Source organism: Streptomyces sp. NBRC 110028 (assembly GCF_001417735.1).
Classification (GTDB): Bacteria; Actinomycetota; Actinomycetes; order Streptomycetales; family Streptomycetaceae; genus Streptomyces.
Window position 1 is genome coordinate 108,536 of the sequence record NZ_BBUZ01000034.1, and the last position, 57,671, is coordinate 166,206.

The following is a 57,671-nucleotide window of genomic DNA, read 5'->3' on the forward strand; positions in this document are numbered from 1 at the left end:
GGTGGCGCGAAGCCGCAGACCGCGCCCCGCGGGTTGATCACGTCCTCCACGGCGACCAGCCGGGAGGCCGCGCCGTCCGGGACGAGGCGGTAGCGCCGCTCGTGCTCCTCGCCCTCGTGGACGCCGGTGACGCACCAGGACACATGGTCGTGGACGGCGGTGCGCTGGCCGGGCAGCCACACCAGGGCGACGACGGAGAAGCTGCCGTCGGGCTCGGCGTGCAGGACGTGCTGGCGGTAGCCGTCCGGGTCGCCCTCGCGCTGGGCGGGGGTGAGCAGATCGGGCGCGCCGAGGAAGGGGGCGAGGCGTTCACCCACCAGGTAGGCGGTCACATCGGGCGGCAGGCCGCGTCCGACGGCCTCGCGGACGCCGTCGACGAAGGCGCCGAGGGGGGCCGTGACACGAGAGGACGGATACGCGGTGGTCATATCGGCAGGGTGCGGACGGACCGTCGACCACGTCCAACGACAGATTGTTGACCGGGGGCCAACCTCCGCTTATATCTGGGCGCTTGGGCGCGGCCCCCGGCGGGCCGTCAGCAGCCGACCCGGTTCGCGGCCACGGTCTGCAGCTCCTCCAGCACCCGCGCCGTCGCCGGGATCTCCAGGTGCTCCCGCAGGACGTACGCGGAGACCCGGCGCCGCGACGCCGGATCGAGGGCGCGCCCGGTGACCCGCTGGTGGCACAGGAACGACAGCACCAGGCCCGGCATCATCGCGACGCCGAGCCCGGACGCGACCATGCTCTGCACCACCAGGTTGTCGTCGGTGGTGAAGGCGATGTCGGGCGCGAACCCCTGCTCGGCGCATTCGTGCAGGAAGTTGGCGCGGCAGCGCAGGCATCCGGCGATCCACCGCTCCCCGCTCAGCTCGCCGAGCTTGACCGCGCGCCGCCGGGCCAGCGGATGCCCGGTCGGCAGCAGGACCGTCATCTGGTCCTCCATCAGCGGGATCTCGACGAGTTCGGGCGGCGTCTCCTCGCGCAGCCCGGGATAGGTGAAGGCCAGGGTGATGTCGCACGCGCCGCGTACGACGCGGTCGAGGGAGTCCGGCGGCTCGCCCTCCAGCAGGTCGACCCGCACCCCGGGGTGGGCGGCGGCGAGGCGGGCCATGGCCTCGGGGATGAGGGTGGCGTTGGCGCTGGGGAAGGCGCACACCCGCACCCGTCCGGCGCGCAGCCGGGTGATGGCGTTCATCTGCGCCTGGGCGGCGGAGATGGAGGAGAGGATGGTGTCGGCGTGCCGGGCGAGCGTCTCGCCCGCCTCGGTGAGCCGCATGCCGCGGCCGACGCGGATGAACAGCGGGCTGCCGACGGTGCGTTCGAGGGCCTTCATCTGCTGGGTGATGGCCGGCTGGGTATAGCCCAGCTCGCGGGCGGCGGCCGAGTAGGAACCGGCGCGGACCACCTCGTGGAACGTCCTGATGTGCCGGGAATCGAACACACGGACATCATAGAGGGTATCCATAAGCGCGTTTTGGGGGAACGGAACATCCCCCCTCCCGGCGCTTTTGAGTCACCGTGCCCCTCCCCTCCCTCTCCCGTTGCCTCCGATCTCCGCGGTCACATCGCCGACGCCCCTGTGATCAGGCAGGCTGGCCCTATGCCGCACTACACGTCGTACGACCAAACGGAGCTGGCCTACCGCGTCCTGGAGGCCCGCGACGGGTCCGCGCGGCCCCCGCTGATCTGTCTCGCGGGCGGGCCGGGGCGGAACGCCGCGTACCTGGGTGACCTCGGCGGCCTCGACGCGCACCGCACCCTGGTCATCCCCGACAGCCGCGGCACCGGGGACTCGCCGCCCGCCGCCGATCCCAGCGGCTACGCGTTCCCGAGTCTCGCCGAGGACCTGGAGGCGCTGCGCCGCCACCTCGGGCTCACCCGCTTCGCGCTGCTGGCCCACGACGCGGCGGCGGCCACGGCGCAGGCGTACGCGGCGGCCCACCCGGAGCGCCTGACCCATCTGGTCCTGGTCTGCCCGGGCGCCCGGATGCAGGGCGAACTGCCCGAGGACGCCCGGGAGATCTTCGAGTCGCGTGCCGACGAGCCGTGGTGGCAGGAGGCGTACGTGGCGATCCAGATGCTGCCGGACACCACCGACCTCGCCGAGGTGCGGGAGCTGCTGCTGCGGGCCGCGCCGATGGCCTACGGCCGCTGGGACGAGCCGCAGCGGGCGCACGCGGCGAGCGAGGGCGAGCAGCTGGGCCCGGTGCCGCGGGCGGGCTTCTGGCAGGGCGTGGACGAGGCGGGCCGCCGCGCGGTGCTGGCGCGGCTGCGCGAGGTGCCGTGCCCGGTGCTGGTGATCACCGGGGACCGGGACGCGGTGACCGGGGTGCGGGCCGGGGAGCTGGTCGCGGAGTCGTTCCCGGCCGGGCGCGCCCGGCCGCTGCACGGCGTGGGGCACTACCCCTGGGTGGACGAACCGGAGCTGTTCCGCCCGGTGGTGGAGGACTTCCTGGAGCACCCGCACGGCCCCGGCCGCCCGTAACGGCCCCCTCGGCCGGTGGTTGTGAACGGCGCATGTCAGTCATATGGCAGCGGCGGCCGAACCGTTGATCCCCCCTGAACCGCTCCCTATGGTCATAGCCACGAGCACGACATTGGCCGTGTGCCCGAGTGGTTCAGGGGCTCGCCTGCAAAGCGAGTTACGTGGGTTCGAATCCCGCCACGGCCTCCACCGCGCCCCCGCGCTTCCGCCCTCTCCCGGGCCGCGTCATCCGCCGCGCCGGATCTCCGACCTGGTCAACTACCGGAAACCCTCTGGACACAGAGGCCTTACGAAGCGCATGCTCAGATTCGCGAACGGCGTTCACACAACTGGTCGCCTGACCTTTTTCACATTCTCCCCACTGAATGGTCTCCGATTCCCCCCGGTGAGCGCGTTTTCGGCGCATAGGGTCACGGTGGTGCCTGCAGTCCCGCGACGGAGAACCCGCCGCGACTGAACAGGCACCCTTTGTTTCGACCTGCGATCCTGCGTTCCGTCTGGGGGAAATGTGCAGCCCGCCGTACCGGCCGCCCGTCTGCCGCTGTCGACCGGCCAGAGCGAGATCTGGTTCATTCAGCAGCTGGAGCCGCCGGAGAGCACGACGTTCAAGGTCGGCGAATACCTTGAGATCCAAGGGCCGATAGACACGGCGATATTCGAGCGGGCACTGCGTCAGGCGGTCCTGGAAGCCGAGCCGTACAACGTCCGCGTCGGCGAGGACGACGGAGTGCCCTGGCAGGTCCTCGACCCGGTGACGGACTGGGACTTCCCCGTCCTCGACCTCGGCGGCGAGCCCGACCCGCATGCCGCCGCCGTCCGCTGGATGAAGCACGACCTGGCCACCAAGCTGGAGCTGGACGACCACCCGCTCTTCTCGTTCGCCCTGCTCAAGCTGAACGACGACTGCTTCCTGTGGTACCAGGGCAGCCACCACATCGTGTCCGACGCGGGCAGCGCCGCCCTGCTGGGCCGGCGCACCGCCGAGATCTACACCGCGCTCGCCGAAGGCACCGACCCGGCCGCGGGAGAAACCGTCTTCGGCTCCCTGCGGACCCTGCTCGACCGGGACGAGGAATACCGGTCGTCGGATGATTTCGCCAAGGACCGCGCGTACTGGACGGAACACTTCGCGGATTCCCCGGAACCCGCCCGGCTTTCCGGCCGCCCCGGCGACGACCTCTCCAGCGTGCTGCGCGAGACCGCGTACCTGACCGAGGCGGAAGCGGTCGAGCTGCGCGCCGCCGCGCGGAAATACGCGACCCACTGGTCGGCGATGATTATCGCGGCGACCGCCACCTATCTGCATCGATTGACCGGTAAATCCGACATCATTCTGACGCTGCCGGTCACCGCCCGGACCGATGCCACCCTGCGCGGCATTCCCGGGATGTTCGCCAATGTGGTGCCGCTGCGCATCCAGGTGCGCTCGGATATGCGGATACGGGATCTGGTGCGGAAGGTCTCCCGGGAAGTCCGGCAGGCACTGCGCCATCAGCGCTACCGCCATATCGACCTGGCCCGGGATCTCCACCTCCCGGACGGCGGAAACGGCTTCCTCGGCCCGCACGTCAATATCATGACGTACGACTACGATTTCGACTTCGCGGGACATCGCGTCGTCGGGCACAATCTGTCCAACGGAACCGTCGAAGACCTTTCGATCATGGGATACGACCGCTCCGACGGCACCGGTATCCGCATCGACCTCAACGCGAACTCCAACCTCTACACCGCCGACGGGCTCATCGCCCACCGCGAGCGGTATCTGCGACTCCTGCGCATCCTCGCCGACACCTCCGACAAGGAGCGCACCGTCGGCGGCATCGAGCTGCTGTCCGCCGAGGAGCGGCGGCGAGCGGCCGAGGAGTGGAACGACACCGCGCACGCCACCTCGGGCAGCACCCTGCCCGCGCTGTTCGCGTCCCAGGCCGCCCGCACCCCGGACGCCGAGGCCGTCGTCCTCGGCGACACCCGGCTGAGCTACGCCGAGCTGGACCGCGCCGCCGACCGGCTGGCCCACCGCCTGATCGAGCGCGGCGCGGGGCCCGAGCGCACCGTCGCCGTCGCGCTGCCCCGCTCCCCCGAGCTGGTCATCGCCCTGCTGGCGGTCCTCAAGTCCGGCGCCGCGTATCTGCCGCTGGAGCTGGACTACCCGGCCGACCGGCTGGCGTTCATGCTCGACGACGCCGCGCCCGCGCTCCTCGTCACCCGGACCGAGCACGCCGACGAGCTGCCCGCGGCGGACGGCGTCGAGCGGCTGCTGCTGGACTCCTCGCCGGTCTCCCCGTACGACACCGCCGCGTACGACACCGCCGCGTACGACGCCGACCCGTACGCGGAGACCGGCGCGCCGCGGATCGCGCTCGACCCCGAGCACCCCGCGTACGTCATCTACACCTCGGGCTCCACCGGCCGCCCCAAGGGCGTGCTGGTCCCCCACCGCGCCATCGTCAACTGCCTGGAGTGGATGCGGGGCAGCCACCCCCTCACCCCCGAGGACCGGCTGCTGCAGAAGACCCCGGCCGGATTCGACGCCTCGGTCGCGGAGTTCTTCTGGCCGCTGGTCAGCGGCGCCACCCTGGTGCTCGCCCAGCCCGGCGGCCACAAGGACCCCGCGTACCTCGTGCGCACCGTCCGCGAAGAGCGCATCACCACGCTCCAGTTCGTGCCCTCCATGCTCCGCGCGTTCCTCGCCGAACCGGATGTCGCCGCCCAGTGCGCCGGCAGCCTCCGCCAGGTGTTCTGCGGCGGCGAGGCGCTGCCGCGCGAGACGGCCGACCGCCTCCACGGCCTGCTGCCCGGCGTGCCCCTGCACAACGTGTACGGGCCCACCGAGGCCACCGTCGACATCAGCGCCCACACCTGCGAGCCCGGCGCGACCGGCCCGGTCCCGATCGGCGCCCCGGTGTGGAACAGCCGGCTGTACGTCCTGGACTCCGCCCTGCGGCACGTCCCAGCCGGGGCCGTCGGCGAGATCTACCTCGCCGGTCCGCAGCTCGCCCGCGGCTACCACGACCGGCCGTCGCTGACCGCGGAGCGCTTCGTCCCCGACCCGTACGGCCACCTCTTCGGCGCGCCCGGGGCCCGCATGTACCGCACCGGCGACCTGGCCCGACGGCTGCCGGACGGCGACGTCGCCTACCTGGGCCGCTCCGACGACCAGGTCAAGCTGCGCGGCTTCCGCATCGAGACCGGCGAGGTCGAGGCCGCGCTGCGCACCCTGCCGGACGTCGCCGAGGCCGTGGCCGTCGTCCGCGAGGACCAGCCCGGCGACCAGCGGCTGGTGGCCTATCTGACGGCCGAGGGCGAGGCCCCGCCGTGCGTCGCCACCGCCCGCGAGATGCTGCACCGCGATCTGCCCGAGCACATGGTGCCCACCGCGTTCATGGTGCTCGACACGCTGCCGCTCAGCCCCAACGGCAAGCTGGACCGGGCCGCGCTGCCCGTGCCGTCCCACGAGGCCGCCCGCGGCGGCCGCGCGCCCCGCACCCCCCGCGAGGAGACGCTGTGCGCGCTGTTCGGCGAGGTGCTGGGCGTCCCCGACGTCACCATCGACGACGACTTCTTCCTGCTCGGCGGCCACTCCCTGCTCGCCTCCAAGCTGGCCAGCCAGGCCCGTACCGCCCTGGACACCGAGCTGTCGATGCGTGACCTCTTCGAGGCCCCCACCGTCGCCCGCCTGGTGGCCCGCCTCGACGCCGCCACCCCCGCCGACGCGCCCCAGTCGCAGCCGCTCGACATCCTGCTGCCGCTGCGCGGCGAGGGCGGGCGCCCGCCGCTGTTCTGCGTCCACCCCGGCGGCGGCCTCGGCTGGTCCTACACCGGCCTGATGCGCCACCTCGCCCCCGACCAGCCCGTCTACGCCCTCCAGGCGCGCGGCCTGACCGAGCCCGACGTGCTGCCCGCCAGCATCCCCGAGATGGCCGCCGACTACCTGGACCAGATCCGCACCGTCCAGCCCACCGGCCCGTACCACCTGCTCGGCTGGTCCTTCGGCGGGCTCATCGCGCACGCCATGGCCACCCGGCTGCAGAGCGAGGGCGAGGAGGTCGCCACCCTCACCGTCATCGACGCCTACCCCGACAACGACCTGGCCCTGCCGGACCTCCCCGAGCTGAGCAAGCGCCAGTGGCTCGGCGTCCTCCTCGACGACATCGGCGGCGGCGACATCTTCGCCCCCGGCTGGCTCGCCGCCCACCCCGACGGCGTCGACGACGGCGACCGGCTGGCCGCCGACCTCAGCCGCGAAACCGGCCTGCCGGAACGGCTCCTGGAGGGCGAGCACAGCTTCCCGCTGCTCGACATCTTCCTCAACGACCAGGAGCTGATGCGCAAATTCGCCCCCGACCGCTTCGAGGGCGACATGCTCCTCTTCACCGCCGACGAGGAGATACCCGGCTACCAGCGCGACGCCTCCCACGTCCCGCAGGCCTGGCAGCCCTACGTCTCCGGCGCCCTCAAGATCCACGGCATCCCGACCCACCACTACCACCTGCTGCGCGAGGAAGCCCTGACCCTGATAGGCCCGGCGGTCGCCCAGGCCCTGGACACCCGCTGACCCGGCGGCGGGACGCCGCCGGCCGGCGCCCCGCCGCAGGCCCGCCACAGGCCCGCCGCCCGGTGTTCGGCGGACACCGAACCGGTCACCGTCTAGCGTCGGGCCCATGAATCTTCCCTCAGCCGGAGAACGAGGAGTGACCGCGTGACGCCGTGGGAGATGGTGGCCGTCTTCGCGGCGGGTGTGGGCGCGGGCGGAATCAACTCCGTCGTCGGGTCCGGGACGCTGATCACGTTCCCCGTGCTCCTCGCCACCGGTCTGCCGCCCGTCACCGCCACGGTGTCCAACGCGCTCGGCCTCATCCCCGGCTCCATCAGCGGCGCCGTCGGCTACCGCAAGGAGCTGCGGGGGCAGGGCAAGCGGGTGCTGAAGCTGAGCGCCGGGGCCCTGGTCGGGGGGCTCGGGGGCGCCACACTGCTGCTGACGCTGCCCAGCACGGCGTTCGAGCGGATCGTGCCGACGCTGGTCGGCCTGGCGCTCGTCCTGGTCGTGCTCCAGCCGCTGATCTCCAAGAAGACGCGCGCCCGCCGCGAGGCGAGGGCTGAGGGCTCCGCCCGGCGGGACGTCGGTCCGCTGCTGCTGCTCGGGCTGACGCTCGCCAGCGTCTACGGCGGCTACTTCGCCGCCGCGCAAGGCATCCTCTACATGTCCCTGATGGGCATGCTCCTCGACGAGCCGATGCAGCGCCTCAACGGCATCAAGAACGTCCTCGCCGCCGTCGTGAACTCCGTCGCCGCGCTGTTCTTCCTCTTCGCCGCCCACTTCGACTGGACCGCCGTCGTCCTCATCGCGGCCGGCTCCGCCCTCGGCGGCATGACGGGGGCCGCGGTGGGCCGCCGCTTCAGCCCGACCGCGCTGCGGGCCCTGATCGTGACGGTGGGGACGGCGGCGATCGTGCAGCTGATGCTGCGGTGACTCACCGCGGGGTGATGGTGTCGCCCGTGACGAGCGCGGCCGCGTCGGAGACCTCCCGGGGAAGCCGAGGTCCCCGCCCGACGTCAGCCCACCGCACGCGGCCCGGCGAAACCGTTTGTTCCAGCACGCCAGCGGCGTGTTAGTGATGGGTTAGCCGATCAACAGCAGTGACGGACACAGTTGTTCCGGACGCGGAACGCACCACCGAGCGCGCACCGCGTCCGCCGACGCACCTCGACCATCCCTGGGGATTCCATGCCGCGCACGACCGCTCCTCGCCACACCCGCACCGTCGCCGTCGCCTCGCTGGTCGCCGCCGCCGCGCTCTCGCTCACCGCCTGCCAGGGCGACGGGACCGGCGCCAGGGCAAGCTCACCGTCGGCCACCGCGAACGGCACGGGCGGCTCCGGTGGGGACATCGGCGGCAAGGCGAGCGGCTCCGGCGGTTCCACGGCGGTGAGGGCCTGCGCCGGCGACCGGTTGAAGGCCGCCTGGTCGAACTTCGAGGGCGGCCCGGACATGGAGTACGACGAGCAGCAAACCGCCCGCGTGGTGCTGCGGAACACCGGCCCGGCCGACTGCGTCATGGCCGGTTTCCCCGGCGTCCAGCTCCGGGCCGCCACCGGCGAGACATGGGACCTGCGGCGCACCGACGACAAGCCGCGGACCGTCCGGCTCGACGCCGGCGGCCGGGCCACCTTCGACATCACGTTCCTGGCGTCGACCCGCGACGACGACAGGAAGTTCAAGCCGGCCCAGGTGCTCGTCACCCCGCCGAACGAGCGGCGGAGCATCCCGCTGGACTGGCCGTACGGCGGCGAGCTGCTGGACCAGGCGGCCGCCACCCACCCGGGGACCTTCGTCGGCCCGGTCAACCCGCCGGAGTAGGCCCGTCCCGGGGCCCCTACGTCCGGTTGACCACCGCCGCCTGGGGGCGGATCGGGAGGCGGTTGACCGGGCGGCCGGTGGCGGCGCGGACGGCCGCCGCGACCGCCGCCGGGGAGGTCACGACCGGGACCGCGCTGGCCGGCTTCGCGCCGAAGGGGGCCACCACGTCACGCTCCTCGACCAGTTTGACGATGTGGATGTCGGGGACGTCCACGGCGGTCGGCAGCGCGTAGCCGGTGAGGTCGGGGTGGCGGATGACGCCGCGCGAGGTGCGCAGGTTCTCGGTGAGGGCGGCGCCGATGCCCTGGGCGATGCCGGACTCGATACGGGTCTTGAGCTGGCGCGGGTTGAGCACCCGGCCCACGTCCTGGGCGACGGTCATCTCCACGACCCGGACCGCGCCGATCTCGATGTCGACGTCCACCACGGCCCGCACCGCGCAGAAGGCGAGGCCGACGAAGGCGTCGCCCTGGCCGGTCTCGTCGAGCGGTTCGGTGGGGTGGGGGCGGCACTGGGCGGTGGCCCACAGCTCCTTGCCCTCAAGGGCTTCCTCGACGGTGGTGCTGAGGACGCCGTCGTACGAGGTGATCTTGCCGTCGGCGATGGTCAGCAGCTCGGTGGACATGCCGAACTTGTGCGCCAGCGGCTGGAGCAGCTGGGTGCGGACCATCTTGGCGGCGCGCTCGACCGCACCGCCCGAGACCCAGGTGTGGCGGCCGCGCGAGGCGGGACCGGCCGGGGGCTGGTCGGTGTCGACGGGGGCGACATGGACCTCCTCGATGCCGAGGACGTCCTGCACGATCTGGCGGGCCAGGGTGGCGAAGCCCTGACCGGTCTCGACGGCCGCGCAGATGACGGTGGCGACCGGGCCGGTGACCTTGACGGTGGCGGTGGACACCTCGTCGGCGCCCTCCGCGCCCAGCATGTGCACCATGCCCAGCGCGTAGCCGACGCCGCGCCGCACGGCGGCCGGGTCGCCGGCGCCCTCAAGGCCGCCGGGCAGCAGCCAGTCCTCCTCGGGGTCGTCGGCCGGGAGGGCGGGCAGCGGCGCGTCGTTGACGGCCTGCAGCAGCTCGGCGACCGGCGCCGGGCAGGTGACGGTCTGTCCGGTGGGCAGCAGATCGCCGGTGGCCATGGCGTTGCGCATCCGGATCTCGACCGGGTCGAGGCCGAGCTTGGCCGCGAGCTTGTCCATCTGGCCCTCGTACGCCGCGCACACCTGCATCGCGCCCTCGCCGCGGACATGGCCCGACGGCGGGTTGTTGGTGCGGACCGCCCAGCCCTCGATGAAGGCGTGCGGTACGACGTACGGGCCGCAGGCGAACGACACGGCGGCGGCCAGGGTGTCGGCCGAGGAGTCCGCGTAGGCGCCGGCGTCCAGCAGGATCTGCGCCTCGATCTTCACCAGCTTGCCCTGCGCGTCCGCGTGGTGGCGGTAGCGCAGCAGGGTGGGGTGGCGGTGGGCGTGGCCGAGGAAGGACTCCTCGCGGGTGGCGGCGAGCTTGACCGGGTGGCCGGTGCGCAGCGCGAGCAGCCCGAGCGGCAGCTGCATCCCGGGGTCCTCGCGCTCGCCCATGGCGCCGGGGACGCCGGTGACGACGACCTTGACGCGCTCCGGCTCCAGACCGAAGCAGGCGGCGGCCAGGTCGCGGTCGGCGTGCGGGTCGGTGGAGGCCGTGTAGATCTCCACGCCGCCGTCCGGACGCGGTACGGCGAGGCCCGCCTCGGCGCCGATGGGCGCCGGGTCCTGGCGGCCGATCCGGTACAGGCCCTCGACGATGACCTCTCCGATGACCTCCGGGTCGCCGAAGGACAGCGGGATGTGGCGGACCAGGTTGCCGTCGGGGTGCAGCGGTTCCGCGGCGAACGCCTGCTCGGGGTCGGTGACCGGCTCCAGCACCTCGTACTCGACGGCGATGGCGGCCGCGGCCAGCCGGGCGGTGTCGGGGTGGTCGGCGGCGACCGCGGCGATGGGCTCGCCGTGGTGGCGCACCAGGTCCTTGGCGAACACCGGCCGGTCGGCGACCCGGCGGCCGTGCGAGGCGTCACCGGGCACGTCGGCGTGGGTCACCACGGCGTGCACCCCGGGCATCCCGGCGGCCGGGGAGGTGTCGATGGAGACGATGCGGGCGTGCGGGTGCGGTGAGCGCAGCACGGCGGCCCACAGCAGGCCCTCGGCCCACAGGTCGGCGGCGTACGGGAAGGTGCCGGACGCCTTGGCCGTCACGTCGGCGGGCTGGAGCGACACACCGAGCCCCATGTGGGGCGGTGGCGGGACGGGCGTTCCGGCGGAGGGGGTTGCGGTGACGGCTCCCGCGCCGTCCGCGATTCCGGTCATGCCGATGCCCTTCCCATACCGCTGCCGTTGCCGCCGTCGCCCCGGTTCCCGGTGCCGGGCGGGCCCGCCTGGCGCGGGATGCGGGCCGGGTCGTGTGCCGCCGCCTCGTCCTGCGCGGCCTCCGCGGCCCGCGCCGCCTCCTCGGCCGCCTCACGGGACGCCACGACCTCGCGCACGGCGTCGACCACCCCGCGGTAGCCGGAGCAGCGGCACAGGTTGCCGCAGAGCGCCTGGCGGGTCTCCTGGTCGGTGGGGGCGTGGTTGCCCTCCAGGAGGTCGTGCACGGTCATGGCGAGTCCTGGCACGCAGAAGCCGCACTGGACGGCGCCGCACTCGGCCAGCGCGCGCTGGACGTCGGAGGGCTGGCCGTCCTGGCCCAGGCCCTCGACCGTACGGACCTCCGAGCCCGCGGCGGTCGCGGCGGGCACCAGGCAGGAGGCGACGAGCCGCCCGTCGACCTGGACCGAGCAGGCACCGCACTCGCCCTGCGAGCAGCCGTCCTTGGCGCCCGCGAGGCCGAGCCGCTCGCGCAGCACGTACAGCAGTGACTCGCCGATCCAGGAGTCGGTGACGGGCCGGTCGGCGCCGTTGACGTGCAGCACGTACGACGCCTGGGGGTGCTCGCTGTGGGCCGGGTCCAGCGGGTCCGGGGCGGCTGCCTGGTCCGCGTCCTCGGTGGGGGCGTCCACGGCCTCGGGGGCGTCCGCCGGAGCCTCGGCCGGGGCGGACCGCTCCGCGGCGTCCGTGAACGCCTCCTCGGCCGTGGCCGGTTCGGCCTCTGCCATGGCCTCTGCCATGGGCTCTGGCATGGGCTCTGGCATGGGCTCGGTCATGGGCTCTGCCATGGGACCAGCCGGAGCCTCGGCCATGGACCCGGCCTCGGGCCCGTCGGCGGCCGGGCTGCCGTGCGGCGGGGTGTGCGCGCCGGTGACGTCGGTGAACTCGCCGTGCCAGGCGGCCTCTTCGGGCAGGACGCCGTTCGCCGCGGGGCCCGCGTGCCGGTCGTCGTCCCGCTCCGGCACCCGTTCCCGTACGAACGCGGCGGAGTCCCCGGCCGCCGCACCGTGCCAGCCGTGGCCGTCCGTGCCGTGCGGCGGAGTGCCGTGGGCCGGGATGCCGTGCGCCGGGATGCCGTGCGCCGGGGTGCCGTGCGCCGGGGTGCCGTGCGCCGGGGTGCCGTGCGCGGGCGTGCCCTGGGGCGGGGTCCCGTGCGGCGGGGTCGCCGGGCCGGAGTGCTCGCGCGCCGTGTCGTCGTCGGGCATGCGCAGCGGGCGGCGCGCCGGAGCGCCCTGCCGGGCGGCCGGGCCGGGGCGGCCCTCGACCGCGTACTGCCCGGATTCCTCCACGCCCTCGTCGGCCGCCGGGACCGACCACTGGCCGCTGTGTCCCGTCTGGCCGGTATGCCCCTGGTCGACGTGCGGCTGCTGGTACGGGGCGGCCTGCTGCTGCGGCGCGTTACGGCCGAACGGCAGCCGCAGCTGGGCGGTCTCCCGCGGATCGCCGAGGTCACCGGGATCGCCGGGGAGGACCGGACCGGCCGGACCGCCGTGACCCGCCGGACCGCCGTACGGCGGGGCCGCCGGGCCGGGGTGGTCGTCGACCCGGTACTCGCCGGTCTCGTCCACGCCCTCGTCGCCCGCGACCGGGATCGTCCACTGGCCGGCCTGCACCGGGGTGCCCTCGCCGTGGGACGCGCCCTCGGGCAGCGGCCAGTCGTCGACCGGCTCCTCGGTGCGCAACGGCCAATGACCGGTGTGCGGCACGTGTTCGCCTTGATTCGAGGGGTCCTCGGCGGGCGCCGGCCACTGGGGGGTGCCGTGCGGGTCCTGGTGGCCGCCGTACCCGTAGCCGCCGGAACCGCCGGTGTCCGTGTGCGGCACGGTCCAGTGCCCGGTCCCGGAGTGACCGGAGTGGTCGTGCCCGGGCGCGTCGTACGGGCCGCCGTGCCCCGCGGGCTGCCACTGGCCGCCCTGTGACGGCGTGCCGCCCTGCGAGGGCACGCCGGGCACCGGCGGCGGGGTGTAGCCGGTGCCGGGTGCGGCGAGCGGGTCCCAGCCGGAGTCCGGGTCGCCCGGCTCCGGGAACTGGAAGTCGGGCGGAAGCTGGACGAAAGCCGTCGACTCCGCGTCGTACTCCGGGCCGTGCGGCATCGGCTGCCACCCGCTCCCCGGGTCCGGCCGGTGCGGCTGCTGTTCGTCACTCACGCGAGTGCCCTCCCCAATGCTCGGCGGGCCAGGGCTGCCACCGTACGCCTCAGATGGAGCGCCGCGGGCGGCAGGGGGACCGGTTCGGAGCCGTCCTCCGGTGGCGGCTGGTCGGGGATGCACGCGGCGGCCACGTATTCGCCGAATGCCGTGGTGACCTGCGGATCGAGATGACCGCGGTCGCCGTCCCAGTCGATGAGCGAGGCGACCCAGCGCTCGGCCTCCAGCGGCCGCAGCGGCATCGGCGCGACCGCCCCCACCGCGCAGCGCACCCCGCGGCGCGCCGGGTCGAGGACGATGGCGACGGACGCGGTGGCCCGGCCGGGGCCGGTGCGCCCGGTGGCCTTGAGGAAGGCCTGCGGGGCGTGCAGCAGCGGAACCCGGACGAATCCGACGAGTTCACCGGGGCTCAGCATCTCGACCCCGGCGAGCAGATGACTGACCGGGATCTCGCGGCGCGCGCCCTCGGGCCCGGCGATGACGAGGGTGGCCTCCAGGGCGGCGAGCACCGGCAGCGCGTCGCCGGTGGGGGCGGCGCTGACGATGTTGCCGCCGAGCGTTCCGGCGTTGCGGATCTGCGGGGGGCCCGCGGCGCGCGCGGCCGCGGCCAGGGCCGGGATGAGCGCCGCGAAGTCGGGGCGGCCCATCCGGGCGTGGGTGAGTCCGGCGCCGAGCAGGGCGTGTCCGTCCAGGTAGCGCCAGCCGCGGATTTCGCTGATCCGGCCGAGCCCGACGAGCGCGGCGGGCCGCAGCAGGCCGGAGTTGACCGCGGCCATCAGATCGGTGCCGCCGGCGACGGGCACGGCGGCGGGCATGGCGGCCAGCGCCGCCACGGCCTCATCGAGCGAGCCCGGCAACGTCACCGTGTGCGCCGCCTGCGGTGCGTGCGTGGTCAACCCAGCTGCCCCTTCCCCGGTGTCCCGGCTGTTGCGCCGTACGGTACGTGCTCACAGCCCGGACGTGGCAACTCTGGCACATCTCGCATGCCTGCCGTCGCGAGGGTCCAGGAAGCATGGTTCCGTCCGTGACCTGGGGGATGGTACGGGTTTCGGGTGACGTCTCTGTCGAGTGCGGATTGCCACGTTTCAGGGACCCTTGTACGAACTTGCGTAACGGCCGGACGTCCACCGTCCCAGGGGCGGGGCGCGGGGGCGAGCGCCTTGCGCCGGGCTCACACGATCGGGGGCGATCCCTCGATCGGACGTCCGAGCAGGCCGGGACGGCGCTGCCAGGGGCGCGGACCGGAGGGCGGGCGGTAGCTCACGCCCAGCGCGTCCAGACGGGCGTAGTGTGCTTCCATGCGCCCCTCGAACTCCGCGAAGTCTCGCTCAGGCGGCGGCGGAAGGGCGGACCATACGACTTCGGCGAAGGCGGCGAGGCGGGGGAAGGTCTGGTAGTCGATCCGCCGCCGGTCCTCCATCACCTCGGTCCAGACGTTGGCCTGCGCGCCCAGCACGCGTTCCGCCTCGGCCTGGTCGAGCTGCGGGGGAACCGGCTCGAAGCGATAGACGTCCTCCAGGGTGCGGACGTAGCCGATGGGGACGGGCTCGTCCTCGCCCGGGGCCTGCCGGTGGTCGAAGTAGACCTGTTGTTCGGGGCACATGACGACGTCGTGGCCGGACCGGGCCGCTGTGATGCCGCCCGCGTAGCCGCGCCAGGAGGAGACGGCGGCGCCGTCGGGCAGCGGGGCGTCGGGCGCGCCGCCCTCCAGGATCTCGTCCCAGCCGATCAGCCGCCTGCCGCGGGCGCCGAGCCAGTGGCCGAAGTGGCGGATGAACCAGCTCTGCAGCTCGTCCTCGTCCGCCAGCCCCAGCTCCCGGACGCGTTCCTGTGCGGCCGGGGAGGCCTTCCACTGCTCCTTGGGGCATTCGTCGCCGCCGAGGTGGACGAACGGGCCGGGGAACAACTCCAGCACTTCTTCCAGGACGTTCTCGAAGAAGCGGAGCGTGGTGTCGGTGGGGGAGAGTACGTTCGGATTGATGCCCCAGGTGGTCCAGACTCCGAGGGAGGCGGTGTCGATGACGTCCGTGTTGCCCAGTTCCGGGTAGGCGGCGATGGCGGCCTGGCTGTGCCCGGGGATGTCGATCTCCGGGACGATCGTGATGTGGCGTTCGGCGGCGTAGGCGACGATCTCGCGGATGTCGTCCTGCGTGTAGTAGCCGCCGTGGGGGCGCTCGTCCCACAGCGGGGAGGCGCGGTGGCCGAGCTTGGTGCGCGTCCGCCAGGCGCCGGTCGCGGTCAGTTCCGGGTAGCGGCGGATCTCCAGCCGCCAGCCCTGGTCGTCGGTCAGGTGGAGATGGAGCACATTGAGCTTGTGGGCGGCCAGCAGGTCGACGTAGGCGAGGACGCCGTCCTTGGGCAGGAAGTGGCGGGCCACGTCCAGCATCATTCCGCGCCAGGCGAAACGCGGCGCGTCCTCGATGTCGAGCGCGGGCAGGGACCACGCGCGCCGGTCCGGGTCGATCGGCGCGCGCCGGAAGGCGTCCGGGCCGAGCAGCTGGCGCAGCGTCTGGGCGCCCCAGAACAGGCCGGGCTCGCCGCCGCCCCGGAGGACCACCGCGAGTCCGTCGATGACGAGGCGGTAGCCCTCGGGGCCGAGCCGTGCCCCGAGGGCGGGGTCGATCTCCAGCACGATGTGGTCGCCGTCGCCGTCGCCGGTGCGGTGCGCCAGCGGCAGCCCGGTGGCGGCCCCGACTGCGGTGCGCAGCCAGCGGGCCACGCGCTCGGTGCCGGGCCGGGCGTCGAGCCGGGTGTCCTCGTCCAGGACGTGGTCCTGGCCGCCGCCGGGGGTGGGGGCGGCCCGCAGCGGGGCGGGCAGGAGGCCGGGCTGCCGGTTCATCACGTCAGTCCTTTACCGCTCCGCCGAGGCCGGAGACCAGGCGGCGCTGTACGAGTACGAAGAAGATCAGCACGGGGATGGTCATGATGGTCGACGCCGCCATGATGCCGCCCCAGTCGTTGCCCTCGTCCTTGAAGAAGACCAGGAGCGCCATCGGGAGGGTGGAGTTCTCGGTCGCGCTGATGATGAACGACTTGGCGAACAGGAAGTCGTTCCAGGCGGAGATGAAGGAGAAGACGCTGGTGGCGACGAGCCCGGGGAGGACCAGTGGGAACAGGATCTGCCACAGGAAGCGGGAGCGGCTCGCGCCGTCCAGACAGGCCGCCTCCTCCAGGGATTCGGGGACGGCCTTCACGAAGCCGCGCAGCATCCAGATGGCGAACGGCAGCGAGAAGGCGATGTGCGGAAGGATCAGCGAGCCCAGGGTGTTGAGCCCGACGCCGGGCACGGCGTCGCCCAGATCCCGCATCAGGAAGAACATCGGGATGGTCAGCGCCTCGATGGGCACCATCTGAGCGACCAGGAACATCACCAGCAGCGTGGTGCGGAACCTGAAGCGGAAGCGGGTGACGGCGGTCGCGGCGAGGAAGGCGATCAGGCCCGAGGCGACCACCACCGCCCCGGCGACCAGCAGGCTGTTGAGGAAGTAGCGGCCGAAGTCGTGCTGTTCGAAGACGCGCCGGAAGGAGTCCAGCGAGGGTGCGGAGGTCCACGGCCGGGGGTGGGCGGAGCGGATCTCCCCGGCCGGTTTGAACGCCGAGAGCACCATCCAGTAGAGCGGGAAGGCGACGACGACGGCGACGGCCAGGGTGGTGACCTCGGCCGCGAGCCGCCAGGGGCGGCGGATGAGCGGTGCGCGGCGCGGCGCGGCGGCGCCGGTGGCGGCCCTGGGGTGGGTCACAGTTCTTCTCCCTGCCGTCGCAGCAGCCGCAGATAGACCAGGGTGACGGCGAGCAGGATGAGCAGCATCACCACGCCGATCGCCGAGCCCAGCCCGTATTCGGAAGAGGCGAACGCCTCCTGGTAGGCGTAGACGTTGAGCACCATGTTCTGGCCCGCGGTGCCGCCGCCGTTCGTCATGACGTAGATCTGGGTGAAGACCTTGAAGTCCCAGATGATGGACTGGATCGTCACCACGACGAGGATCGGTCGCAGCATCGGGGCCATGATCCCGCGCCAGGTCCGCCAGGCGGAGGCGCCGTCGAGGGCGGCGGCCTCCAGCACCTCCCCCGGAATGGCCTTGATGCCCGCGTACACGGTGACCATCACGAACGGGAACGAACACCACACGATCTCGAACAGCACCAGGGCGAAAGCGCTGTAGCGCTCGTACGTCCAGGAGTAGTCCTGGAAGCCGGAGAGCCCGAACCACGTCAGGACCCGGTCGACGGGGCCGTAGTCGGGGTCGAACAGGAACAGCCAGACCGTGGAGCCGGTGACCGCCGGGGTGGCCCAGGCGCCGAGCGCGGCCAGCATCAGCGCCAGCCGAGGGATCGCCCGGACCCGGGTGAGCAGCACCGCGAGCGCGCAGCCCACGGCGAGGGTGGAGACGACGCAGACGGCGGCGAAGACGACGGTGGCGAGGGTGACGCTCCAGAACTCGCCGTCGCGGAACAGCTCCGCGTAGTTGGCGAACCCCTGGAAGCTGGTCGGCTGTCCGCCGCTCACCTGGGCCTGGGTGTACTCCAGGAACGAGATGAGCCCGAGCTGGTAGATGGGATAGATCAGCAGCCCGCCGAGGACGACGAGGGCCGGGGCGAGGTAGAGCCAGGGCGTCCGGCTCCCCCGCCCGGCCCGCCGCCGGGCACCGCGCGCGGTGCGCCGGGGCGGCTGTGTCCGGGCCGGTTCCGGCCCGGCGTGCTGGGTGATGGTCCCCGAGGTCACTTGCCGAATGCCTCGTCCATCTTCTTCGCCGCGTCGGCGGACGCGGCGTCCACGCTCTTACGGCCGCTGATGATCTGCTGGAACATGGTGGGCAGCACGAGCTGGGAGTCGATGGCCGACCAGCCGGGCGATGCGGGCACGAACGTGGAGCTGGTGTCCAGCGTCTTCACGAAGGGCTTGACGAACGGGTCCTTGCGCGCGATGTCCCCGCGCACATCGGTGAAGGTGGGCAGGAAGCCCATGGCGTCGTACAGCTTGGTCTGGGTCTTCTTCCCGGCCAGCTGCTCCAGCAGGTCGATGGAGAGCGAGCGGTGGGTGCTGCTCTTGAGCACGCCCAGGTTGTTCCCGCCGGCGAACGCCGGGGCGATGCTGCCCTCCTTGACACCGGGCAGCGGCACGACCGCGTACTTGCCCTTCACCGATCCCGCCTCGATCGCCTGGTGGTTGAAGTCGCCGCCGATCGTCATGCCCGCCTTGCCCGCGGCGAAGGCGGCGACGCTGTCGTTACCGCCCCACTGGGCGCACTTGGCGGGCGGGCAGTTGCCGTCGGTGATGAGCGAGGTGTAGCTCTTGATGCCCTTCCTGGCGGCGGCGCTGTCAATGGCCGCCTCGTACTCGTTGGAGCCGAACGAACCCTTCTCGGTGGCCAGCTCGCCGCCGTTGGCCCAGATGAAGGGCAGCGCGCCGTAGGTGTAGGCGCCGCCGACCGATATGCCGTAGAGACCGGGCCGCCGCTGGCGGATCTCCTTCGCGGTCGCGATGAGTTCCTTCTGGCTGGTGGGCGGCTTCAGGCCGAGGTCCTTGAAGACGTCGGTGCGGTAGTACAGCGCCCGTACGCCGACGAACAGCGGCACGCCGTACACCTTGCCGCCGACCGTCACCGAGTTCTTGGCGGTGGAGTCGGTGTTCGACGACTCGTCCCAGGCGCCGAACTCCTTGCCGATGTCGGCGAGTCCGCCGTCCTCCACGTAGCCCGCCGTGTCGGTGTTCCCGTACTCGATGATGTCGGGGGCGCTCTTGGGGTCGTTGAAGGCCGCCTTGATCTTCTGCGCGCGGGTGTCGATGGGGATGTAGGTGACGTCGACCTTGACCCCGTCGTGCTTCTTCTCGAAGGCGGACACGACGCCGTCGACCACGCGTTGCTTCGGCTTGTTGTCGACCTCCTGGAAGAGCCAGACGCGCAGTTTGCCGCTCTTGTCGTCTTCCTTGGCGCTGTTGTCGGAGGTGGAGGGGGCACAGGCGGTGACGGTGAGCCCGGCGAGGATGAGCGCCACGGTGGGGGCGGCGAGGCGACGCGAGAGGGAGAGGGGTCTGGAGAGCTTCATGGAAACGCACCCTTGGGGAGGGCGTTGCATATCATGCAACGCATGTTTCGCACAGCACAATATGCGGCAGGCTAGGGAACGTTCCGGATCCGGACAAGAGGTCTCGACCAATCTTGTGCCGGGGAAGGCGGGGCCGGATGAACCGGGCCCCGGGAAGCCGCGCGCCGGGAAAGCGCCGGGAAGCCCGTCGGCTACGAGTGCGTCAGCTTCTCGCCCGGGTAGGCGGGCTCGGGATACGGCACGGCCTCCACCCGGGCGCCCGCCGCCGCCAGCCGCTCCACCACCTGACCCCAGTCCGGCCAGGTCTTCTCGATCCGTCCCAGAATGCGGGCACTCGGGGCGAGGACGATCTCACAGCCGGGGTCGCCCGCCCACTCCAGCAGCCGCGGCAGACCCGGCTGCGCGGCCGACACCACACAGCTGCCCGCGGGCCGGTAGCCGCGCTCCTCGGCGAGCCGCCCGCACCGCTCCAGCTGGGCGTCCCAGTCCTTCTCGAACTGGCAGTAGAGTCCGGCGCCTTCCGCGTCCGGCTCGTCGACCTCACGCGCGCCGAACACCAGATACACCGCCCGCGGCGCCCCGTCGTTCGCCGCCGCGCCCACCGCGTCCACCGCGTCCGCCACGCCGTTCCCGGCCGCGTCCCGTAACCCGTTCTCCGTACGCCCGCTCATGGGCCGACCCTACTGGGATCACCCGCCGTGCGACACGGGGCCGGACAGCACGGCACGTCCGACCCGCGGCCCCATCTCGGGCCGCGGGTCGGACGTGCCGTCTACGCGAAGCTCCGGCGCGGGCGGGGAGGCTACTTCTTGCCGTCGCCGCCCTTGCCGTCCTTGCCCTTGTCGCCGCCGGCGCCCATGCCCTCGAAGATCTCCTTGCACATGGGACACACCGGGTACTTCTTCGGGTCACGGCCCGGAACCCAGACCTTGCCGCACAGTGCGACCACGGGAGATCCGGAGAGCGCGCTCTCCATGATCTTTTCCTTCTGTACATAGTGGGCGTAGCGCTCGTGGTCGCCGTCACCGTGCGACACCTGAGGTGTCGGCTCAACGAGGGTCCCCGTGCCTGCCCCGCGCTCGGGCTCAAGAGTGCTCATACAGCCCTAGGGTACTCATGCCCGCGACGCCCGGCGGGCGCACGCCCCGGCCGTTCCGCCGGTCCCGCACAGCCCACAGATGCCTGGCCGGACCGAGGGCCGCGGCCCCGGCCGCCGCCCAGGTACAGCGCCGGGTTGTTCAGGGCCGGCGCGACGGTGCCGCGCTCCTCCTCACGAGCCGGCAGCCGGTGCTGCCGCGGAACCTGGAGCGCCCAGCCCGCGGCGCCCCGGACCACCAGCGCCGCCACGGCGAGCGACGGTACGGCGGCGAGGGCGGGCTGCCCGGCCGCTGCGCCGCGCTCACCAGCGCCTTCGAGGCCGCCACCGGCGGCGGACGGGCTCACGGCGGTCGCCCGCAGGCGGGTGCTGGACTGGGCCGAACCGGCGCGGTTCCCGCCGGCCGGCCGGGGGCCACTAGTTGAGCGAGGGATCGTCCGGGTACGTCGCGACCATCGCCAGCTCGCTGCGCTGACGGCGCAGCACCGCCCGCCACAGCCGCTCCGGGGAGGGCGACGACACGTCCCCCGGCTCCGACTCCACCACGTACCACGCGCCCTCGGACAGCTCGTCCTCCAGCTGTCCCGGGCCCCATCCCGCGTACCCCGCGAAGATCCGCAACGATCCCACGGCGGCCGCCAGCAGCTCCGGCGGCGCCTCCAGGTCCACCAGGCCGATCGCCCCGTGCACCCTGCGCCAGCCGAGTGGCCCGGCGTCCTCGCCGCGCGCCGGGGACCGGCCCGCCTCCCCCGGCACCACGGCCACGCCCAGCGCCGAGTCCAGCGACACCGGGCCGCCCTGGAAGACCACGCCCGGTTCACCGGCCAGCTCGGCCCAGGACTCCAGGATGTCCCCGACGCCCACGGGGGTCGGCCGGTTCAGGACCACGCCGAGGGAGCCCTCCTCGTCGTGGTCGAGGAGCAGCACCACCGCGCGGTCGAAATTCGGGTCAGCAAGCGCCGGTGTCGCGACAAGCAGCCGTCCTGTGAGGGAGGACACCTCGGTCATGGCCACATGATCCCGCATATCCGGTCCGGACGGGGAGTGGAAGACGAGACCCGTATGAGAGCAGGTCGGGGCGTACGACAGCAGGAGCGGCGCACGTGACGGTCGGTTTCCGGGACGGAACGGAGTGTGGCGCGACGCATACCGATCCATTTCGAGGGTGCAACAGCCTTACGGGGGCGGCCTCGAAGGCGTTTAGTCTTGCCTTTTGGCCCCTTGCCCGTCTCAGGAACGCGAGACCAGATGACCCGCTCGAACGATGTCCTGCTCGTCCATGGCGGCACCCCGCTGGAGGGCGAGATCAATGTCCGCGGCGCGAAGAACCTCGTGCCGAAGGCCATGGTCGCCGCCCTGCTCGGCAGTGCGCCGAGCCGACTGCGCAACGTCCCCGACATCCGCGATGTGCGGGTGGTGCGCGGGCTGCTGCAGCTGCACGGTGTGACGGTGCGCCCCGGCGACGAGTCCGGTGAGCTGGTGCTCGACCCCACCCATGTGGAGAGCGCCAATGTCGCCGACATCGACGCGCACGCCGGCTCTTCGCGCATCCCGATCCTCTTCTGCGGTCCGCTGCTGCACCGCCTCGGCCACGCCTTCATCCCGGGCCTGGGCGGCTGCGACATCGGCGGCCGGCCGATCGACTTCCACTTCGACGTGCTGCGCCAGTTCGGCGCGACGATCGAGAAGCGCGAGGACGGCCAGTACCTGGAGGCTCCGCAGCGGCTGCGGGGTACGAAGATCAGGCTGCCGTACCCGTCGGTGGGCTCCACCGAGCAGGTGCTGCTCACGGCGGTGCTCGCCGAGGGTGTGACGGAACTCTCCAACGCGGCCGTCGAACCGGAGATCGAAGACCTCATCTGCGTGCTGCAGAAGATGGGCGCCATCATCTCCATGGACACCGACCGGACGATCCGGATCACCGGTGTCGACAAACTCGGCGGCTACAACCACCGCGCCCTCCCGGACCGGCTGGAGGCCGCCTCCTGGGCGAGCGCGGCGCTGGCGACCGAGGGCAGCGTCTACGTACGCGGCGCCCGCCAGCGCGAGATGATGACCTTCCTGAACACCTTCCGCAAGGTCGGTGGCGCCTTCGACATCGGCGACGAGGGCATACGGTTCTGGCACCCGGGCGGCAAGCTCAACGCGATCGCCCTGGAGACCGACGTCCACCCCGGCTTCCAGACCGACTGGCAGCAGCCGCTGGTGGTGGCGCTGACCCAGGCCTCGGGCCTGTCCATCGTCCACGAGACGGTGTACGAGTCCCGGCTGGGCTTCACCTCCGCGCTGAACCAGATGGGCGCGCACATCCAGCTCTACCGCGAGTGCCTGGGCGGCTCGGCGTGCCGCTTCGGCCAGCGGAACTTCCTGCACTCCGCGGTCGTGTCGGGCCCGACCCGGCTCCAGGGCTCCGACCTGGTCATCCCCGACCTGCGCGGCGGCTTCTCGTACTTGATCGCGGCCCTCGCCGCGCAGGGCACGTCCCGGGTCCACGGCATCGACCTGATCAACCGGGGCTACGAGAACTTCATGCACAAGCTGGTCGAGCTGGGCGCCAAGGTGGAGCTCCCGGGCGACGCCGACACCGTGTAACGCCGTCCCCCTTCTGGAGACCGGGGGCGTGCGGGCGGGGGCTCTTCCCCCGCCCCGCCCCTTCCCGAAACCGGGGCACCGCCCCGGACCCCGGCGTCGTAGCCCCGCGCCGCACCCCCGCCACCGCCGCGGCGGCTCGACCGCTGCGGCGCGGCCGGAGGGGCGGGCAGGCAGGTCGCGGGCTCGGGACGCGCGGCCCCGGCCCCACGCCCCGAGGCGAGGCGCGGGCGCGGCGGGGCACCGCCCCGGACCCCGGCACACCGGGCGGCGTAGCCGCCGCACCCCGGCCACCGGCGCTCACCCGCTGAGGGCGGGGAGACGGGGCGTGTGGGGGCTGAGCGGGGGTTATGGGCCCTGAAGGGCCCATCTGGGCGTCTGAGGCGCTTCAAGGAGCCGTGGAGGACGGCGTAGGGCGGCCACCCGCACCGGGTGGCCGCCCTACCTTGTGTCGCCAGGCGTCTTACTTGCCCTTGGCGGCTTCCTTCAGCTTGGAGCCCGCGGAGACCTTCACGCTGTAGCCGGCCGGGATCTCGATCGGCTCACCGGTCTGCGGGTTGCGCGCGGTGCGAGCGGCACGGTGCGTGCGCTCGAAGGTCAGGAAGCCGGGGATGGTGACCTTCTCGTCGCCCTTGGCGACGACCTCACCGGTCACCTCGGCCAGGGCCGCCAGAACGGCGTCGGCGTCCTTGCGGGTCACCTCGGCGCGCTCGGACAGAGCGGCCACCAGCTCACTGCGGTTCATGTTGTACTCCCGTGTTCATCTTGCCATTAGGCGTGAGATCGAAGCCGATGCTGCCAGGGCCCTCGGACAGTCCCCGGACCCGGGTCTGCTGTTCAGACCCTCGCGCCCGGAACGCATCCTGCCCCCACCTGTGGCGGGAAAGCCAATCCGGAACCCCGGAGAGTCACACGAAAAGCGCCGTGGCGGTCGTTTTCCTGCCCGCCACCCTATGGCGGCCCCAGGTAGCCCAAGGGCCGCGACGCGCCGTGCCCGGCTCAGACCGCGGTGGTCCCGGTCACAGGCTTCGCCGCCTCACGCACGGCTCCGGCGACCGCTCCCGCGACCTTGTCGTTGAAGACGCTCGGAATGATGTAGTTGGCATTCAGTTCGTCGTCGTGGACGACATCCGCGAGCGCACCCGCCGCGGCCAGCATCATGTCGGTGTTCACCGTACGGGACTGGGCGTCCAGGAGGCCACGGAAGACACCCGGGAAGACCAGCACGTTGTTGATCTGGTTCGGGAAGTCCGAGCGGCCGGTGGCCACCACGGCCGCCGTCTGGCGGGCGACCGCCGGGTCCACCTCGGGATCCGGGTTGGCCAGCGCGAAGACGATCGCGTCGTCCGCCATCGCCGCCACGTCCTCACCGGAGAGCACGTTCGGGGCCGACACACCGATGAAGACGTCCGCGCCCCGCACAGCCTCGCGCAGCGTGCCCGTGACGCCCTCCGGGTTGGTGTTGTCCGCGATCCACCGCAGCGGGGAGTCGGGGTCGGCGGAGACCAGGTCCTGGCGGCCGGAGTGGACCACGCCGTGGATGTCGGCGACGACCGCGTGCCGCACCCCGGCGGCGGTCAGCAGCTTCAGGATCGCGGTGCCGGCCGCGCCCGCGCCGGACATCACCACCCGCACGTCCTCGATCTTCTTGCCCACCACCCGCAGCGCGTTGGTCAGCGCGGCGAGCACCACGATGGCGGTGCCGTGCTGGTCGTCGTGGAAGACCGGGATGTCCAGCGCCTCACGCAGCCGCGCCTCGATCTCGAAGCAGCGGGGGGCGGAGATGTCCTCCAGGTTGATGCCGGCGAAGCCCGGCGCGATGGCCTTGACGATCTCCACGATGGCGTCGCTGTCCTGGGTGTCCAGGCAGATCGGCCACGCGTCGATCCCGGCGAAGCGCTTGAACAGCGCCGCCTTGCCCTCCATCACCGGCAGCGCGGCCTTGGGCCCGATGTTGCCCAGGCCCAGCACCGCCGAGCCGTCGGTGACCACCGCGACGCTGTTGCGTTTGATCGTCAGCCGGCGGGCGTCCTCGGGGTTGTCCGCGATCGCCTGGCACACCCGCGCCACGCCCGGGGTGTAGACCATGGACAGGTCATCACGGTTGCGGATCGGGTGTTTGGACGACATCTCGATCTTGCCGCCGAGGTGCATCAGGAAGGTACGGTCGGAGACCTTGCCCAGCGAGATGCCCTCGATACCACGCAGCTTCTCCACGATCTCATCGGCGTGCGCGGTGGAGCTGGCCGCGATGGTGACGTCGATACGAAGCTTCTCGTGGCCGGAAGCGGTCACATCCAGGCCTGTGACCGAGCCACCGGAGGACTCCACGGCCGTGGTCAGCTGGCTCACCGCGGTACCGCTCGCGGGGACCTCCAGCCGGACCGTCATCGAGTACGAGACGCTGGGCGCCGTTGCCATGACCGTCTTCCTCTGCTTTCCCTTGAACCAGGTGTGCCGGGCCCGAGATGGCCGGGCCACATCCTCAGATGGTTGCACCTACCTTCTGGTACGAGGTAACCCGGCCCGACTTTCGGACATATTGTTCTGACATACCAGGGGTGGGGTCAGCCGAGTGGAAAGCCCCACTCCTTCGCGGGAACGCCGGGCGAGGCGGGCCGTTCCCGCAGCCCAGGCCCCTAGGCTCTGGCGCGCACAGCGCCGAACGACGTCCACCGGCGTCGAGGAACACAAGGAGCAGCGGGCATGGCTCAGGGCACCGTCAAATGGTTCAACGCCGAGAAGGGCTACGGCTTCATCGCCCAGGAGGGCGGCGGGCCGGACGTCTTCGTCCACTACAGCTCGATCAACGGCAACGGCTACCGCAGCCTTGCCGACGACCAGCGGGTCGAATTCCAGATCGTGCAGGGCCGGAAGGGGCCGCAAGCCGAAGAGGTCCGCGTCCTCAGCTGAGAACGCGGACCTCTTCGCCATGACGTTGTAGGTGGCACCGACCCGCCATGCTCGCCTCGCGGCAAGTGGTCGCTCGTAGCGACGATGGTTGGGCCCGGGGGCTTGGATCGAGCCGGTGCCACAGCAAGGCTAACAAACCATCCCCGGAAGCGATTCCCCGTCGGCGGGGCCGATTTCACTCCGTCCCTCAATCGGCCCTCAATCGGCCCTCAGCAGGTCCGGGACGCCGTTTCGGTCCGGGTCGTCGCGTTCGCCCGGGACGACCGTCAGCCGCTGGGTCGCCCGGGTGAGCGCCACGTACAGCACCCGCAGCCCGGCCGGTGACTCGTCGGCGATCTCGGCGGGCGAGACCACCAGCGTCGCGTCGTACTCCAGCCCCTTGGCCTCCAGGCTGCCCAGCGCCACCACCCGGTCGCCGAGCCCGGCCAGCCAGCCGCGGGCCTGTTCGCGGCGGCCCATGGCGACGACGACGCCGACCGTGCCGTCCACCTCCTCCAGCAGCCGGGCCGCCTCGTCGCGGACGTGGCCGCCCAGGTCGCCGTCCGCGTGCGCCGGGAGCGGCGCGAACCGCGGTACGGCGCCGGTCGAGCGGACCGCGCGGGGCGCGGGGGTGCCGGGCATCGCGAGCGCCAGGACCTTGGCGGCCAGCTCGGCGATCTCCGCCGGGTTGCGGTAGTTGACGGTGAGGGTGAAGCGGCGGCGCGGACGGGTGCCCAGCGCCTCGTCGCGGGCCTCGGCCGCCTCGTCCGGGTCGGACCAGGAGGACTGGGCCGGATCGCCGACGACCGTCCAGGTGGCGTGGCGGCCGCGCCGCCCCACCATCCGCCACTGCATGGGCGTCAGGTCCTGGGCCTCGTCGACGATGATGTGCGCGTAGTCGGTGCGTTCCTGCTCCGCCCGGTCCGCGCGGCCGCGCCGGGGCGTGGTGCGGTCGGCGAAGGTGGTCAGCTCCTCCAGCCCGGTGAGCTGGTCCAGCGGATCGGCCTCGCGGGGTTTCGCCGGGCGGGCCGGGGCGCCCAGGATGGTGTGCAGCTCGTCCAGCAGCGCCACGTCGTGCACCGACAGCGGGCCCTGTCCGTCCGGGCCCAGCCGGGCCAGCGAACGGGCCACCAGACGGGCCTCGCGCGGGTTGAGCACCCGCCGTGACCAGCGGCTCAGCCGCTTCTCGTCGGCCATCGCGGCGAGCACCGAGCGCGGGGTCAGTTCGGGCCACCAGGCGTCCAGGAAGCCGGTGAACGCGTCCTCGCCGGAGATGTCCTCGTCGAAGCCCTCGCGCGCCTCGGCGGCCAGTTCGGGGTCCGTGTAGCGGCGCGGGCCGCCCGTACGGGCCCACAGCGCGTCCAGCAGCAGCCGGCGGGCGCGCGGGCGCAGCAGGTTGACGGGCGCGGTGCCGCCCAGCGCGTTCTGCCGGATGCGGCGCAGTTCCTCGGCGCCCAGCTCGACGCGGGCGCCGAAGGCGACGACCCGCAGGCGCTCGGGCGGCCCGCCGGGTCTCTGGCCTCTGCTCGGCGTGTCGTCAGCCGCGTCGTCCAGGGTCAGCTGGCCGCCGCCGTCGCCCTCGGCGGGCGCCGGAGCCGCGGGCGGCAGCTCCAGGGCGCCGCGGGCCGCCTTGCGCAGCACCTTCATCATCCGCGAGGAGCCCTTGATCCGGGCCACGGCCGGTTCGTCGTACGTGGTGGCCGCGGCGCCCTCGACCAGGGAACCGACCGCGCGGATCGCGACCTGGCCCTCCTCGCCCAGCGAGGGCAGCACGCCCTCGGTGTACGCGACGAGCAGCGGGGTGGGGCTGACGACCAGGATGCCGCCCGCGTACCGTCTGCGGTCCTGGTAGAGCAGGTACGCCGCGCGGTGCAGCGCGACCGCGGTCTTGCCGGTGCCGGGGCCGCCCTCGACCTCGGTGACGGAGGCGGCGGGGGCGCGGATCACCAGGTCCTGTTCGGCCTGGATGGAGGCGACGATGTCGCGCATGGTGTGGCCGCGGGCCTGGCCGAGCGCGGCCATCAGCGCGCCGTCGCCGACCACCGGCAGCACCTCGCCGCCGAGGGTCGCGGTCAGCTCGGGGCGCATCAGGTCGTCCTCGACGCCGAGCACCCGGCGGCCCTTGCTGCGGATCACCCGGCGGCGCACGACCCGGCCGGGGGCGACCGGGGTGGAGCGGTAGAAGGGGGCGGCGGCGGGGGCCCGCCAGTCGATCACCAGCGGCGAGTAGTCGGCGTCCAGCACCCCGATGCGGCCGATGTGCAGGGTCTCCGCGATCTCCGCGCGGTCCCCGTCCGCGCCCGGCCGGATGGCGTCGTCGGCGGGTTCCACGGAGGTGTACGCCCCGTCCGGGCCGCGCTCGCCGTCCTTGCCGAGGAGCAGATCGACGCGGCCGAAGAGGAAGTCCTCGAACTCGCTGTTGAGCCGGTTGAGGTGCACCCCGGCCCGGAACACCTGGGCGTCACGCTCGGCGAGTGCGCCCGGCGTGCCGACCTGTCCGCGTTTGGCGGCGTCGTCCATGAGGAACTCCGCCTCGTGGATCTTCTCCTCCAAGCGGCGGTACACGCGGTCCAGATGGGTCTGCTCGATCCGGATCTCACGGTCCCGGACCCCGTCCCCGCCGTCGCGCGGCGGAGCCGTCCGGCTGACGTGCGTGACGTTCTGCGTGGCGTTCTGCGTGGCGTTCTGCGCGGCCACCCAAGCCCCCTTCTGTGTACATAGGGCAGCCGTCAACCGTACACCCACCCGTACGCGCGCCTCAGATATTGACCTCGGCCAGCCGCTGGCCATCGAGGGTGCGGACCTCGAAGCGGGCGATGTCGCTCTGGTTCATCGCCGCGCCGCCCTGCGCGTACAGCGGCTCCTTGTTCCAGCGGGAGCCGTCGCCGTCCTTGATCCCGTAGCCCGCGCCGGGCACGGCCCACGTCGTGACGGTCTCCTCGTGACCGTCCTTGCCGATGGCGATCAGATCGCAGCTCTTGGGCCCCTTGACGTTGCCCAGCTTGAACGCGATGGCGGTGCCCCAGCCCTTCGGGGTGAGCGAGACCGAGGCGTTCACCTTGGTCGCGGGGTCCACCGAGCTGTACTTCTTGCCCTGGTCGTAGGCCGCCCGCGCCGGGTTGGCCGCGGCGACCGGGGGATTCGCGCCGCCACCGCCCTCGTCGGACCCCGAGGTGAGCGCCGCGCCCACGAACGGGCCGCCGACGATCAGGATGCCCGCCGCGGCGACGAGGAAGAGCCGCCTGCGGCCCTTCGTACGACGGCTCGCCGTCACCTCGCCGAGCAGCCGGCCCAGCAGCTCGGGCCCGGGGCGGGGGTCAAGGGCGGCGAGGTCGGGGACGGCCGTGCCGTCCGCGTCGGTCGCGTAGTCCGCCAGCAGCGGGGGGATGCCCATCAGCCCGTCCAGCTCTGCCGCACACCGCTCACACCCGATCAGGTGCTCCTCGAAACGCGCCGCGTCGGCCACGTCGAGGACGCCGAGCGCATAGGCGCCGACGGCGGTGTGCTGCTGGTCGTCCGCTGTCGGCATCATGCCGTGACCCCCCGTTCCTCAAGTGAGAGCTTGAGGGAGCGCAGCGCGTAGTAAACCCGGGATCGTACGGTCCCGGGCGGCACGCGCAGCACTTCCGCAGCCTCACTCACCGTCCGTCCCTTGAAGTATGTCTCGACGAGCGCCTCTCTGTGCGCATCGGACAGGTCATTCAGGGCATCGGAAATGGTCATTTGGCGCAGCGCCCGGTCTATGTCATCTGCTGCGGGCATGACATGCAGGGGGGCCGCGTCGACCTCATGGGGGCGGGCACGGCGGCTTCGGTGGCCGTCGATGACGATGCGACGAGCCACGGTCACCAGCCACGGGCGTACGGAACCGCCGCCGCGCTGCAACTGGTCGGCATTGCGCCACGCCCGTAAAAGCGTCTCCTGAACCACGTCCTCGGCGCGGTGCCGGTCGCCTGCGACCAGGCGCAGGACGAAGGCGAGAAGCGGGCCCGCATGCTCCGCATAGAGCGCGCGCATCAGCGCGTCGTCCGGTGTCGTCCTCTCGGTCACGAGGGCATCTTTGCGTACGCAAGCCGCTGGGTCGAGGGGCGTACGGGCTGGAATGATCCGCAGTTCATTCACAACCCTGTGACATTCCTCCCACTTCCACGGTGAACATTTGCCGGGCCACCGCACGTACTTGAGGCCGAGAACCCGGCGCCGGGCGGGCGTCGGCCACCATAAAGGGCTCCCTCCCCAAACACCGCCCCGCAGGCCCCGGTCCCCCCATCCGGGGCCTGCGTCATGTCTGAAACTCGTTCATTTTTTGCTTCTGCTTTGGGTTTGAACGGCGGCGATGGCGTGCCACGCGCTCCCGGTTGCCGCACACCTCGCTGGAGCACCAGCGGCGGCGCCGGCCCCGCGAGGTGTCCAGGTACACCAGCGAGCAGTTCTCCCCCTCGCAGCGCCGCAGCTGCCCGCGCGCGACGGGGTCGGTGAGCAGCGCGACGGCGTCACGGGCGACCTGCGCCAGCAGCGCCCCGCAGTCGGGGGCGGCCGCGAGCCGGGCGACGAGGGTGCCGTCGGTGGCGCGTACGGCCCGTACGGCGGGCGGGGCGGTGGCGGCGAGCGCGTTCACCCGCTCCAGGTCCGGACCCGCCGCCCTGCCGTCCACCTCCATGTGCACGATGCGGTGGAGGAGGTCGCGGGCGGCCCGGAAGCGGGTGAGCCAGGCGGTGTCGACGGCGTCGAGGACTTCGCGGGCCGTGCCGTGCGGGATGAGTCCGGTGCCGAGGAGCCACGCCCTGAGGGGTTCGACGCCGTCGAGGCGTTCGACGGGGGTCTCGCTGAGGCGCCCGTCGACGGTGGCCACCAGGTCCAGGCAGATCCGCCCGGCGTCGAACCGCAGGGCGAAGGCGTCCGCCGCCATGTTCCTGTCACCTCCGGGGGCAGGTGGGCTCCCTCCAGAGTGCCCGTCCGGGACGCGGGCCGATACCCCGCCGCCGGTGCGGGCGCGCGCCGTGTCCCCCACCCCGCCCCCACCCCCGCTCCTGAAACGCCGGAGGGGCTGGATGGTGGTCCGTGCCCGGAAGCGAAAACCCCTGGTACCGCTACGCGTCGGCGTACTTGGCGTCGGTCGCCGGGTCCAGTGCCAGCCGGTAGCCCCGCTTGACCACCGTCTGGATCAGCTTCGGCGATCCGAGGGCCGCGCGCAGGCGGGCCATCGCCGTCTCCACGGCGTGCTCGTCGCGGCCCGCCCCCGGCAGCACCTTCAGCAGGTCGGCGCGGGCCACGACCCAGCCCGGGTGCCGGGCCAGGGCGCGGAGCAGGGCCATCCCGGCGGGCGGGACGGTGCGCAGCTCGCCGTCCACGATCACCGCGTGGCCGCGGATCTCCAGCCGCCGCCCGGCGACCGGCAACGGCCGCACCCGCCCGGGCAGCTCGGCGGTCAGCAACTGCACGAGCGGCCCGAGCCGGAAGCGTTCGGGCTGGCTGGTGGGGACGTCCTGGGCCTCCAGCGGCAGCGCGGTCACGGGCCCGACGCACGCGGGCAGCACATCGTGGCGCAGCGCCTTGAGCAGGTCCTCGCGCATACCGCGCCGCTCCGCCCGGTCCAGCAGGCTCGCGGCGGCGGGGGCGCTGGTGAAGGTGATGGCGTCCACGGCGCGGGCGACCGCGGCGTCCAGCAGCCGGTCGACGGGGCCGATGTCCTCCGGTGGCATCCACCGGTAGACCGGCACGCCCACCACCTCCGCGCCCCCGGCGCGCAGCGACTCGACGAAGCCGGGCAGCGGTTCGCCGTGCAGCTGGACGGCGATGCGGCGGCCGTCGACGCCCTCCTCCAGCAGCCGGTCGAGCACCTCGGCCATCGATTCGGAGGCGGGGAACCACTTCTCGGTGAGCCCGGCGGCCCGTACGGCACCGCGCACCTTGGGCCCGCGGGCCAGCAGTTCGACGTCGCGCAGCCGGTTCAGCAGGGCGTCGCCGATACCCCAGCCGTCGGCGGCCTCGACCCAGCCGCGGAAGCCGATGGCGGTGGTGGCGACCACCACGTCGGGGGCGTGGTCGATCAACCGCTTGGTGGCGGTGAGCAGTTCGGAGTCGTCGGACAGCGGTACGATCCGCAGCGCCGGCGCGTGCAGGACGGCCGCGCCGCGCCGCAGCAGCAGGGCGCCGAGTTCATCGGCGCGGCGCGCGGCGGTGACGCCGACGGTGAACCCCGCGAGGGGTCCGACGGTCGTCGCCTGGTGATGGTCTCGCTGCATGTGGCTCTGGCTCTCGGCTCTCGTCCCGGTTCACTGTCGTATGCGCGCCTTGGGATGAGTCGTCATCCTGGCGTGGTCCCGTGTCGGACGCGGTTCCGGCACGTTTCCCGGGTGTAACGGGGCGTACGGTCACGGGCACCCTACGACCGTACGCCTCCGCGACGGATGGCTCACACGTCCGCGTAGGCGGGCTGCGGCGCCGCCCGCTCCTCCGGCGCACCGGCCCCCGCGGGCCGGGCCGCCGCCGGGGTGCGGCGAAGGTACACGGTCCAGGTGACCGCCGAGCACAGGGCGTAGAAGGCGAGGAAGGAGACGAAGGCCGGGGTGCCGGAGTGGGCGCTGCCGAACGACTCCCGGAAGGCCAGGTTGATGCCGAGGCCGCCGAGCGCGCCGACCGCCCCGATGAGCCCCATCGCCGCGCCGGACAGCCGCCGGCCGTAGGCCGCGGCCTCCTCGCCGGTGAGCCCGCGCGCCGCGGCCTTGGCCTGGAAGATGCCCGGGATCATCTTGAACGTGGAGCCGTTGCCGAGCCCGCTGAGGACGAACAGGGCGATGAAGCCGGTGAGGAAGACGGGCAGCGAGCGCTGCGCGGAGGCGTAGACGACCACGACCGTCGCGGCGGCCATCCCGCCGAAGTTCCACAGCGTGATCCGCGCGCCGCCGTAAGCGTCGGCCAGCCGCCCGCCGATGGGGCGGATGAGGGAGCCGAGCAGCGGGCCGATGAAGGTGAGCGAGGCGGCCTGCAGCGGGGTGCGGTCGAACTGGTTCTGCAGCACCAGCCCGAAGGCGAAGCTGTAGCCGATGAACGAGCCGAAGGTGCCGATGTAGAGCACCGACATGATCCAGGTGTGGGCGTCCCTGGCCGCCTCCTTGGCCGCCCCGGTGTCGTTCTTCACCGGCGCCAGGTTGTCCATGAAGAGCGCCGCGAGCACCCCCGCGACCACGATCAGCGGAAGGTAGACGGCGAGCACGATCCGCGGGTGGGAGGCCCCGGCCGTGCCGATGACGAGCAGGCCGATCAGCTGGATGACCGGCACGCCGATGTTGCCGCCGCCCGCGTTGAGCCCGAGCGCCCAGCCCTTCTTGCGCAGCGGGTAGAACGAGTTGATGTTGGTCATGGAGGACGCGAAGTTCCCGCCGCCGACCCCGGTGAGCGCCGCGACCACCAGGAACGTGGTGTACGAGGTGCCGGGCTCCATCACCACGGCGGCCACCAGCGACGGCACCAGCAGCATCGCGGCGCTGATGATCGTCCAGTTGCGGCCCCCGAAGCGGGCCACGGCGAAGGTGTACGGCACCCGCAGCACCCCGCCGACCAGGGTGGGCATGGCGACCAGGAAGAACTTCCCGGCCGGGTCGACCCCGTACTCCGGCCCCATGAACAGCACCATCACCGACCACAGGCTCCAGATGGAGAAGCCGATGTGCTCGGAGAGGATGGAGAAGATCAGGTTCCGGGTCGCTGTTCGTTCCCCCTTTTCCCGCCAGAACGTCTCGTCCTCCGGATCCCATTCCTCGATCCAGCGGGCCCCCTTACGGGCGGCGGTGGTGGTCGGGGCAGTCATCGCGCCTCCACGGTGCTCGGTGTCGCTGCCCGATGCTAGGCACAGCGGATTACCGGCCCGTGGCGCCAGGTGACCGGCACGAAACCTTGCTCTCACCCGCGGGGGCGGAGTGCGGTGAGGCCGCGGGGCCCGCCGGGATCACGGGCTTCCCCACCATTTTGTCAACGCCATTGACATACCTCTCCGCGCACACCTATACCTCTGCCCATCGAAGCGCTTCGACGAACGTTGCACGTGCACATTCTCCCCAACCCTCCCGGAGGCAGTGGATGTTGACGGCACGGAAACGGACGACACGAACGGGGGCCGTCGTCGCGGCCGCGCTCGCGGGGGCCCTGGTCCTGGCGGGGTGCGGGGGCGGTGGGGGCGAGGCCGGGGACGGCAAGACGCTCACGTTGTGGCATTACGAGGCGCCCAATGGCGCCATGGGCGCGGCCTGGAGCCAAGCGATCGAGGAGTTCAAGAAGAGCCATCCGGGCGTCACGGTGAAGTTCGAGGAGAAGGGCTTCGAACAGATCCAGAAGACCGCCTCGATGGTGCTGGGATCGGACAGCGCGCCCGACCTCATGGAGTACAACAAGGGCAACGCCACCACCGGGCTGCTCTCCAGGCAGGGGCTGCTCACCGATCTCTCCCCGGAGGTCGCCAAGCGCGGCTGGGACAAGCCGCTGAAGCCCGGGGTGCGCACCACCAGCCGGTACGACGAGCGGGGCGTGATGGGCTCCGGCAAGTGGTTCGGGGTGCCGAACTACGCCGAGTACACGATGGTCTACTTCAACAAGACCCTCTTCGAGAAGCACAAGGTGAAGGTCCCGGCCACCTTCGCGGAGTTCACGGACGCGCTGAAGGCGTTCAAGGACGAGGGCGTCACCCCGCTCGCCGGCGCGGGCGCCGAATACCCCGCCCAGCAGTACGTCTACCAGCTGGCCCTGTCCAAGGCCGACCGCTCGTGGGTGGACGCGTACCAGCAGTACAAGGGCAAGCCCGACTTCCACGACGCCGCCTGGACCTACGGTGCCACCACCTTCGCCGACTGGGTGAAGAAGGGGTACATCGCGAAGAGTTCGAGCGGCGCCAAGGCCGAGGACGCGGGCGCGGCGTTCATCGCGGGGAAGTATCCGATGTTCTTCTCCGGCAGCTGGTGGTTCGGCCGCTTCACGTCGGAGATCAAGGACGAGTGGGGCACGTTCCCCTTCCCCGGTTCGAAGCTGACGCTCGGCTCCGGCGGCAATCTGTGGGTCGTCCCCAAGGGTGCGAAGAACAAGCGGCTCGCCTACGACTTCATCGACATCACGATGAAGAAGGGCATCCAGAACACCCTGGGCAACAAGGGCGGCGTGCCCGTGGCCGCCGATCCGGCCGCGATCACCGACCCCAGGGCCAAGAGCCTGATCCAGGACTTCACCGCCTACTCCGACCGCGACGGACTCGCCTTCTACCCGGACTGGCCGGTGCCCGGCTTCTACGACACCCTCGTCTCCGAGACCCAGAAGCTGATGACGGGCGACTTCGGGCCCGGCGCCTATCTGGACGCGCTGGCCAAGGCGTACGAGGCGGGCGCGCCGCAGGGATGAACCGGCAGCGCGAGTATCCGTACACCCTCTTCCTGATCCCCGGCGCGCTGGCCTTCCTGGCCGTCATCGTCGTGCCGTTCCTGATGAACACCGGGATCAGCTTCACCCACTGGCAGGGCGTCGGCACCCCTGAGTGGGCCGGTCTGGACAACTACCGGGACCTGCTGGACGACGACGCCTTCTGGGAGTCCTTCCGGCACAGCCTCGCCATGGTGGTGGCGATGGCCGCGATCCCGACCGCGCTCGGCCTGGTGCTGGCCGCCGCGCTGTTCGACTTCGTCGGCAAGCACTTCGGCGCCCGCACCGCGAGCGTGCTGCGCGCCTGCTTCTATCTGCCGCAGGTGCTGCCGATCGCGGTGGCGGGCATCGTGTGGAGCTGGATCCTGGCCCCCGAGAGCGGCGCCCTCAACGACGTGCTGGAGGCGGTGGGCCTCGGCTCGCTGCGCCACGACTGGCTGGGCGACCCGGACCTCGCGCTGTACAGCGTGATGGGCGTGATGGTCTGGGTCCAGCTGGGCTTTCCGCTGGTGGTGTTCATGGCGGGGCTGCAGCGCGTCGATCCGGCGCTGTACGAGGCGGCCGAGCTGGACGGCGCCTCGTGGTGGCGGCGGTTCTGGCACGTGACGCTGCCGCAGATCCGCCCGGAGATCTCCGTGGTGCTGCTGTGGTGCACGATCGCCGCGCTCAAGGTGTTCGGCGCGGTGTACGTGCTCACCAAGGGCGGTCCGGGCGGGGCGACCAATGTCCCCTCGTACTTCTCCTTCCAGTCGTTCTTCGAGAAGACGCAGGTCGGCTACGGCTCCGCGGTCTCGACCGTGCTCACCGTGATCATCCTGGCGCTGGCCCTGGTCGCCCTGCGCCTCCAGACGAGGGCGGAGGACCAGGAGCGGTGAGGACCGTGAAGCGATATCCGGTGCTGGCGGCGCTGATCGTGGCGGCCGCCTTGATGGTGCTGCCGTTCCTGGTGGTCGCCCTCAACGCGGTGAAGTCGCCCGCCGAGTACTCCGCGAACGGACCGCTGAGCCTGCCGAAGGGGCTCTATCTGGACGGGATCGAGGACTTCTGGGAACGGGTCGACTTCGGACGGAAGCTGGTCAACTCCGTACTGATCTCGGGGTCGGTGGCGGTCGGCGCCGCCGTGCTGTCCGTGCTCAACGCGTACGCCATCGGCATCGGCCGGGTGAAGGGCCGCCCCTGGGTGCTGGCCTTCTTCGTGCTGGCGAACATGCTGCCGCAGGAGGCGCTGGTCTACCCCGTCTACTACCTGTCGAAGGAGGTGGGGCTGTACGACACCCGGCTGAGCGTGATCCTCGTCTTCATCGTGATCCAGGCCGCGTTCGGCACGTATCTGCTCTCCTCCGTCCTCGGCGCCTTCCCCAGGGAGATCATCGAAGCGGCCCGGATCGACGGCGCGAACAAGTGGCAGGTGCTGTGGCGGGTGGTGGTGCCGGTCAGCCGCCCGACCATCGGGGTGCTGCTGGTGTTCTTCTTCATCTGGACCTGGAACGAGTTCCTGCTGCCGCTGGTGATGCTGATCTCCAACGACAACCAGACGGTGTCGGTCGCCCTCGGCGTCCTCCAGGGCCAGCGGCTGATGGACGCCACCATGACCAACGCGGCCGCCCTGCTCGGCGTGGTCCCCGCGATCATCTTCTTCCTGATCTTCCAGCGGACCCTGACCCGTGGCATCGCCGCGGGCGCGGTCAAGTGACGAGGAGCGCCGCCCATGAAGTTCAGCGACGGCTACTGGCTGCTGCGCGAGGGTGTCACCGCCGGGTACCCGACCGGGGTCCTGGACGTGGAGACCGGCCCCGGCAGCCTCACCGTGCACGCCCCCACCCATCCGGTCCGCCGCCGCGGCGACCTGCTCAAGGGCCCGGTCCTCACCCTGAACTGCACCGCGCCGATGCCCGACGTGATCGGGCTCCGGCTCACCCACTTCGCGGGCGGGGCCGACCGGGGCCCGTCGTTCGCGCTGGCCGATGGCTCGTACGGGGAGGTGTCCTGCGACGAGGACGAGGCCCGGCTCACCTCCGGCGCCCTCACCGTGCGCATCGCCCGCACCGGCCCCTGGCGGGTGGCCTTCGAGGCGGCGGGACGCACGCTCACCGGCAGCGGGCCCAAGGACATGGGCATCATGGAGACCGCCGACGGCCGGCACTATCTGCGCGAGCGGCTGAACTTACGCGTCGGCACCTCCGCCTACGGCCTCGGCGAGCGCTTCGGCCCGCTGGTGAAGAACGGCCAGACCGTCGACATCTGGAACGCCGACGGCGGCACCGCCACCGAACAGGCCTACAAGAACGTCCCCTTCTACCTCACCGACGCGGGCTACGGCGTCTTCGTCGACCACCCCGGCAAGGTGTCCTTCGAGGTCGGCTCGGAGGCGGTCTCCCGCGTCCAGTTCAGCGCCGAGTGCCAGGAGCTGACGTACTACGTCATCCACGGGCCCACCCCGAAGGAGATCCTCGGGAAGTACACCGCCCTCACCGGCCGCCCCGCGCTGCCGCCCGCCTGGTCCTTCGGGCTGTGGCTGTCCACCTCCTTCACCACCTCCTACGACGAGGAGACGGTCACCGGCTTCGTGGCCGGAATGGCGGAACGCGACCTGCCGCTGTCCGTCTTCCACTTCGACTGCTTCTGGATGCGCGAGCACCACTGGTGCGACTTCACCTGGGACCCGCGCGTCTTCCCCGACCCCGCGGGCATGCTGCGGCGGCTGCACGAGAGGGGCCTGCGCGTCTGCGTATGGATCAACCCGTACATCGCGCAGCGCTCCCCGCTCTTCGCCGAGGGCAAGGCGGCCGGTCATCTCCTGAAGCGGCCGGACGGCTCGGTGTGGCAGTGGGACCTGTGGCAGCCCGGCATGGCCCTGGTCGACTTCACCAGCCCCGCCGCGCGGGCCTGGTACGCCGGGAAGCTGACCGCGCTGCTCGACATGGGCGTGGACTGCTTCAAGACCGACTTCGGCGAGCGCGTGCCGTTGGACGTGGTGTACGCGGACGGCTCCGACCCCGAGCGGATGCACAACTACTACACCCACCTCTTCAACCGCACCGTCTTCGAGGCGCTGCGCGAGCGGCGCGGGACGCGGGAGGCCGTCGTCTTCGCGCGCTCCGCGACCGCGGGCGGCCAGCAATACCCGGTGCACTGGGGCGGCGACTGCGAGTCCACGTACGAGGCGATGGCCGAATCGCTGCGCGGCGGGCTCTCCCTCGGGCTGTCCGGCTTCGGCTTCTGGAGCCATGACATCGGCGGCTTCGAGGGCACCCCCGACCCCGCGCTCTTCAAACGGTGGATCGCCTTCGGGCTGCTGTCCTCGCACAGCAGGCTGCACGGCTCGTCCTCGTACCGCGTGCCGTGGCACTTCGACGAGGAGTCGGTCGCGTGCTTGCGCTTCTTCACCCGGCTGAAGCTGCGGCTGATGCCGTATCTGTACGAGGCCGCGCGCCGGGCGCACGCCGAGGGAGTGCCGGTGATGCGCGCCATGGTCCTCGAATTCCCGGACGACCCGGGGTGCGCGGGTCTGGAGCGGCAGTACATGCTCGGCGCGGATCTGCTGGTCGCGCCGGTCTTCGACGACGAGGGCGAGGTCGCGTACTACGTCCCGGAGGGCACCTGGACCCAGGTGCTGAGCGGCCGGACCGTGCGCGGTCCGCGCTGGGTGCACGAGCGGCACGGCTTCCTCAGCGTGCCGCTGCTGGCCCGGCCGGGATCGGTGATCCCGTTCGGCGCCGCGTACGACCGGCCGGACGCGGACTGGGCGGACGGCGTCACGCTGCGGGTGTACGAACCCTCCGCCCTGCCCGGCACCGGGGTCACCGTGCGGGTCCCGGCCCCGGACGGCTCGACGGCCGTCGCGTTCACCGTCGTACGGGACGGGGACACCCTGCACGCCGAGGCCGACTGGGTCTGCCGCAGGCCCCCGGCGCCCTGGCGGGTGGAGGTGGTGGGCGGGCCGTCCGCCGACGCGGAGGCGGGGACGGCCGCCCTCACGCTGGAGCTCAGCAGCGCCGGGGCTTGACCCAGGAGCACTCCAGGCCCGCTGTGCTTCCGCCGCGTACGGCCCGGGGCCGCACCGCCTCGGTGCGGCCCTCGCCGGACCGCGCCAGTGTCACCACGATCGCGTCCTCCAGGCTCTTCACCGACGGCGCGAGGTAGTTGTTGAGCACGATGCTGTAGACCAGCTCCCGGCCGTCCGCGTCGGTGACGTACCCGGAGAGCGCCGAGGCGCCGGTCAGGGAGCCGGTCTTGCCGCGCGCGTTGCCCGCCGCCGGGGTGCCGCACATGCGCGAGCGCAGCGTGCCGCCGACGAGGCGGTCCGGGGCGCAGGCCACCGGCAGCGAGCCGTACCAGTCCACGTACCAGGGCTGGTGACGGACCGCCAGCAGCAGCTCGGTGAGCTGCCCGGCCGCGATGGTGTCCATCCGGGACAGCCCCGAGCCGTCCACCTGTCGGACCGATCCGGTGTCCACACCCAGCTTCTTGAGCCAGTCGGCGATGGCGGCCAGCCCGGCGTCCCAGGTTCCGCGCCCCGCCGTCTCGTAGCCGATGGCCTTGGTGAGCACCTCGGCGTGGATGTTGTTCGACAGCTTCATGAACGGGATCAGCAGCTTCTTCAGCGGCATCGAGCGGTGGGAGGCGAGCGGGCGGGCGTCCGGCGGGGTGGCCTTGCCGAGGCGGGTGGTCCCGTCGACCCGTACGCCGTGTTTCCCGAGCGCGTCGGCGAACACGGCGGCCGCGTAGCCGGTGGGCTCCCAGACGCTGACCCACTCCTTGGCGGTCGGCGCACCGGGGGCGATGGCGCCGCCGACGGTGATGGTGTTGGTCCCGTGGCCGCGTTCGACGGTGAGGCCGCCGCCGCTCCCCGTCGTCGCCCGGTTGTCGATCCGTACGTACCGCGTCCCGGGCGTGACCGTCACCTTCGGCCGCTCCCCCGCCGCCGCGCCGGGCGCGACCTCGACGATGACGCTGCCCGCGTCGTAGTCGGTGTCGGGGGCGACGGTGAGCGGGGAGATCTGCGCGGCGTAGTACGAGGACTCGTCGTCGGCGGCCCAGGAGCGGCCCGCGCGCTGCGCGTCGAACCGGGTGTCGTCGGCGATCAGCCGCCCGGTGACCCGGGTGATCCCCGCGTCGGCGACGCCCTTCGCCAGCCGGTCGTAGTCCCCGGCGAGCATCGTGGGATCGCCGGTCCCCCGGAGGTACAGATCCCCGCGCAGCGTCCGGCCGTGCCGGGTGCCGTCGGCCGACACATCGGTCCGGAAGGTGTGGTCGGGCCCGAGCAGCCCCATGGCGGCGGCCGAGGTGAACAGCTTGGTGCTGGAGGCGGGCATCAGCCGGTCGTCGGCCCGGTGCTGGTACAGCACGTCGCCGGACGCGGCATCGGCCACCACCACCCCGGCCGCCCCGCCCCTCAGCAGCGGATCGGCGAGGATCCGGTCGACGGCCTCCCCGACCCCGGCCTTTTCGCGGGGTGCGTCGGCCCCGGCCGGTGAACTCCAGGTGAGGGTACAGATCAGACCGATGACGAGGGGCCAGGCCCAGGCGCGCGCACGGCGGTTCACGGGTCTCTTCATGCCACGGCAGGATCCCGTACCGGGCCGCCGCGCGACAGAGCGCCGCGAAGGGGCAATCGCCCTTCCGGATCGACACGTCCCTGGTTCACGACCACGATCCAGTGCGTCGGCCCGGTGCGTCGGCCCGGGGCCGGCGACCGGCCGGAGGCTGATCGCCTTCGTCTGACGCCCGCCGTCAGACCGTGCCGGAGAGCTGTTCGCGTACCCAGTCCGGATCGGGATCGGTGTGCGGCCGGCCCCGCCAGTAGACCACCGGCCGGCCGTCGGCCGCACTGTGCCTCCAGCGCGCCGATCGACCTGGGGAAGACGAGCGGGGAATTATCGCCTGACGCGGCGCCTGGAACCGCGCCGACGAAGCCGTCACCGCCCTCGCCGAAGGGCGCCTCCACGGCAAGGTCGTCCTGGACATCAGCTGAGAACCATCACCGTAAGGACCGGCGCCTCCGGCGAAGACTGCGCGGTGCCCCGCACATCGTGCAGCCTGCGGGCGATCCCCCGCCGTAATGCGGCAGGTGGAGCTTGTGCGCCCAGCACTCCCGGTAGATGCCCACCAGGTCGTCCCACACGGACTCCACGTCACCGATCCGGACGAGGTTCACAGGGCCCCGGTGCGGGCCGCGAATTCCCGCACGCCCGGTACGCGGGCGGGCATGTGCAACAGGTCCGCCGTCAGGGCCCGCAGTGCAGGCCGCCGCACTTCCTGCGGCGCCTCCTGCTCCACCCTGCGGAGCGCCGCGAAGGTCTGCGGCTGGTCGCCGAGGGCGTGCCACATGCGGGCGGTATCCGTCCAGGCGCGGGCACGCCGCTCCGCCGTCGGCATGGAGTCGATGTTCAGCTTCTTTACGACCTTCACGCCCTCGTCAGGCGTGCCGAGCGCGTTGAGCACGCCGATCCGGTACACGTCCACCTGCGTCCGGCTGACGTCCACGGTGAACAGCCCCCGTACCGCCGCCTTGCGCCGGTCCGTCTCCTCCTGGGCCTCGTCCAGCAGGCCCAGCGCCGTGGCGCGATCCCTGCCGCTGGCCGCCGTATACGCGGCCGTCAGCATCAGCGTCGCACGCACAGCCCCGGTCGGGGGCTGACCGGCATCCAAATCCGCCGCCTCCCGGGTGAGCAGCCGCACCGCAGCCGGGCTACGCCCCGACCGTCGCATGGTGATCGCGAGCACCCGAGAAGCCTCACCGATCGGAACCGGGTGGCCACTGGCCCGGGCCGCGGTCAGCGCACGATCAGCGGCCACCCAGGCCGCGTCGCTGTGCTGTTTGAGCGCCAACTCGGCGGCCAGCACGTATGCCCGTGCGAGCACCACACTCGCCTGCTCCCACGCCCGCCCACTCGACGCGTCCCGCGTCGACGAGGCCACGGCGAGCAGGCCCGGGAGCGCGTGGCCGAGGGCGGTGTAGCGAGCGGCACAGAAGTCCGCTCGTGCGGCCTCCATCTGCTGAGCGAGGCGGCCCGGTGGAACCGGAGCGGCGGAGGGGAGCCGGAAAAGAGCATCCTCAAGACCGGCCGCCGGGTCGAAAGGGCCGGAAGCGGCATCGGCTGGGGCGGCACCCACGACGGCCGTTGCCCCGGCCGCCAACGCGCCGGTGAGCAGATTTCTTCGACGCACCGCATCCTCCTCGCCCGATGGACGCTCCACCGTATCGACCGTGGGTCCGTCCGGCACAGGAGTCGCCATCAGCCGGTCGAGTGAGACGTTCAGGAACGCGGCAAACCGCACCAGCGCGGCGTAGTCGAGCCGCATACGGCCGGACTCGATCCGGGAGACGGCCGACGCTGAGTAGCCACACGACTTGCCGACTTGCGCCTGGGTGAGCCGAGCGGCGCAGCGGGCACCGCGAAGGATCGATCCGATGTCAACGCTCGCTGAACCCATGTCCATAGGTACCTCCTGCGGAACAACGAGAGACACGACGCTAGGGGTACCGCAGGCGGGTGGGGAGGGCGCATGGAAGCACGCCGTGTGCGGGTTCGGCACACGGCGTGCAGAAGGCCGCCTCATGCTCCCGCACGAGGTGGTGGCCCGCGATGGTGATGCCACGCCCGGCGGCAGGCCGGACATAGCCCACTCACCAGAAGGCCGACGAAATGACCACGATGATGATCAGCAACCCCGCACCGCTCACCCTCACCGGCACAGGCCACCCGGCTTACTCCCAGTCGCTCCCGTGCACCGAGGAGTCCGTGGGCCTCGCGCGCCTGTCCGTCTCCGCAACCCTGCGGGCCTGGGGACTGGAGGACCTGGTGGACGACGCTCGTCTGATCGTCTCGGAGCTGGCTACGAACGCGGTCCGGCACGCCGCTCGCCACAACCCCGACCCCGAGCGGCGCGGCAACTTCCGCCTCAAGGTCGAACGCCCCAGCGATCGCCTGGTACGCGTCTCGACGTTCGACCGGTCCCGGGCCATCCCCCGCGTCGTCGAGGCAGACGAGACGGCTGAGTCCGGGCGCGGCATGGCAGTGGTGGAAGCGCTCTCCTGCCGGTGGGGCATCGACCACAGGCCCTGGGGCAAGGGCGTCTGGGTCGAGTGCGCCATCCCGGGCCACCCCACCCCGCTCCGCCCGTGGGGCCTGCGCCGACTCGGCCCGTACCCCACGGCGGCGGAGATGCCGATCACGACGGTCACCGTCGACCCGGACACCCAGATCGGTGTCTTCCGCGACCGTGACGGCCTGGTGGTCGAGATGGGCAAGCACGGCACCAGCTCCGCCACCTCGACATCGACCGTGACCAACCTGGACTCACGCAACGACGCGGGCTCCGACCAGGACTCCCAGCAGGACTGACAGCCTCGATGACCGACACGAAACCGGTCCTGGTGGTCACGGAACCGCTCGACATCACCGCCGACATGGTGATCACTCACCTCAACGAACGTGGTGTCCCAGTGATCCGCTTCAATCCCGCGGATCTCCCGCTCGGGGAGCTGACGGTCTCGGCCCGGTTCGGCGGCTGCCCGGCTTCCACCCCGGTGGCCGGGCAGTTCCGTACCCCGTCGAGGACCGCCGACCTGGAGCAGATACGAGCGGTGTACTGGCGCCGCCCCCTCTGGCCCGCCTTCGAACACCTGGACGCAGCCGACGCGCGCTATGCCGCCGCGCAGGTCCGCCATGGGCTCGCGGGCGCCCTCTACGCCCTCGACGGCCCCCTGTGGGTCAACCACCCAACCCGCAACGCTGCGGCCGATCACAAACCCAGCCAACTCGCCACCGCCGTACGCCTCGGCCTCACCGTGCCGACGACGCTGGTGACCAACGATCCCGAGGAAGCACGCAGGTTCATCGCCATACATGGGCGGGTCATCAGCAAGACACTGCGATGGACCCCGTACGAGCGAGACGGCATCGGTCTGACGAGCTGGGCCGAGCCGGTCACCGCCGATGAGGTGGACGACACGGTGAGGGCGGCACCGCACCTGTTCCAGGCCCGCGTGGACAAAGTGGCCGACCTGCGGGTGCTGGTCGTCGGCCGACGGCCCTTCGCCGTCCGTATCGATTCCGGTCTGCTGGACTGGCGCAAGGACTACTCCGCCCTGTCGTACAGCGTGGTAGACCTGCCGGATCGGCTGGAGAAAGCGCTACTCGCCTGCCTCGACCACTTCGGCCTCCCCTCCGGAAGCTTTGATCTCGCCCTCGACCGAGACGGCGAACCCCACTGGCTTGAGCTCAACCCGAACGGCCAATGGGGGTGGCTGGAGGAGAAGACCGGCCTGCCGATGGCCGCCGCCTTCGCCGACCTGCTCGCTCAAGGAGACAACCCCGCATGACGCCCGATACCGCACCTGAACGGCGCGCCCTCGCCGACCGACTCCGTGAGGCCGGAGTCCTCGCCCACTCGTCGTGGCGCGCGGCGGTCGACGCCGTACCCCGGGAACTGTTCCTCCACCCCGGCGTGTTCCTGCCCACCGACGACGGACGCTGGCGGCCCGTCACCGCCCTCGGCACCGGCCCGGAGGAATGGTCCAGGATCGCCTACCGCGACGAGTCCCTGGTGACACAACTGGACGGGCACCTCACCGCCGACCAGGCCTCCGAGCCCGTCCCCGGCGTGCCCACGTCGTCGTCCACCACGCCCGTGACGGTCGTCGGCATGCTCGAGGCCCTGGACGTCGAGGACCGTCACACCGCGCTGGAGATCGGCACCGGTACCGGCTACTCCACCGCGCTGATGTGCCACCGGCTCGGAGAGGACAACGTCACCACGGTCGAAGTGGACCCCGGCGTGGCCGCCCGCGCGGACGCCGCCCTGGAAGCCGCCGGATACTCCACCTGGACCATGACCGGGGACGGGCTCCTCGGCCATCCCCGCCGCGCCCCCTACGACCGGGTCATCGCCACATGCGCGGTACGCCGCGTCCCCCACGTCTGGGTACGTCAGACCACGCCGGGCGGCGTCATCCTCGCCACTCTCGCCCCCGGCTCGTGGGCGTACGGCACCGGCCTCGCCAAGATCACCGTGAACCGCGACGGCACGGCCGAGGGGCGGATCATCGGGAAGTCGTCATTCATGCAGGCCCGCTCCCAGGCCGCCGTCCCGCTCGCCGGGGACCTGTCGGCACGTACCGCCTACGCCGACAGCGAGCGCGAGGCGAAGGTGCCGCCGACGCTGCTGGACGAATGGATGCCCGCCTTCCTCGCCCAGCTCGCCGCGCCCGGCGCCCAGCTCGTGCGTGCCAGCCAGGACGACGGCATCCAGCAACTCTACGTATTCGATGCCGACCGCGAATCCTTCGCCGCGTTCGCCGAGAACGGCTCCGGCTGGACCGTCCGGCAGGGCGGCCCCGTGGCGCTGTGGGACGACATCGAGCAATCGCTCATCGCCTGGCAGGACGCCGGGCGCCCCGGCATCGACACCGTGCGGCTCCGCGTCACCCGCCGCTCCCACAGGTACCGGATCGGCGACCGGCCCGCGTTGCGCTGGGAGCACCGCATCGCCTGAGCGAACATCGGCCGTGATGGCGTGAACGGGTCTCTCTCCTCAGCCACGACTACCGCTACCCTCCCCGGGCAACCTACGCGAACCAGGCCACCGGGGGAGCCCATGCGTATCGGTTTGACCGTCCGTGCCGACGAGCGGGACCCGTCTCCGGGCGCGGACACCGCCGGTGCCGGGCCCGACGATCTGCGACGTTGGCTGGCCGGTCAGCCGGGGCTGCGTGGCAGGGTGCGCAGGGCCACCGACTCCGGTCCGCCGCCGGGGGCCATGGGCGCGGGGACGGACGTGGTCCTCGCGCTGCTGGAGCCCGGGGGTGTCGCCACGGTGCTGGCCGGGGCCGTGGTGGCCTGGTTGCAGACCCGCCGTGGGAGCCGGACCGTCACCATCACGCGCCCCGACGGTACGGAGATCTCCGTGAGCTCCACGGAGGTCGGGCCGCTCGACGCACAACAGGCGGGTGAGCTGGCGGCGCGGCTCGCGGCCGCCCTCGAACCGGAGGCGGGTGCCCCGGAGGCCGGAGGCGGGGAGCCGTCCGACGGTGTGCCACCGGCGTCATGACCGGCACCCGGCCCCTGCCCGGCATGCCCCCGTCCCCGACCGGGCTGGCCGCGCCGGGGGCGCGTGCGGTGCTGGTCGGGACCGGTGAGCATGTGGCGGGCTCCGCGCTGCCGCCCTTGCCGAGCGTCGGGACCACGCTGGAGGACCTGGAGCGGGTGCTGCGCGACGTCTGCGGCATGGCACACGTGCACCGGGTCGCGGCGGGCGCCGGGCAGGCGGAGATCGTGGCCGCCGTGGAGGACGCCGTCGCCGAAGCCACCGGGCCGGTGCTCTTCGCGTACGTGGGCCACGGCATCCTCGGCCCGGGGGACGAGCTGTATCTCGCCACCCATGCCAGTCCGGCCGACGACCGGATTTCCGGCTCCGTTCCCTACCGGACCGTCAAGGATCTGCTCGGCGGGGCCCTGGGCGGCAGCGTGGTCGTGCTCGACTGCTGCTTCTCCGGCCGTGCCACGGCCCCGGGCGGACGCGAACGCAGCCCCTACGCCTCCGCACGCCCGGACGGCAGCTTCCTGCTCACCTCCGCCTCGCAGTTCGCGCTCTCCTTCGCCCCCGAGGGCGCCCGGCACACGCTGTTCAGCGGGCAGCTGCTGCGGCTGCTGGAGAACGGCGACCCGGGCGGCCCGCCCTGGCTGACGGTGGACTACCTGCACGGAGCGCTGGACCGCGCGTTCCGGGACGGGCCGGTACGTCCGCACGGGCAGAGCGAGGGCAGGCTCGGCGGGCTCGTGGTGGCCCGCAACGCCGCCTACCGCACCGACGCGGTGGCGTCCGGCGAGCCACCGGCCGATGTGCCGTGCCCGTACCCGGGCATGCGGTCGTTCGGGGCGGCCGACCAGGAATGGTTCTTCGGGCGGGAAGAGCTGACCGCGCAGCTCGTGGCGGCCGTGTGCGACCCGGCACGGGACCGCCCGGTCGTGCTCGTGGGCGCGTCGGGCTCGGGCAAGTCGTCGCTGCTGGGCGCTGGGATGCTGGCGGCTCTGGAGGCCCGGCACGGTGCCGGAACGGAGACGGTCCCCTGGCCCGCGCTGCTGCTGTCGGCGCCCGGAGCCGATCCGCTGGAAGCCCTCGCCGCACGCTGGGCGCAGATCACGGGGCAGCGGCGGGAGATGGTGCGGGAAGCCTTCGAGGACGGGCGGTTCCCCGGTCCGGAGCCCGGCCGCCGGGCCTGCCGGCTGCTCGTGGTCGACCAGTTCGAGGAGGTCTTCACCCGCTGCGAGGACGCCGGCCGGCGAAGCCGCTTCATCCGGCTGCTGTGCGGGCAGCACGGCGGTCCGGGCGACCGGCCCAGGGTGGTCCTGGCGCTGCGCGCCGACCACTACGGCGACTGCCTGGCCCACCCGGAGCTGGTCGACGCCCTGGACCACGGGCAATTCACCGTGGCGCCGATGGACCTGGACACCCTCCGCGCCGCGATCGAGCGCCCGGCCGCGCGGGCGGGCCTCACTCTGGAGGACGGTCTCGTCGACCGGCTGCTGTCGGACCTGCGCCGGGGCGGCGGGGCCCCGGGTGGGGCGCGGGGCGCGGCGGCCCCGTTCCTCGCCCATGTCCTCGTGGAGACGTGGCGGGAGCGCAGCGGAACGGTCCTGACCCTGGCCGGTTACCAGCGCACCGGCGGGATCTGGCAGTCCGTGACCACCTCGACCGACACGCTGTACCAGGCGTTGGGGGAACCCCAGCGGCACATCCTGCGCCGTCTGCTGCTGAGCATGGTGCACCTCACCCCGGCCGGTGAGGTGGTGCGCCGTGAGGTCGCCCCGGCGGACCTGCCGGCGGAAGGAAGCGCCGAGGGCGTACGGACCGTCTGGGACCATCTGGTCCGGACCCGGCTGGTCACGGTCGATCACGACGGTGCGCGGTTCTCCCACGACGCGTTGCTGCACGCCTGGCCCGAGCTGCGGTCGTGGATCCGCGACGCCCACGCCGACCTGCTGGAGCACCAGCGGCTCGCGGAGTCGGCCGCCGTCTGGAAGGAGCACGACCGCGACCCCCACTACCTCTACACCGGTTCGCAGCTGGCCCAGGCGCGCGGACGCCTGGACCCGGACCGCCCCGGGCACACCCCCGGCATCGCGCTCACCGCCGTCGAGCGGGAGTTCCTGACGGCCGGGGCCGAGGCCGCGCGGCGCGGCCGCCGGCTGCGCATGCTGTGGCGCGGCGTGGCCGCCTGCGTGGCACTGCTGCTCGTCGCGATCGGCACGGTGGCGTACGTCGAACGGAGCGAATCGAGGAAGCGGGCGGACGAGTTGGCCTCCAAGCGCGTCGCCGCCCAGGCCGACTCCCTGCGGGACGAGGACCCGGCGACGGCGCTCGACCTGAGCCTGGCCGCCTACCGCCGCTCCCCCACCGTCGACGCGCGGTCCGCCGTGGTCCAGTCGGCGTTCTCCCTCACCCCGCCGGTGCCCCTACGGGGGCACTCCAGCGAGGTGATCAACCTCGCGTACCGGGCGGACGGAAAGGTGCTGGCCAGCTCCTCGACCGATCACACGGTCCGCCTGTGGCGCACGGCCAACCCTTACCGCCCGGCCCCGGGTTCCGTGCTGAAGGTGGGCGGTCCCCCGGCCCTCGCCTGGCATCCGGACGGCCGTCACCTCACCGCGAGCACCAGGGAGGCGCTGTACGTCTGGGACGCCCGCGACGCCCGGCACCCCCGGCGCGTCGCCCGGGTGCCGGTGCGTGACGGCCGCGTCTTCGCGGCGGCCTTCAGCCCGGACGGCCGTACGCTGGCGGTCGGCTCGGAGCACGGCCGGGTGTGGTTCTGGGACCTGCGCGACCCCCGGCGGCCGGTCCGCACCGTGGCGGCGGGATCGAGGCGCGGAAAGCCCGTGGAAGCCATCGCGTTCCAGCCCGGCGGCAAGGTCATGGCCACGGCGGTGGGAGACGGCAGCGTGCAGCTGTGGAACACCGCCGGGGCACACCGCCCGAAGCCGGGCGCGGTCATCCGCGACGCCCGCGTGCTGTCCCTGGCCTTCAGCCCGGACGGACGGCGGCTGGCGGGCGGCGGGGTGTCGGGTGAGGTTGCCGTCTGGAAGGTGACCGACCCGGAGCGCCCCCACAGATACCTCGGCACGGGGCCGGTCACCGAGAAGGTGCTGACGTCGATCGCCTTCAGCCCGGACGGGCAGTACGCGGCGGCCTCCTCGTACGACGGCAGGCCGCACCTGTTCAGGGTGCGTGACGACACGTACACCTCCGATCCGCTGCTGGAGGTGACCGCGCTGCCGCGCATGGGCAAGGCCGCCGAGAGGGACCTGTCCCTCGCCTTCCGCCCGGACGGACGCGGCATCGCCGTCGGCGGCTCCGACGGCCTGGTCCACCTGTGGAACCCGCCACCGAACTCGGTTCCCGGCACCACCGACGTGGCCGGATCGGTCAGCGGCTCCGCCTCGGACCGGCAGGGCCGGTTCATCGTCACCTCGACCGGCGAACGTACGCGCGTCTGGCGGCTCGGCGAACCGGGCACGCCTCCGGCCGAGGCCGCCGCGTTCCCCCGGCCCTGGAACAAGGCGCGCTTCCTGCCGGGGGGACACACGTTGATCGCCCAGACCTCGGACTGGAAGCGGCTGCGGCTCTGGGATTTCCGGGGCGGCCGGCTGCGCCCCGGGTACGAGTTCCGCACCGCGGCGCCCACGGATCGCTCCATGACCTTCGCCGTCGCCTCCGAGGGTGGTCTGCTGGCGGTGGCCGACCCGTCCACGCGCACCGCGACCCTCTGGGACGTCCACGGCGCGGCGCGGCCGAAGCGGCTGAGCAGCCTGCCCGTGCCCGAGGACGGGTTCAGCCTTGCCTTCTCCGGTGGCGCCCGGGTCTTCGCCGTGCTGTCCTCCTCGGGCCAGCTGTGGGATCTCGCCGATCCCCGGCATCCGCGGCGCATGTCCCGGGTCGGTGCCGACGGCAAGGACGTGCCCATGGCGGTCAGTTCGAGCGACGGACGGCGGGTACTGGTCACCGACCCCGGCGAGCACGGGGCGAAGCGGGCCCATGTGTGGTCCGTGTCCGCGCGGGGCAAGGCACGCCGGATCGGCACGGTCGACGCGGAAAGCCTGACGCTCCGCCTCGTCTCCGGCCGTCTGCTGGCGGGCATCTCCTCATCCGGACGGCCGGCCCTGTGGTCCCTGGACCGCCCGGGGACCACGGTCCCCCTGCCGGGACCGCTCGGCGCCATGGAGGACCTCACCTCCGACGGCACCCTGCTGGTCTCGTGGAAGAAGTACGGGGGGCTGGCGCTGTGGCGGCTGGCGAAGGAGGACTCGCCGCCCGGCGCCGCGGAACTCCTGGCCCTCACGTCCGAGTCCGAGGCGGTGGCCGTCAAGGACTTCACGGAGCAGGGGGACGCCATGGTCGTGTCCCCGGACAGCCAATTCTCCTCGCCGGCCGCGCTGGGAGGGGGAACGGTCCTGGTGGACGTCGACCTCCCGCGGCTGGTCGACACACTCTGCTCGGTCCGCACCACGGTGACCTCCGAAGACCGCTGGCACCGGCTCTTCCCCGACCTCGACTACCGGGACCCCTGCCCCTGACGGTCCCGGCCCGGGGAACGAAGAGCGATGCCCCGGGCAGGCAGCGGCGGGGCCCGGGGCCCCGGCCGCGTGCCCGCCGGGGATGGTGGGTCAGACCACGGCGAGCCGGTCCACCAGCAGCTCCACCCTCGCCCCGGTGTCCTCCGGCGGCAGCCGTCCCGCCCGGGTCAGGGTCGCCACCCCGTGCAGGGACGCCCAGAACACCTCGGTGAACAGCCCCGGGGGGACGCCCTCCCCGGCGACCTCGCCGAGGCTTTCCAGCAGCGCGGCGAAGGCGTCCTTGAGAGGTTCCGGGGTGTCCTCCTGTGCGTACGCCAGGCCACCGTCGAGCTGGAAGATGGCGTCGTAGACCGCCGGGTTGGAGGCGGCGAAGTCGAGGTAGGCGCGGGCGAGGGCGGCGACCCGCTCGCGCGGGCCGTCCGCGGCGGCGGTCGCGGCCCGCACCGCCGCGGCCAGCTCGCTCGCGCCCTGGAGGGCGACGGCGCCAATGATCTCCCGTTTGCCGCGGAAGTGGCTGTAGAGGACGGGCTGGCTGTATTCGATGCGCTCGGCGAGCCGACGGGTGGTGACCGCGTCCCAGCCCTGCTGCTCGGCGAGTTCGCGGGCCGTCGCCACGATGAGCCGTTCGCGGCTCGCCCGTTCGCGCTCCTTGCGTTCTTGTACCGACATGAGTCGACCCTAGCACCACTAGACAAGAGAGCGGCAGCAGCACTAGCGTTGCATCACCATCTAGCAGCACTAGATTCCATGGCCGCAAGGGGAAGAACGATGTCGCTGAAGAAGATCAACACCGTCCTGGTCACCGCCTTCATCCTCTTCATCCTCTGGTTCGGGACGGAGTACATCCTGAGCCCGGAGACGACGGCGCCGGGCTTCGGCCTGCCGAGCTGGCCGTCCGGCGACGGCGGCGGTTTCCTGATCGTCAAGGGGATCCGCGACGTCGTCGCGGCCCTGGTCCTGGGCATCCTGCTGGTGACGGGCCACCGCCGGGCGCTGGGCTGGGCGCTGCTGGTGGACGCCCTCGCCGCCTACGGCGACATGACCACAGTGCTGGCCCACCACGGCTCGGTGGCCACCGCGTTCGGCGTCCACTGCCTGACCGCGACGCTGATGGTGGTCAACGGCCTGCTGATCATGCGCGAGACCCGCGAGGTCGCGGCCGCTCCGGCGGCGCCCGCCCCACAGCCCGTCTGACCCCCTCGCGCGTGCGGGCCACTGCGGGCCGCTACGGGCCACTACGGGCCGCGCAACACGACGAAGGCCCCGCCGGGTGGCGGGGCCTTCGTCGTACATGGGATGAGTGGAGATGGCGGGAATCGAACCCGCGTCCAACGGTGCAGAATCAGGGCTTCTCCGAGCGCAGTCCGCTGTGATTTTCTCGGCCCCGGAGATCACGCGGACAAGTCTCCGACGGGCTCAGTCACTGTTTGATTTCCCACTACACCCCGTGACCGGGTCTAGTGGTTTAGTTCCCTAGTCGATGCCAGGATCCGGGTCGGGAACAGCCCCGGGCTGACACTTCGCAAAGTCGCTACTTAGGCAGCGAGGGCGAAGGAATCGCGCTTGGTGTTGGCGATTATTGGTTGCGACATATGGTTTACGAGATCATTGCCGCTTCCTCGGCTCGCTTCCCCTGCTTCGACAGCCGCTGTCGAAACCGATCATCCCCATGTGCACTCTGTTCAATTAGATACTGCTTCAATCGTTGTGCCACGCCCTCGTGTGGGGGCGCACCGCCATCATAGGTGAACAACGCGCTACGGGGCCACACCATTCCCGCCGGGCGACGTCCGAGGTCAGACTCGGCCGCGTTCGCGGCGGCGGACCGCCGAGATCGCCCGGTCGGTCTCGCGGCGGTCCTGCTTCTCGCGGAGGGCCTGGCGCTTGTCGTAGTCCTTCTTGCCCTTGGCGAGCGCGACCTCGACCTTGGCGCGGCCGTCCTTGAAGTACAGGGACAGCGGCACGATGGTGTTGCCGGACTCCTGGGTCTTGGCGAGGAGCTTGTCGATCTCGGCCCGGTGCAGCAGCAGCTTGCGGCGGCGGCGTGCCGAGTGATTGGTCCACGTCCCCTGGCTGTACTCGGGGATGTGGACGTTGTGCAGCCACGCCTCGCCGTTGTCGAGCTGCGCGAAGCCGTCGGCGAGCGAGGCGCGCCCCTGGCGGAGCGACTTCACCTCGGTCCCGGTCAGCACCAGACCGCACTCGTAGGTGTCGAGGATGTGGTAGTCGTGCCGCGCCTTCTTGTTCTGCGCGATCAGTTTGCGACCCGTCTCTTTAGCCATAGCGAGGTCATTCTCGCACTAGGACCCGCCCCCGAGGCCACTCAATACCGTGCGGGCGCGTGCCTCGGCGCTCTCGTCGCCGTGGACGGTGAGATCGGGGGTGATGCCCTCGCCGTCGACGTTGCGGCCGGCGGGGGTGCGGTAGTGGCCGACGGTCAGCTCGGCGACCGAGCCGTCGGCGAGCTTGCTGGGCATCTGCACCGAACCCTTGCCGAAGGTGCGGGAGCCGACGACGATGGCGCGGCCGCGGTCCTGGAGGGCGCCGGTGAGCAGTTCGGCGGCGCTCATGGTGCCGCCGTCGACGAGGACGACCAGCGGGCTGCGGGTGTCCCCGCCGGGCCGGGCGTCCAGGACGCGCTGCTCGCCCCGTACGTCGTACGTGGCGACCAGGCCGCCGTCGAGGAAGGAGGAGGCGGTGGTGACGGCCTCGGTGACCAGGCCGCCGGAGTTGCCACGCAGGTCCAGGAGGATGCCGTGGCCCGGGGGCATGTCATCCACGGCGCGCCGCACCTCCTCGCCGGAGCCCTTGGTGAAGGAGTCGACCTTGATGCGGACGGCGCCCCGGCCGCGGTCGCCGACGCGGTCGACGGTGACCGGCTCGGTGGCCAGCCTCGCCCGGTGCAGGGTCTGCCGCCACCGGTGGCCGTCGCGCTCCAGTCCGAGGTCCACGGGGGTGCCCGCCGAACGGCCGGTGTGTCCTCGCAGCCGGGCGACGACTTCGGTGACGGGGTGGCCGGTGGCCTTCATGCCGTCGACGGTCAGCAGCCGGTCGCCGGACCGGATCCCGGCCCGGTCGGCGGGGCTGCCGGACTGGACGTGATCGACCTCGATCCGGCCGCCGGTCCCCACCCGCGCGGAGACCCCGACGCCGACGTAGGCGCCGTCGAGGTGCTGACGGAATCCCTCGTACTCACGGGCGCTGTAGACCGCGCCCCAACGGTCGCCGCTGCGGCTCACCACCTCACGGGCGGCCTGCGAACCTGACTTCCCGTCCTCCGCGGCCTCGGCGGCCGCCGCCTCGACCTGGTCGCTCTCGACGGAGCCGGCGGCGACCGGGCGGATCGGTATCCGCGCGGTCGACGAGCCCCGGTCGGCGGCTCGGGCGGGACCTTCCGCGCCCCAGGAGCCGGTGGCGGCGCCGGTGGCGAGCACGCTCACGAAGACCAATGTCAGGGCGGCCCCGTGGCGAATGCGGCGGGGATGGACGAACAAACACGGGCCCGACATGCCGGTGAGTGTAGGGCAAGCCCGGGCGCCGTACGGCGGGTTGTGAGGTACGACGCCCTGGGCGAATGTCACACCTTGAGGTACTTGCGGAGCGCGAAGAAGGCCGCGAGGGCGGGCATGAGCAGACCGATCGCCAGCACCAGCGGCAACTTGGCCAGCACCGCGTCCCAGCCGATGAAGTTGATCACGTCGATCTTGCCCGCGAGCCAGTTGTCGACCAGGAAGTACTGGCCGCCGACGAGGAGTACGCAGGAGAAGCCCGCTCCCAGCAGCCCCGCGATGGCGGCCTCCATGATGAACGGCATCTGGATGTAGAAGCTGGACGCGCCGACGAGCCGCATGATCCCGGTCTCCCGGCGACGGCTGAACGCCGACACCCGCACCGTGTTCACGATCAGCATCAACGCCACCACCAGCATCAGCGTCATCACGCCGAGGGCCGCGTACTTCATGCCGTTGAGCAAATTGAACAGATCGTCGACCAGGGCCTTTTGGTCCTGGACCTCCTGCACCCCGGGCCGGGCGGCGAAGGCGGTGGAGATGACGTCGTACCGCGTCGGGTCCTTCAGCTTGATGCGGAAGGACTCCTGCATCTGGTCCGGCGTCAGCGAATCGGCCAGCGGCGAATCGCCGAACTGCTCCTTGTAGTGCTTGTACGCCTGCTCACTGGTCTCGAACTGAACCGACTCGACGATGTTCATCTGGTTCAGTTCGGAGCGGATCTCCTTTTTCTGGACGTCGGTGGCCGCGCCTTTCGCGCAGTTGGCCGAGGACTCCTTGTCGTTCTTGTTGCAGAGGAAGATCGAGACGTTGACCTTGTCGTACCAATAGCCCTTCATCGTGCTCACCTGCTCGCTCATCAGCAGGGACCCGCCGAACAGGGCGAGCGAGAGGGCCACGGAGACGATCACCGCGAAGGTCATCGTGAGATTGCGGCGGAGACCGACGCCGATCTCCGACAGGACGAACTGGGCGCGCATGGCGTCCTTTCAGGTGCTGGTGGCCGTGATCAGTGCTGGTAGCCGTAGACGCCGCGGGACTGGTCGCGGACAAGACGGCCCTTCTCAAGCTCGATCACGCGCTTGCGCATCTGGTCCACGATCTGCTGGTCGTGCGTCGCCATGACGACCGTGGTGCCGGTCCGGTTGATCCGGTCCAGCAGCTTCATGATCCCGACGGAGGTCTGCGGGTCCAGGTTGCCCGTCGGCTCGTCCGCGATCAGCAGCATCGGACGGTTCACGAACGCGCGCGCGATGGCCACGCGCTGCTGCTCACCGCCGGACAGCTCGCCGGGCATCCGGTCGTCCTTGCCGCCCAGGCCCACCAGGTCGAGCACCTCGGGCACCGTCTTGCGGATCGCGCCACGGGGCTTGCCGATCACCTCCAGCGCGAAGGCGACGTTCTCCCCGACCGTCTTGTTGGGGAGCAGCCGGAAGTCCTGGAACACCGTGCCCAGCTGGCGGCGCATCTGCGGCACCTTCCAGTTGGACAGCCGCGCGAGATCCTTGCCCAGCACATGGACCGCGCCGTGGCTCGCCCGCTCCTCGCGGAGCAGCAGCCGGAGAAAGGTGGACTTTCCCGACCCGGAAGAGCCCACCAGGAAGACGAACTCGCCCTTCTCGATCTCGAGCGAGACATCCCGGAGTGCGGGACGGGTCTGCTTGGGGTAAGTCTTGGATACGTTGTCGAATCGGATCACTGATGCACCACGGTCGACCTGGGTAGCGGTACGGGCTGCAGCCGGAGCGGCTCCCGTCGGTGAGCGTGACCATACGCGAACCGCGCGCGGGCGCGCAGCGCCCATCCGGCTTGGTGCGTTTATTCACGGCACTATTGGGGGCAAACGGTTGACAAACTGGCCGTCGGACTGTCCGAAACGGCCACAGAACCGGTACGGACGCGGCACGGAATCGTGCGGGGCGCGCCGAACCGGGCGGAAGCTGGCACAGTGGAAGGGGAACCAACCCATTTCCCCGAGCGTTGGCCCCATATCTACTGCGGCACCGCCGCGCGGGAGGAGAAAGCGCATGACGTACGACAGGCTCGTCTGCGCCAACTGCGCGAGCCCGGTCAGCGAGGGCCGCTGCCCGGTCTGCCGGGCCAGCAGGGAGCGCCTGCAGCAGCAGGAGGGCCCGTTCGCCGGGCTGACCCCGGCCGCGCTGATAGCGCTCCTGGTGGCGCTGATCGCGGTGGCCGTGCTCGCTCACGAGATGGCTGCGGCGGCGTAACGCCGCGTAACCGGTAGGTACCGGCCATAGACGCCCGAGGGGCCCGGAGCGCTGCAGCGCTCCGGGCCCCTCGTCGTGCGTATGGCGTGAATCAGGCCACGTTGTTGTTGCGGTTCGCGAGACGCGGCATGACCCGGAAGCCGATGCCACCCGCGATCATCGTCGCGGCACCGATCAGCAGGAAGGTGGTCTCGGAGGAGGCACCGGTCTCGGCCAGCTCCTCCTTGGCCTTGCCCTGCTCGACCGGCTTGGAGCCGACGCTGTCGGTGTCCGTGTTGTCGTCGCAGTTGGTGGAGTCCAGGTCCACGGTGCAGGTGGTGTCGCCGGCGGGGACGCCGCCGCCCTTGCTGGGCGAGGCGCTGGGCTGGCCGGACGGTCCGTCCGTCGGCTCGCCGGTCGGCTGGGCCGTCGGCCCGTCCGTCGGCTCGTCGGTGGGCTCGTCCGTCGGCTGACCCGTCGGCTCGTCGGTGGGCTCGTCCGTCGGGAGCGTCGGCAGCCCGGTGGGCAGGCCCGTCGGCTCATCGGTCGGCTCGTCGGTGGGCTCGTCGGTCGGCTGACCCGTGGGAATCTCGGTCGGCTCATCGGTGGGGTCGTCGGGGTTCTTGACGCCGACACCGACGTCCAGGCCCTTCTCGTCCGCCTTGACCGAGGCGTCGACGCCACCGATCCCGACGTCGATCCCCACGGCCGATGCGGCGCCGGCGGCGGTCAGCGACGCACCGGCGGCGATCACCGCGGCGGCCGCTATGCGCGCGACACGCAGCCGCGTCTTCTTCGTCATCTGCCTGCTACCCCCAGTAGCTGTACTCGTAATGGAGAGCAGCTATGCACGGGGCCACGGCCGTCAGGGGGAGAAGTCCCGGGCTCTGCCTGCTCAGGCGATCCACCGGTCCCCGTTCACACGCGCCCCAGTCATACGCATGCCGCGCGTCAGCCTTCCCAGT

At 72.0% G+C, this 57,671-nt stretch carries 46 protein-coding genes, 1 tRNA gene, 1 other RNA gene and 1 pseudogene (1 of these 49 cut by a window edge); 18 read left to right on the top strand and 31 right to left on the bottom strand.

Features of this window, described 5'->3' with window-relative positions; translation table 11 throughout:
• Together ASC60_RS27110 and ASC60_RS27115 are read right to left on the bottom strand one after the other, a co-directional pair.
• Positions 1–428: the 5' portion of a cysteine dioxygenase family protein gene (locus tag ASC60_RS27110; protein WP_055555390.1), read on the bottom strand. The gene continues 133 nt to the left of window position 1, outside the view; 428 of the gene's 561 nt are visible here — the first part of the coding sequence; its start codon is at positions 426–428; the stop codon falls past the left edge of the window.
• Positions 429–535: 107 nt separating this feature from the next.
• A complete protein-coding gene (locus ASC60_RS27115; protein WP_055555524.1) occupies positions 536–1,441 on the bottom strand; it encodes a LysR family transcriptional regulator in 906 nt (301 codons plus the stop codon).
• 159 nt (positions 1,442–1,600) lie between these two features.
• Between ASC60_RS27115 and ASC60_RS27120 the strand changes: the two genes are divergently transcribed.
• The 5 genes from ASC60_RS27120 (at position 1,601) to ASC60_RS27140 (ending at position 8,846) form a co-directional block, all read left to right on the top strand.
• Positions 1,601–2,485, top strand: a complete 885-nt coding sequence (locus tag ASC60_RS27120; RefSeq protein ID WP_055555392.1) for an alpha/beta fold hydrolase — start codon at positions 1,601–1,603, stop codon at positions 2,483–2,485.
• 114 nt (positions 2,486–2,599) lie between these two features.
• Positions 2,600–2,674, top strand: a tRNA-Cys gene (locus tag ASC60_RS27125).
• A gap of 319 nt (positions 2,675–2,993) precedes the next feature.
• Entirely contained in the window at positions 2,994–7,043 is a 4,050-nt protein-coding gene (locus tag ASC60_RS27130; RefSeq protein ID WP_055555394.1) for a non-ribosomal peptide synthetase, read from the top strand.
• A 144-nt stretch (positions 7,044–7,187) separates the two neighbouring features.
• Positions 7,188–7,958 carry a sulfite exporter TauE/SafE family protein gene (locus tag ASC60_RS27135; RefSeq protein WP_055555396.1) on the top strand — a complete coding sequence of 257 codons (771 nt, stop codon included), beginning with the start codon at positions 7,188–7,190 and terminating at the stop codon, positions 7,956–7,958.
• Between the two features lie 255 nt (positions 7,959–8,213).
• Positions 8,214–8,846, top strand: coding sequence for a DUF4232 domain-containing protein (locus tag ASC60_RS27140; RefSeq protein ID WP_055555397.1), 633 nt, complete (start codon positions 8,214–8,216; stop codon positions 8,844–8,846).
• Between the two features lie 16 nt (positions 8,847–8,862).
• On the opposite strand, the gene ASC60_RS27145 is transcribed toward ASC60_RS27140, so the two are convergent.
• The 11 genes from ASC60_RS27145 to ASC60_RS27190 form a co-directional block, all read right to left on the bottom strand.
• A complete protein-coding gene (locus ASC60_RS27145; protein ID WP_055555399.1) occupies positions 8,863–11,184 on the bottom strand; it encodes a xanthine dehydrogenase family protein molybdopterin-binding subunit in 2,322 nt (773 codons plus the stop codon).
• Positions 11,181–13,388: a (2Fe-2S)-binding protein gene (locus ASC60_RS27150; RefSeq protein ID WP_234357167.1), complete on the bottom strand. Its 2,208-nt coding sequence runs from the start codon at positions 13,386–13,388 to the stop codon at positions 11,181–11,183. Before ASC60_RS27150 ends, ASC60_RS27145 begins: the two co-directional genes overlap by 4 nt.
• The gene (locus ASC60_RS27155) at positions 13,385–14,284 is read right to left on the bottom strand and encodes a xanthine dehydrogenase family protein subunit M (RefSeq protein ID WP_055555402.1); all 900 of its coding nucleotides are present in this window, start codon (positions 14,282–14,284) and stop codon (positions 13,385–13,387) included. The genes ASC60_RS27150 and ASC60_RS27155 overlap by 4 nt, the downstream gene beginning before the upstream one ends.
• Before the next feature lie 275 nt (positions 14,285–14,559).
• Complete coding sequence (locus tag ASC60_RS27160; RefSeq protein ID WP_055555526.1) at positions 14,560–16,227, bottom strand: beta-N-acetylhexosaminidase; 1,668 nt, start codon at positions 16,225–16,227, stop codon at positions 14,560–14,562.
• A gap of 4 nt (positions 16,228–16,231) precedes the next feature.
• Positions 16,232–17,128, bottom strand: a complete 897-nt coding sequence (locus ASC60_RS27165) for a carbohydrate ABC transporter permease (RefSeq protein WP_055555404.1) — start codon at positions 17,126–17,128, stop codon at positions 16,232–16,234.
• A complete protein-coding gene (locus tag ASC60_RS27170; protein ID WP_079038662.1) occupies positions 17,125–18,111 on the bottom strand; it encodes a carbohydrate ABC transporter permease in 987 nt (328 codons plus the stop codon). The genes ASC60_RS27165 and ASC60_RS27170 overlap by 4 nt, the downstream gene beginning before the upstream one ends.
• Positions 18,108–19,436: an extracellular solute-binding protein gene (locus ASC60_RS27175; RefSeq protein ID WP_055555406.1), complete on the bottom strand. Its 1,329-nt coding sequence runs from the start codon at positions 19,434–19,436 to the stop codon at positions 18,108–18,110. Before ASC60_RS27175 ends, ASC60_RS27170 begins: the two co-directional genes overlap by 4 nt.
• 191 nt (positions 19,437–19,627) lie before the next feature.
• Entirely contained in the window at positions 19,628–20,107 is a 480-nt protein-coding gene (locus tag ASC60_RS27180; RefSeq protein ID WP_055555408.1) for a hypothetical protein, read from the bottom strand.
• A gap of 131 nt (positions 20,108–20,238) precedes the next feature.
• Positions 20,239–20,535, bottom strand: a complete 297-nt coding sequence (locus tag ASC60_RS27185; protein WP_079038663.1) for a DUF3039 domain-containing protein — start codon at positions 20,533–20,535, stop codon at positions 20,239–20,241.
• On the bottom strand, positions 20,532–20,879 hold the full coding sequence (locus tag ASC60_RS39900; protein ID WP_199831066.1) for a hypothetical protein: 348 nt from the start codon (positions 20,877–20,879) through the stop codon (positions 20,532–20,534). Before ASC60_RS39900 ends, ASC60_RS27185 begins: the two co-directional genes overlap by 4 nt.
• Before the next feature lie 70 nt (positions 20,880–20,949).
• Positions 20,950–21,540: a YqgE/AlgH family protein gene (locus ASC60_RS27190; protein WP_055555530.1), complete on the bottom strand. Its 591-nt coding sequence runs from the start codon at positions 21,538–21,540 to the stop codon at positions 20,950–20,952.
• 240 nt (positions 21,541–21,780) lie between these two features.
• Here ASC60_RS27190 and murA point away from each other — a divergent pair, with 240 nt between their 5' ends.
• Complete coding sequence (gene murA / locus ASC60_RS27195) at positions 21,781–23,124, top strand: UDP-N-acetylglucosamine 1-carboxyvinyltransferase (protein ID WP_055555412.1); 1,344 nt, start codon at positions 21,781–21,783, stop codon at positions 23,122–23,124.
• Between the two features lie 460 nt (positions 23,125–23,584).
• Here murA and ASC60_RS27200 read toward each other — a convergent pair whose 3' ends face one another.
• Both ASC60_RS27200 and ASC60_RS27205 read right to left on the bottom strand, forming a co-directional pair.
• Positions 23,585–23,866 carry an HU family DNA-binding protein gene (locus tag ASC60_RS27200; RefSeq protein ID WP_009717479.1) on the bottom strand — a complete coding sequence of 94 codons (282 nt, stop codon included), beginning with the start codon at positions 23,864–23,866 and terminating at the stop codon, positions 23,585–23,587.
• Positions 23,867–24,120: 254 nt separating this feature from the next.
• A complete protein-coding gene (locus tag ASC60_RS27205; RefSeq protein ID WP_055555414.1) occupies positions 24,121–25,542 on the bottom strand; it encodes an NAD-dependent malic enzyme in 1,422 nt (473 codons plus the stop codon).
• Positions 25,543–25,827: 285 nt separating this feature from the next.
• Between ASC60_RS27205 and ASC60_RS27210 the strand changes: the two genes are divergently transcribed.
• Positions 25,828–26,034: a cold-shock protein gene (locus ASC60_RS27210; protein ID WP_055555416.1), complete on the top strand. Its 207-nt coding sequence runs from the start codon at positions 25,828–25,830 to the stop codon at positions 26,032–26,034.
• A 198-nt stretch (positions 26,035–26,232) separates the two neighbouring features.
• On the opposite strand, the gene ASC60_RS27215 is transcribed toward ASC60_RS27210, so the two are convergent.
• From ASC60_RS27215 to ASC60_RS27240, 6 genes are all read right to left on the bottom strand, one after another.
• On the bottom strand, positions 26,233–28,710 hold the full coding sequence (locus ASC60_RS27215; RefSeq protein ID WP_199831067.1) for a UvrD-helicase domain-containing protein: 2,478 nt from the start codon (positions 28,708–28,710) through the stop codon (positions 26,233–26,235).
• Positions 28,711–28,771: 61 nt separating this feature from the next.
• Entirely contained in the window at positions 28,772–29,545 is a 774-nt protein-coding gene (locus ASC60_RS27220; RefSeq protein ID WP_055555418.1) for an anti-sigma factor, read from the bottom strand.
• The gene (locus tag ASC60_RS27225) at positions 29,542–30,030 is read right to left on the bottom strand and encodes a sigma-70 family RNA polymerase sigma factor (protein ID WP_234357173.1); all 489 of its coding nucleotides are present in this window, start codon (positions 30,028–30,030) and stop codon (positions 29,542–29,544) included. The genes ASC60_RS27220 and ASC60_RS27225 overlap by 4 nt, the downstream gene beginning before the upstream one ends.
• Positions 30,031–30,295: 265 nt before the next feature.
• Entirely contained in the window at positions 30,296–30,922 is a 627-nt protein-coding gene (locus tag ASC60_RS27230) for an ABATE domain-containing protein (protein ID WP_055555422.1), read from the bottom strand.
• A gap of 181 nt (positions 30,923–31,103) precedes the next feature.
• Positions 31,104–32,258 carry a uroporphyrinogen-III synthase gene (locus ASC60_RS27235; protein WP_055555424.1) on the bottom strand — a complete coding sequence of 385 codons (1,155 nt, stop codon included), beginning with the start codon at positions 32,256–32,258 and terminating at the stop codon, positions 31,104–31,106.
• Positions 32,259–32,428: 170 nt separating this feature from the next.
• On the bottom strand, positions 32,429–33,823 hold the full coding sequence (locus tag ASC60_RS27240; RefSeq protein ID WP_055555426.1) for a NarK/NasA family nitrate transporter: 1,395 nt from the start codon (positions 33,821–33,823) through the stop codon (positions 32,429–32,431).
• A 269-nt stretch (positions 33,824–34,092) separates the two neighbouring features.
• Between ASC60_RS27240 and ASC60_RS27245 the strand changes: the two genes are divergently transcribed.
• From ASC60_RS27245 to yicI, 4 genes are read left to right on the top strand one after another with little or no spacing between them, the layout of a single operon-like run.
• Positions 34,093–35,397, top strand: a complete 1,305-nt coding sequence (locus ASC60_RS27245) for an extracellular solute-binding protein (RefSeq protein WP_055555428.1) — start codon at positions 34,093–34,095, stop codon at positions 35,395–35,397.
• Positions 35,394–36,290, top strand: coding sequence for a carbohydrate ABC transporter permease (locus ASC60_RS27250; protein ID WP_055555429.1), 897 nt, complete (start codon positions 35,394–35,396; stop codon positions 36,288–36,290). The genes ASC60_RS27245 and ASC60_RS27250 overlap by 4 nt, the downstream gene beginning before the upstream one ends.
• A 53-nt stretch (positions 36,291–36,343) precedes the next feature.
• Complete coding sequence (locus tag ASC60_RS27255; protein WP_055555533.1) at positions 36,344–37,108, top strand: carbohydrate ABC transporter permease; 765 nt, start codon at positions 36,344–36,346, stop codon at positions 37,106–37,108.
• Positions 37,109–37,123: 15 nt separating this feature from the next.
• Positions 37,124–39,421 carry an alpha-xylosidase gene (gene yicI / locus ASC60_RS27260; RefSeq protein ID WP_055555431.1) on the top strand — a complete coding sequence of 766 codons (2,298 nt, stop codon included), beginning with the start codon at positions 37,124–37,126 and terminating at the stop codon, positions 39,419–39,421.
• On the opposite strand, the gene dacB is transcribed toward yicI, so the two are convergent.
• From dacB to ASC60_RS27270, 3 genes and pseudogenes are all read right to left on the bottom strand, one after another.
• Positions 39,402–40,973: a D-alanyl-D-alanine carboxypeptidase/D-alanyl-D-alanine-endopeptidase gene (gene dacB / locus ASC60_RS27265; protein ID WP_055555433.1), complete on the bottom strand. Its 1,572-nt coding sequence runs from the start codon at positions 40,971–40,973 to the stop codon at positions 39,402–39,404. The two genes, yicI and dacB, sit on opposite strands and share 20 nt — an antisense overlap.
• Before the next feature lie 175 nt (positions 40,974–41,148).
• Positions 41,149–41,362 (bottom strand): annotated as a pseudogene (locus ASC60_RS44190) (hypothetical protein).
• A 206-nt stretch (positions 41,363–41,568) separates the two neighbouring features.
• Entirely contained in the window at positions 41,569–42,954 is a 1,386-nt protein-coding gene (locus tag ASC60_RS27270) for a helix-turn-helix transcriptional regulator (RefSeq protein ID WP_234357168.1), read from the bottom strand.
• Positions 42,955–43,064: 110 nt separating this feature from the next.
• Here ASC60_RS27270 and tgmA point away from each other — a divergent pair, with 110 nt between their 5' ends.
• From tgmA to ASC60_RS27300, 5 genes are all read left to right on the top strand, one after another.
• Positions 43,065–43,763: a putative ATP-grasp-modified RiPP gene (gene tgmA, locus ASC60_RS43320; protein WP_234357169.1), complete on the top strand. Its 699-nt coding sequence runs from the start codon at positions 43,065–43,067 to the stop codon at positions 43,761–43,763.
• An 8-nt stretch (positions 43,764–43,771) separates the two neighbouring features.
• The gene (tgmB, locus tag ASC60_RS27285) at positions 43,772–44,743 is read left to right on the top strand and encodes an ATP-grasp ribosomal peptide maturase (RefSeq protein ID WP_055555437.1); all 972 of its coding nucleotides are present in this window, start codon (positions 43,772–43,774) and stop codon (positions 44,741–44,743) included.
• The gene (tgmC, locus tag ASC60_RS27290) at positions 44,740–45,915 is read left to right on the top strand and encodes an ATP-grasp peptide maturase system methyltransferase (protein ID WP_055555439.1); all 1,176 of its coding nucleotides are present in this window, start codon (positions 44,740–44,742) and stop codon (positions 45,913–45,915) included. The genes tgmB and tgmC overlap by 4 nt, the downstream gene beginning before the upstream one ends.
• A 102-nt stretch (positions 45,916–46,017) precedes the next feature.
• Positions 46,018–46,470, top strand: a complete 453-nt coding sequence (locus ASC60_RS27295) for a hypothetical protein (protein WP_055555440.1) — start codon at positions 46,018–46,020, stop codon at positions 46,468–46,470.
• Positions 46,467–50,990 carry an AAA family ATPase gene (locus tag ASC60_RS27300; RefSeq protein ID WP_055555442.1) on the top strand — a complete coding sequence of 1,508 codons (4,524 nt, stop codon included), beginning with the start codon at positions 46,467–46,469 and terminating at the stop codon, positions 50,988–50,990. Before ASC60_RS27295 ends, ASC60_RS27300 begins: the two co-directional genes overlap by 4 nt.
• Positions 50,991–51,080: 90 nt before the next feature.
• On the opposite strand, the gene ASC60_RS27305 is transcribed toward ASC60_RS27300, so the two are convergent.
• Positions 51,081–51,659, bottom strand: a complete 579-nt coding sequence (locus tag ASC60_RS27305) for a TetR/AcrR family transcriptional regulator (RefSeq protein WP_055555444.1) — start codon at positions 51,657–51,659, stop codon at positions 51,081–51,083.
• Between the two features lie 99 nt (positions 51,660–51,758).
• Here ASC60_RS27305 and ASC60_RS27310 point away from each other — a divergent pair, with 99 nt between their 5' ends.
• On the top strand, positions 51,759–52,184 hold the full coding sequence (locus tag ASC60_RS27310) for a DUF4267 domain-containing protein (RefSeq protein ID WP_055555446.1): 426 nt from the start codon (positions 51,759–51,761) through the stop codon (positions 52,182–52,184).
• 104 nt (positions 52,185–52,288) lie between these two features.
• Here ASC60_RS27310 and ssrA read toward each other — a convergent pair.
• From ssrA to ftsE, 5 genes are all read right to left on the bottom strand, one after another.
• Positions 52,289–52,659: a transfer-messenger RNA gene (gene ssrA / locus ASC60_RS38510) on the bottom strand.
• A gap of 127 nt (positions 52,660–52,786) precedes the next feature.
• A complete protein-coding gene (gene smpB / locus ASC60_RS27315; protein WP_055555448.1) occupies positions 52,787–53,272 on the bottom strand; it encodes an SsrA-binding protein SmpB in 486 nt (161 codons plus the stop codon).
• Between the two features lie 18 nt (positions 53,273–53,290).
• The gene (locus tag ASC60_RS27320) at positions 53,291–54,499 is read right to left on the bottom strand and encodes a S41 family peptidase (protein WP_055555450.1); all 1,209 of its coding nucleotides are present in this window, start codon (positions 54,497–54,499) and stop codon (positions 53,291–53,293) included.
• Between the two features lie 68 nt (positions 54,500–54,567).
• On the bottom strand, positions 54,568–55,479 hold the full coding sequence (gene ftsX, locus ASC60_RS27325) for a permease-like cell division protein FtsX (RefSeq protein WP_055555452.1): 912 nt from the start codon (positions 55,477–55,479) through the stop codon (positions 54,568–54,570).
• A gap of 29 nt (positions 55,480–55,508) precedes the next feature.
• Complete coding sequence (ftsE, locus tag ASC60_RS27330; RefSeq protein ID WP_009717451.1) at positions 55,509–56,198, bottom strand: cell division ATP-binding protein FtsE; 690 nt, start codon at positions 56,196–56,198, stop codon at positions 55,509–55,511.
• A gap of 328 nt (positions 56,199–56,526) precedes the next feature.
• On the opposite strand from ftsE, the gene ASC60_RS27335 reads away from it, so the two are divergent.
• On the top strand, positions 56,527–56,727 hold the full coding sequence (locus ASC60_RS27335) for a hypothetical protein (protein ID WP_055555454.1): 201 nt from the start codon (positions 56,527–56,529) through the stop codon (positions 56,725–56,727).
• 91 nt (positions 56,728–56,818) lie between these two features.
• Here the strand turns inward: ASC60_RS27335 and ASC60_RS27340 are convergent, their stop codons facing one another.
• Entirely contained in the window at positions 56,819–57,508 is a 690-nt protein-coding gene (locus ASC60_RS27340) for a PT domain-containing protein (protein ID WP_055555456.1), read from the bottom strand.
• Positions 57,509–57,671: the final 163 nt, after the last annotated feature.

Bases quoted from the DNA above. Each gene is read 5' to 3' on its own strand.
- ASC60_RS27175 (WP_055555406.1), bottom strand. From the start codon at position 19,436: ATGAAGCTCTCCAGACCCCTCTCCCTCTCGCGTCGCCTCGCCGCCCCC.
- ASC60_RS27305 (WP_055555444.1), bottom strand. From the start codon at position 51,659: ATGTCGGTACAAGAACGCAAGGAGCGCGAACGGGCGAGCCGCGAACGG.
- dacB (WP_055555433.1), bottom strand. From the start codon at position 40,973: ATGAAGAGACCCGTGAACCGCCGTGCGCGCGCCTGGGCCTGGCCCCTC.
- smpB (WP_055555448.1), bottom strand. From the start codon at position 53,272: ATGGCTAAAGAGACGGGTCGCAAACTGATCGCGCAGAACAAGAAGGCG.
- tgmC (WP_055555439.1), top strand. From the start codon at position 44,740: ATGACGCCCGATACCGCACCTGAACGGCGCGCCCTCGCCGACCGACTC.
- ASC60_RS27245 (WP_055555428.1), top strand. From the start codon at position 34,093: ATGTTGACGGCACGGAAACGGACGACACGAACGGGGGCCGTCGTCGCG.
- tgmB (WP_055555437.1), top strand. From the start codon at position 43,772: ATGACCGACACGAAACCGGTCCTGGTGGTCACGGAACCGCTCGACATC.
- ASC60_RS27120 (WP_055555392.1), top strand. From the start codon at position 1,601: ATGCCGCACTACACGTCGTACGACCAAACGGAGCTGGCCTACCGCGTC.
- ASC60_RS27145 (WP_055555399.1), bottom strand. From the start codon at position 11,184: ATGACCGGAATCGCGGACGGCGCGGGAGCCGTCACCGCAACCCCCTCC.
- ASC60_RS27220 (WP_055555418.1), bottom strand. From the start codon at position 29,545: ATGATGCCGACAGCGGACGACCAGCAGCACACCGCCGTCGGCGCCTAT.
- ASC60_RS27310 (WP_055555446.1), top strand. From the start codon at position 51,759: ATGTCGCTGAAGAAGATCAACACCGTCCTGGTCACCGCCTTCATCCTC.
- ASC60_RS27160 (WP_055555526.1), bottom strand. From the start codon at position 16,227: ATGAACCGGCAGCCCGGCCTCCTGCCCGCCCCGCTGCGGGCCGCCCCC.
- ASC60_RS27300 (WP_055555442.1), top strand. From the start codon at position 46,467: ATGACCGGCACCCGGCCCCTGCCCGGCATGCCCCCGTCCCCGACCGGG.
- ASC60_RS27295 (WP_055555440.1), top strand. From the start codon at position 46,018: ATGCGTATCGGTTTGACCGTCCGTGCCGACGAGCGGGACCCGTCTCCG.
- ASC60_RS27140 (WP_055555397.1), top strand. From the start codon at position 8,214: ATGCCGCGCACGACCGCTCCTCGCCACACCCGCACCGTCGCCGTCGCC.
- ASC60_RS27190 (WP_055555530.1), bottom strand. From the start codon at position 21,540: ATGACCGAGGTGTCCTCCCTCACAGGACGGCTGCTTGTCGCGACACCG.
- ASC60_RS27255 (WP_055555533.1), top strand. From the start codon at position 36,344: ATGGTGCTGCCGTTCCTGGTGGTCGCCCTCAACGCGGTGAAGTCGCCC.
- ASC60_RS27240 (WP_055555426.1), bottom strand. From the start codon at position 33,823: ATGACTGCCCCGACCACCACCGCCGCCCGTAAGGGGGCCCGCTGGATC.
- ASC60_RS27200 (WP_009717479.1), bottom strand. From the start codon at position 23,866: ATGAACCGCAGTGAGCTGGTGGCCGCTCTGTCCGAGCGCGCCGAGGTG.
- ASC60_RS27230 (WP_055555422.1), bottom strand. From the start codon at position 30,922: ATGGCGGCGGACGCCTTCGCCCTGCGGTTCGACGCCGGGCGGATCTGC.
- ASC60_RS27185 (WP_079038663.1), bottom strand. From the start codon at position 20,535: ATGAGCACTCTTGAGCCCGAGCGCGGGGCAGGCACGGGGACCCTCGTT.
- murA (WP_055555412.1), top strand. From the start codon at position 21,781: ATGACCCGCTCGAACGATGTCCTGCTCGTCCATGGCGGCACCCCGCTG.
- yicI (WP_055555431.1), top strand. From the start codon at position 37,124: ATGAAGTTCAGCGACGGCTACTGGCTGCTGCGCGAGGGTGTCACCGCC.
- tgmA (WP_234357169.1), top strand. From the start codon at position 43,065: ATGACCACGATGATGATCAGCAACCCCGCACCGCTCACCCTCACCGGC.
- ASC60_RS27180 (WP_055555408.1), bottom strand. From the start codon at position 20,107: ATGAGCGGGCGTACGGAGAACGGGTTACGGGACGCGGCCGGGAACGGC.
- ftsX (WP_055555452.1), bottom strand. From the start codon at position 55,479: ATGCGCGCCCAGTTCGTCCTGTCGGAGATCGGCGTCGGTCTCCGCCGC.
- ASC60_RS27210 (WP_055555416.1), top strand. From the start codon at position 25,828: ATGGCTCAGGGCACCGTCAAATGGTTCAACGCCGAGAAGGGCTACGGC.
- ASC60_RS27320 (WP_055555450.1), bottom strand. From the start codon at position 54,499: ATGTCGGGCCCGTGTTTGTTCGTCCATCCCCGCCGCATTCGCCACGGG.
- ASC60_RS27335 (WP_055555454.1), top strand. From the start codon at position 56,527: ATGACGTACGACAGGCTCGTCTGCGCCAACTGCGCGAGCCCGGTCAGC.
- ASC60_RS27235 (WP_055555424.1), bottom strand. From the start codon at position 32,258: ATGCAGCGAGACCATCACCAGGCGACGACCGTCGGACCCCTCGCGGGG.
- ASC60_RS27225 (WP_234357173.1), bottom strand. From the start codon at position 30,030: ATGCGCGCGCTCTATGCGGAGCATGCGGGCCCGCTTCTCGCCTTCGTC.
- ASC60_RS27250 (WP_055555429.1), top strand. From the start codon at position 35,394: ATGAACCGGCAGCGCGAGTATCCGTACACCCTCTTCCTGATCCCCGGC.
- ASC60_RS27340 (WP_055555456.1), bottom strand. From the start codon at position 57,508: ATGACGAAGAAGACGCGGCTGCGTGTCGCGCGCATAGCGGCCGCCGCG.
- ASC60_RS27205 (WP_055555414.1), bottom strand. From the start codon at position 25,542: ATGGCAACGGCGCCCAGCGTCTCGTACTCGATGACGGTCCGGCTGGAG.